Origin of the sequence: Acidicapsa ligni (assembly GCF_025685655.1) — a bacterium.
Classification (GTDB): Bacteria; Acidobacteriota; Terriglobia; order Terriglobales; family Acidobacteriaceae; genus Acidicapsa; species Acidicapsa ligni.
This window is the reverse complement of sequence record NZ_JAGSYG010000003.1, coordinates 518555-576225: the sequence shown is the minus strand read 5'-3', so window position 1 is coordinate 576225 and position 57671 is coordinate 518555. Positions and strand designations below refer to the sequence as shown.

The following is a 57671-nucleotide window of genomic DNA, read 5'->3' as shown; positions in this document are numbered from 1 at the left end:
TGAGCGTCGGCGTAGCCACGCATGAAGGCGACTGGGATGCCGATCCCAAGGTGCTGATCAAAGAGGCCGACCTGGCGCTCTATCGCGCCAAGGCAGCAGGCCGTAATCGTATTGAAGTTCTATAAAGCCTATGGATTAGGCTTGGCCGCAGCTGGAGTCGTCGCCGGAGCGGTCGTTGTCCCCGCCGGTTTCGCGGTAGTTGCAGGCTTACGCTTCTTTTTCACTGGCTTCTTTACCGGAGCCGGTGCTGGCGGCGCAGTGACCACAGGGCAAACCGGCATTGGCTGCGTCTTCAACGCGATCTGCAAATCGGCCACATGCTTTTCCTGGGTGGATGCCATCTCCTGAAGGCTGTCGTCCAGCGCGTGACGAGCCTTTTCTACGCCAACCATTGCCTGTTGCAACTGCGTAACCTGCTCGCCGGGCGCGGCCACGCGAGATCCATCGACAACCCGCACCAACACGTCATAGAGTGCGTCCACGTTGCGGGAGACAGGAAGCGACTTGCTCATCGTCACAGGCGGCTGATCGGCGTCGGCAAGCAATGCAGGCAGAGTCGATTGCAGGTCGCGCATGATCGAACTGATATTCGCGGCTGCCTCCCCGCGCACTGTGCCGCCTTTCCACTTCTCCAGGTTCAGGCCGCCCAGCGTTTGCTGCAATGTGTCGAGCGCCGGTTTCAGAATGCTGGATGGAGTGGTCGCCGCAGTAGATGAGCCAGTGGGAGCAGCCTGTGCCGATGCGGCCGGATTACCTGCCTGTGGCGCTGCGGTTTGCCCGGCCTGAGCCGTAGCAGGAGCAATGCAGAGGAGGCAAAGGAGCCAGATGGGAGAGACCAGCAAAGTTGCCTTTAAAGCCGCCTTCAAAGTTGCCATTGACGCTAAGCTTGCCCTCCAGGCAGGGTTCCAGCCCGCATTTCCGGCTGTGTATGAAATATGCATGGTTTTAATCCTCCCGCGATCTGGCTCACCCATGTGCGCATATCTTAAACCACGAGCAATCAACAAGCTGAGCAATAGATAGATTGCACAGAGATTGCAGAGCGACCGCAGACTTCAAACAAAATCCACCGGGCCGGATCTATTTCGAGCTGGATCTATTTAACGCTCATATCCCCGTCGACATCCACAATCAGCCAGTCTCCCTGGATCACCATCGAGTGAATCTTCAGCCGGTCGAGAGTCAGCGTGTACCCGGTGCTCAGTGTTGAGCCCTCCAGCGCCTTGCGGAGCACATCCGCAGCGTTCACCTTCAGGCTCGAAGGAATCTGGTTTTTTAGAAATGGCATCAGCAGAAAATTCAATTCTTTTGAGTCACTTACGTGCTCTACACGAGCGTCGCGAAAGCCGATTGTCTCACCCTGCGCGTCCGGAATCATCGACACTTCGGCTGCCGGAGACAGGTTCACTCCGATGCATTTGCCCGCAATCGAGGTTCCCAGTTTGGCGTGGGTTTTGATCTTTACAAGCACGCGGTCGGCATCGAAGCTTAACTCCGGTTTTTCCGCGTAAACGGCGCAGGCCGACTTCGCATCGCCTTTCAGATAGTACCGGCCATCGGGTCCGTTGAACATTTGTTGCTTCAGCGTCCGATCAAGCGCGGCACGGCTAATCTTCAACTCCACCGCCGCAGCCCGCACAGGCAACACAACGGCTATAAGCAGGGCAATCAAAAGCAAAACAACAGAAAAGGGAAGTCGTCGCATCGTGTAATAACTCAAGAATATCGCTTTGATGCGACGTTATCGTCAAAAGTTTTTTTCTGTACCATCCCAGCCGCAGAGAGCAGTTCTTGCCGTTGCCCTCGCCCTCGCCCTTGCAGTTGCAATTGTCTTTGTCCTTGCCTTTGCCTTTCTGGCTGTCATTCCCGAAGGGAATCTGCTGTTACCCTCACCCTCGCCCTTTTGTCCGCCATTCCCGAAAGGAACCCGCTTACCCACCCAGCACAAGGACAACCACCCCACCACCAGCATCACTTTGCTATTGATTTTTGGAGGAAAAATCCTTAAAATAAGAACTTCGTAGACTTCCAGCATTCCTATCCGTATGCGCTCGATAGTTTCTGTGCTGATCGCTCCCGTGATCGCACCTAAATCCGGGTGGACCGTAGATTCAATTGCTGGACTAATTGCTGGTAAATTCGCAATCACCTTTCCAAAGAGGGAAAAAAATCGATGGCAAAGCGTCGTGGAAATCCAAATTGGGGCAAGCCGGAGCCCATCGGGCCAGTTGTGCCCACAGTCACATCCTTCGAGCAGATCGTCAAGGAATTCAAGCTGACCCCGGATCAGTACATCCGTTCTACCCGGCTCCGTGAATGGGCTCGCCGCAACCGGAACTCCAAGTACATTCCGGAAGCGCTCCTCGAGGCCTGGGGCTTCGAAATCGAATCCACACTTTAAATAAGTTTCTTAAGCTGCTCATTCTTCGAGTGATCAGGCTTTGAGCAATCAATAAACTAAAGGCGCTGAATCCATCTTGGATTCAGCGCCTTTTTGCTTTTCTGGCTCTCTGATTTTTTACTTTTCTGCTTTTTTAATTCTCTTGTTGCATCACCTGAGCCAGAATGAGGGGGTTACTCCGCAACGCCGCTGGTAATCTGCGCACAATCCATGCGCAGCGTGCCATTGTCGTTGAAAACCAACCCGTAGAAACGAAATACGCCGCCAGTCGTGATTGCGTCGCTATTGGGCATTTGAGTGTTGCTGTCGGTGTAGACGATTACGGTATTGGGCTTTGGCAACAGGTTAGTTTGTCCGGGTTGCGTGGCAAATTGCGGGAAAATATCGTAGGGCGCTAGTTTCACGGTGTAGGTGGTAAAGCTTCCGCTTGTAGAAACAGCACTCACTGTGCCATTTATCGTCTGAGGTATCAGCGTCATTGTGGCTATCGGAAGAAAGTTCAAACCCTCCCCATACGCGGTAGCTTGAGTGGTCAGGGTCAGATTCTGACCGGGGACCATGTTGGCCGCATTGAAGCTGGCTGTGAATGGAAGCGTGGCGAGATTTTCAAGCTGACTTGAAATTTGAAAGTTCGCACTGCCGAAATTGACAGGGCCTCCTACGTCTGATGGGAGAGGACCCTCTTGAGTTAGCCCAAAAATGTCCGCGAACGGCGCCGCCACAAAAGTGGGTACGCCGGTTAGAGCGGTCAAGGTTGTGGTCTCGGTGCTGATGACCTCAACCCGGGTTGCCAACAGCGATCCGTCTGGCTGAATAGCGAGATCCATATCCACGGGCAGCCCTGCGGTAAGTTGTGAAGCACCCGCAATAGCCTGGAAGCTGGTGTTGCCGTTTACGACCGCGTGCCAGGTTGGAGGATTCAATGCTTCCTCGCCATCCACGAGCGCGCTCACAGTGAACCCTGTTCCGCCTGTATCCACGGAGCTGATTAGTCCCTGAAGGCCAGGCGCGATAACGTTGGCGGTGTTTGTTGGCTGTGCTGCAAAAGCTATTGGTGTCAGGTTGAAGGCCGATGTAACCCCGTGTAAGGACTCGTATTGGGCCAGGCTTGTTGGGCATCCCCCCGAAAGGGATGCAATCTGCAGATTGAGGACCAATCCCATAGCCGCCCCGGTTACAGTAACTGGATTCGGCAGGCCTACTGTGCCGTCCGGGTCAGATGCGAATTCATATATGAAAGTATCTCCGGGAACTTGAATGGTGCAGTAAGAGGTGGAGTTATTATAGGTCGCGGCTGCCGAGACATACACGTCTTGCGGAATACTGACGGTGACCAGTGGCTCAACATGGCCATTTAAGTGGATGAACTCGTCGCTCACCGGCGATGCGAGCACGGTGACCTGCTTGCCTGACTGGCTTGTGAGCGTCAGGGATTCCAGCGTAGTGCCAAAGGACATTACTTGGTCATTTGCAGTGCTAGATGCAAGAAGGACAACCTTCGTATTACCGCTGAGAGGGGTGCTGGTTCCGGCGCAGCCGGAGACAAGAGCTGCAGCAATTGCGATTGCAAGTATGGGTTGGGCAGAAGTAAAACAAAATCTGGGTACGCGGGCGAGGCGAGAGGATTGACTAATCATGAGCCTTCTTTTTGGAGCCGTATATTTGAGTTAGGGTGAGTTCTCGCAATTATATCCGGTTCGCTCCTTACCCGAGATTTTCCAGTCTCGGCGGATTCTTCTGAATCAGGGTGTATCGCCGGCCAACGGAAAATAATCTTAGCCCACCTTTGGATTCATAATCCCGAGGGCGTAGTTTTTTCATTTGGGTAAGGGGTTGAAACTCATCTGCCGGCCTGAGACTGCCTGGTTCAGAAAGGGAGCAGCACGAGGGGTACAACTATTCCCGCAAGCAACAAGCCGGTGACCAGCAGTTTGTTGTGCTGATACTTGTAGCTCATGTATACGCCGGTCAGGGTGGAGATAAAGAGCCCAATCGAGACCAGCAGAAAGAAGATCTTCATCGGCAAGTGGCTCTTTACTGGCGCTGAAGAAGTCTTCTGTCCCTGCGGCCCGGCTGCTGGTTTCTCATTCGCGGCGGGCTTTGGCTTTCGAACAGGAATCACCGTCGTCTGCTTCTTATGCAACTGCCCCAACGTGACGATCCATGCGGGCGGTTTGTAGTCGCTGCCCTGGGTGGTTTCGTGCAGGCTGAATGTCTGCATTGCGCCTGTGAACGCAAAGAACAGAAGCGCGGGTGCAATGAAAATCCCAATGTAAAGATGGACTTTGCGTAAAAATCGGAGAACGGCGTGCGATCGGGACATAGATTCCTGGGTAAAAAGTGGATGCAATTAGAATTGCGACTAAATTAGTCCGATTTAGTTTAAAAGACTTCCCGTTGAGGCGCAAGAGGCATTAGTTTCTGCGATTGAGCCTAGCGCCGGAGCTTCCGCTTGTTGTCAGCCTTGATCCAGTACTGGAATGCGTCTGTATAGAGTTCGCCGGGAAGATCGGCCACTCGCTCTTCCATCCGTGTCTGTGCGTCTGCAACCGCGCGGTTGTAAATGACTGGGCCGATCTCTTCCAGGAAGAAGTTCAACAGCAGGTTTGCTGGCAGATCGCCGATCGGTTCCGAAAGGTTCTCTTGAAAGTAGCGTTGAATGGAAGCAATTGCGTCCGCCCGCGCCTGCTTGGATATCTCGATAGCCGTCATCTCCAACTCCTCAAGCTCAGCATATATGCCGCTGGCAAGTGCGATGGATGGTTTCTTCTTATGAACAGGCGAATCGAATCTGCTGTAAAAGTAATCCAAATGTAACTTGATTTTGTAAACCAGAATCTGAGTCTTCAGAACATGTATCTTTGTCCTAAGTGCTTTGCGTGGGAGAATAAGTCGTGCCAGCAACCGAACATATCGTTACGCCAGATCAGACCAGTGTCACAGCTTTTGTCGATGTTCCCACCGCGCTAGCTGAAATTCGAGCTGGGCGCATGGTCATCGTCATCGATGACGAAGATCGTGAAAACGAAGGCGACCTCACCCTCGCCGCTGAATTCGTCACTCCTGAAGCGATCAACTTCATGGCCAAGTTTGGTCGTGGTCTCATCTGCCTGACTCTTACGGAGGAGCTTGCTGATCATCTGAGCCTGTTCCCCATGACCCAGCAGAACTCCTCGCGCTTCGGAACTGCTTTCACCGAGACGATTGAGGCACGCGAAGGCGTGACGACTGGCATCTCTGCGTATGATCGCGCTCACACCATCCGCACCGCTATTGCCGCTGGGGCTGTGGCTAACGATCTTGCTCGCCCAGGGCATGTTTTCCCGCTCCGCGCTCGCAAGGGCGGCGTACTCGTCCGCGCTGGTCAGACGGAGGCCAGTGTCGATCTCGCTCGCATGGCCGGTCTGCACCCCTCCGGCGTTATTTGCGAGATTATGAAGGACGACGGCACCATGGCGCGCGTCCCTGACCTGATTGAGTTCTGCATCGAGCACAACATGAAGATGCTCACGGTGGCCGAGCTCATTCGTTACCGTTTGCAGAACGAGCGTTACATTACCCGCGCTGGTGAAAGCCACATTCACACCCGCTTCGGCGATTTCCGCATGATTGCCTACCAGAGCGAAGTAAACGGCGGCGAAAGCCACGTGGCGCTGGTTCACGGTCCGCTATGTGAAGAGGTTGAAGCAGACGGCAAGGCCAAGCCTGTTCTGGTCCGCGTCCACACCCGCTGCACTGCGGGAGACGTCTTCACTGCAGATTGCCAGTGTCGCGAAATCCTCGATGAATCGATGCGCATGATTGCCGAAGCAGGCTGCGGAGCCATCGTCTACCTGCATAACACCAGCCGAGGCTTCGAGATCGACAAGACAGCCGAAACGAAGGAAACTCCGGCCAGGCTCCTGCTGCACTCTGATCTGAGAGCGATAGAAAAGGGCGGCACTCAAGAGGATCACCACCAGCGTACGGTTCGTGCCGTAGGCCTTGGAGGCCAGATCCTCAGCGATCTCGGCATCCACCGCATTCGCCTGCTATCCAACACCCCAATGCACATTCCTGCATTGGAAGGCTTTGGCCTGGAAATCGTAGAGCAAGTTCCAATTGCGCTCACCACTGCGACATCGACAGGTTCATAAATACAATCTGGTTCACTTCTATGGCAAGCGGCGCTTATTGCTCCTTCAATACCTCGGAGGGCGAAACGGAAGCCGCAGCCATAGCCGGAAGCAGAGAGACAAGCACTGACAGCAAAACACAGGTTAACGCCATCAGCAATGCATCGGCTGTCGACCACGCCAATCGCCCAAGATAGTCACTCGAAGATAGATGAGATAACAAAGGCCAAAGCGGCAGTGACATCAGGACAGCCGCAGATGCACACCACGCCGCCCGCGATAGGACGATTTTACGAATTGTCCAGGGCGAAGCCCCGAGACATATCCGGACAGCCAATTCGCGTCGCCTTGTATTTACATAATATGTAAGCGCAGCATAAAGGCCGATATAAGCGACGAAGGCCATGATCATACCGCCCGCAAGTGCAAAATAGGTTCGCTGTTTTTCCTTACCGAGCGAAGCGTCGGCCTGGCTTCTCCCACTGTCAACGGAAATTACATGATAGTTGGGTAATAACGAAGTTGCCTCTTTGCTCGCCACTTCTTTTATGGTCTCAGGCGACACCGATCCGTTGACAACAAACATTGGATATACATCGAAGAAGCTCATTCCACGGATCGATGAAATGATGGTTGGTTCGGGCGTCTCAGCATATCCGGAAAGACGTAAGTCTTCAATTACACCTACGACAATCGCATTTTCCGCATGGGCATGTATTCCAGAAAAGGCAGGCGTGATGAGCCGAACAGTTTGGTTGGTAGGATTCTGGCCGGGCCAAAGTTCCTTGGCTAAAGTTTGATTGAGAATGATCTCCTGTTCCCCGATTCCATGCGGAGAAAAACGGACTCCCTGAAGCATCCGGATCCCCATGGAGCCAAGATAATTCGGGCTCGCCATGATCTCACTGATCACCCGCGGAGCCTCAGACACCCCGCCTATTCGTTGTATCTCAAGCGTTCCTGCTGGCTCCACAAAGGGGACGCCCGTTGCATAGCTGGCGCTCTTTGCGCCGGGAATGGCACGGAGCTGGTCTGCAAAACCCTCAAGAGCAGCCACTTCAGGGCTTGAATGTTGGCCGCCTATCGTGACAGTAAGAGAGTTGGATGTCATGCCAAGTCGCACTACTGTCAGGTGGCTCGGATCGTACCCGATCGGCACATGTATCAGGGCTAAGAACGAAGAAACAATCATACCTGCCAATATCCACGTGCCGATGCAGAAGGCGATTTGGAGCGTGACTGGAACTTGAAGAAATAGCCCGCTCTGGCGGTTGGCAGTAGTGGTGTAGCCCATCCTTGGCACCGTGTTTGCGCTCATAAAACCAAGCGACGGAATCAAGGCAACGATGAGGGTAAGCACACACGCAAACAAAAACTGGATGCCAATGGCTATCAGGGCAGAGTGCTAGGAGCCGCTTACTAACTGCCCATAAAATGGAGAAAGGCTGGATATGACCATCATGCCGCAAGTGCACAGAAGGCACGCCACAATGAACCCAATTCCCACCATCGCAGTGGGGCCAATCATGAGCTCAGCCATGAGACCGCCAGAGGTTGCTCCCAAGGCTCTTTTCAGCCGAATCTCCTCGCTATAGCGAGGTGTTCTGGCCAGGAGCAACATGCAATAGTTCAAGCTGCTCACGATGGTAAGAACGGATGCTAGCAGCAACCCCAGTCGCAGCCATTTGCGTACACGCGCATCCCGCACTGGATCACTCGTTAGCCCTTGGGACACATGCAAAGGCGCCTTGCCTGTAGTTCTTAGTGGAAGAGATTTGGATGAAGCTGAGGCTAACGCCGCGGACGAGAGATGATCTGACTTGATGACTCCATAGAAAGATGGCATATCTCTCCATGCATTGGAACTCCCAGGATTTTCAGAAGGGATGTTCAGCATCAAAGGGATTACACAGTTGGCCGGAACCACACCTCGGCCGTATTCCCTAACATTCCATGAAAATAAGAGGGCGCAACTCCAATTACCTCGTATGGCTTTCCACCAAGAAGGATGATTCTTTCCAGGGCGTTCGCTGGGGATTGAAAAAGAGTTATAGCAAGAGATGAACTTAAAATTACGACATGTCTCCCGGCCTGACTTTCCTCGTCCGCAGTAAAATCCCTCCCAGATACTAAAGAGGTTGTGAATACCCAGAAAAACTCACTTGAGACGGCTGCCACTTTTAGTTCTTTATGGATGCCATTTGATTCCGCCACCGCCGAAATTGGCTTACTGTAAATAGAAAGTTTTATGCTTTGTCCCAAAACCCCGCGAAATTCATCAAGTCTGCGCCAGGATACTTGCTCAGACCCCCCCCACCCTCGGTTTCCTCAGCAATCGTGGCATATCCTGCCGGTCGCATACCCGGATAAGCAAGCGAGGAGAATGCAAAAATCAACGCGAGCGCTATCGCCGAAATTCCAATGCCCAATGCGAGTATCAAAATGCCGGACAATCCCAAAAGCGGACTGCTATAAAGAAAGCGCCGCATTTCTCGTAGCATCATCGCAAACTCCAGGGCAACTCATCTTACAAAAACAAGAAGGCGAACGATCTCGCTTAGAGCGGTAAATTTCAAAAGGGTTTTCTTGTAAAAGGAAGGTAACTCTTTCTTTGCTCTCCGTCAATGAGTTATTGAATGTTTTTTAGAAAAATTGAGGTAGCTTACGAGTAGCTTTAATAGTTATTAGTTAGCGCAATAAAACGATTGACACTCATGTGCGTCAACCGTTTTATTGCGCTGGTTAGTATATAAATGGTCGTTGCATCTCAGGCAATTTAAGGAAAGGCAATTCCTTTTTAAGCCTCGTTATAAACTCCCAGATCTGCAATATGAGGAGTATCTGCGCTAGCATCAAAGCTTAGTCGAATTCGCGAACCCATAACTCGCGGCACCCGATGAATAGCTACCGCGGCAGGTACACCAGCCTCAACAAGAGTCTTCCAGTCTGAGCCATCCCACACCTGAAATTTGTAACTCTTGATCCGGCTCTCCTTGTAATCGTCCCATTCTCCTATCGGCTCAACCAGCGCGACCACGTTGAAGCTCTGCCGCTTGCCGAGGTCCACTTCAAGCCATCCGGAAGTTAGCCCTTCATCGAGATTCCAGCTTGACCGGAAGCTCGCGTCATTGGCCTGGTCCGGCCCTCCGCCCTCAGGATAAGAACTCGCATGAATTGGTTTGCCTGTCGCAAGATTGGGCGTGGTGATGACGACATGTTCACTGACCTTCTCCATCGGCCCGGAGTGCTTCCACGCGCGGCCTATCTCCTCAAGTCGCGCAACGACGTTGGGCGCAAGCTTGCCCTCGCGCGTTGGAGGAGCATTGAGAATCAGATTGCAGTGCCGGCGGTTCAGTGGAATCAACCATTCATCGACGACGGTCTTCACCGGCTTCAGAGTACCGTTGATATCCTTCTGCTTCCAGAACCACTGTTCCGTAATCGTCACGCATGAGAAAGCAGGCAGATCGCTTTGCAACGGTACCTTCTGCCCAGCATTCTGCTCAAACGCTTTCAGGTCTGTGTAATACAAACCAGCAGCAGGGAACTGACTGGCATTCAAGTCGGAGACCAGGCAGTCTGGCTGCATCGATTTGATATGTTCGTAGATCTCGGAGAAGGGCATCTCTTCGTACGTGATCCGGCTCCACGGAGCGTTCCATCCATCGATGATCAACGCATCGATTTCTCCATAGTTTGTAAAGAGCTCGGTCAACTGAGCCTTCACCAGTTCGACCTTATCGCGCGTGATGTTGAAGTGGCGAATGTCATCGCGCAGACTGAGAATCGAGTAATACAACGCAACCCTCAAGCCAGCCTTGCGAAACGAATCCACGTAGGCTTTGACCACATCAATCTTGTGTGTTGTCTGGCGAACGCTCGTGCCCTTGGTAGCCGTGGGCCACAGGCAAAAACCGTCATGATGCCTGGTCGTGAGACAGCCCCACGTCATGTTGGCGGACTTAGCCGCAGCGGCCCACTGATCGGTATCCAACGCAGTCGGATTGAACATTGTCGCCGGAGTCGTCGGATCGCCCCACTCGCGGTCTTGAAACGTAGCCATGTTGAAATGCACAAACATGCCAAAGCGCATATCGATGAACTTCTGCTGCAATTCAAGCAATGGCCGTCCACGGCGAACTGGAGCAGCCGCCTCGCGCTTCTCTTCAGCAACAATTACACCGGCAGGCAACATCGCCAGGGCTGCACCCTCGGCAGCAAATCGAAAAAAATCTCGCCTTGTATTCATCGTCATCCTTCGCAGAATAGTCCTGAGATAAAAGCTAAAGCCTCTTTAAAAATGCCAGTGCCAGATCCAACTGTGGAAACATTCGTTCATCCGCTTTGAATGCTGCACTATGCACGCACCGCCGCGTTCCGCGCACACTTACTGGATGCTTCAAATGCAGCATCTCGTGATACAGCAGATATTCGATCGCATAGCGCGGACTTGAAGGACGATCAAAGACTTTGCTCACCACGATAGTGTTGTGAGCCGCATCGTAATGGCCCAGCAGGCGCTTCGCATGATGCTCACTCCAGGTTAGTTTTGGACGCCCAAGCATGCCGCCAAAGAAGCGTTCATTGAGCGTATCGAAAACCTCTTCGAGGTGATAATAGCGACCCTCCGGGCCAGCGAATCGTTTGCTGCCACGCGCATGACGAATCTGCTCTGTCTGCCGCGCAACGGCCTCACTGTACTGGAATCTTTTGTAGCGATGGTTGTGAGCGCGGTCGATCGGTTTCTTGTAAATCTTGGCGATGAGAATGTGCGCAATGGCGTGAAGCACTGACTCTGGCGCGCCCTCAAGCAGATCGGAGAGGCTCACGTGCAGCTCGCCCTCACGCAAACGAATCGTTGTGTTCAACGAAACAAATCTGCGGAAGCGGATATGGAATGGAGGCATCGGCGCACGCGGCCGCAGTGCGCGATACTCCAGCTCAAAGATGGAAACAATATCCGGAACTATCTTTTTAGGCACCAGTACCGGCAGCCTAGCAGAAGCTCCAATACGAATGCCCTCGCCGCCATCGTCGCGCATGAAGTCAAATACAGGCTCAGCCATGGGAGTTATCCTCCGTAGAAGCTGTTTCGGCGGGCATAGCCAGTTGCTGTTTCCATTCGAGAATGCGTGCTTTTCCCGCAGCAGCCTCGGCCTCAGGAATATGCCCGGCCTGCTGCAGTGCAATCGAAAGGCTCGTATGTGCGAGAGGGTCTTTCGGAGTCAGCACCGTAAGCGCAAGTGCAGCCGCAACGGCCGCTTCAAACTGCTTTGCGTCGCACAGGGCGCGAATCAAGCCGTGATGCGCTTCAATGTGTGTTGAGTCGGCAGCAATCGCATCTCGAAATGCTTGGGCGGCAGCAGACGCGTCCCCGGTCGCGAGCAGGTCCAAACCTCGCTGCGAGAGCTGATCGGCGATGGAAAAATTGGGCTGTGGCTTAATCACGACTACATTCATCGTAACAAGTCAGGCGGAGCGGTGCGGCGTAACGAGCCGGGATCAGCCAGTTAGTGGTCTGTAATCTTCTTCCACATCGCCTTGGTGCTGTCCGCTTCCGGCATGGCCAGGTTTATTTTTGTTCGCGGCCTCACCACTAAATCGACGCGACGATTCTCCGCGCGTCCCGCAGGCGTGTCATTCGATGCAACCGGGTGAAACTCCGCGTAGCCCGCGGTCGAGAGCCGATCGGGTGCGAGATCGCCCGTCGTCAGAAAGATGCGAGTCAGCCTCGTGGCCCGCGCCGAAGAAAGCTCCCAGTTGGAGTCGAACTCCGACGTATGAATTGGCACGTTATCTGTATGCCCCTCGATTCGCAGATCATAGGAGGTCTTGCCGAGCGCTGCCGCGATCTTTCGCAGCACAGGAAGCGTATCCGATTGCGGAGTCGCCGAACCCGACGCAAAAAACCCTGCTTCTTTTAAACTGATGATCAACCCATCCTTGCCCATCTGAATTGAAACGGTATGTTGCGCAATCTGGTTCGACAACATCTTCTCCAGGTCCTGCTGAACCCGCTGAAGATGTTCTTTGACCTCTGCGGGTGCCAGCACATCCTCGCCCATCACAATGTTCATCGGTATCACGGTCTTGTCCGGGTTGATAGCGGAGACGTTCCTGAAATCCAATTTCTTTCGCGCAGAATCAGGAAAAATTCCCAGGGAATGAAATGCGGAATCAATCGCCAGCGAAACCTGTTGCTGCTTCTTCTGATCTGCTTTGGATGACGCGTAAAGCACTACAAAAAAAGCGAACATCAGGGTGATGAAATCGGCATAGGAAACAAGCCAGCGCTCATGACTGGTGCTCGAAGTCGAGCTGGTGCGCCTCATGCGGCCTTCTTTCTCGCAGCCGCTTTGACCTCATCCAGAAAGCCGCCAAGCTTCACTTCCAGCATGCGTGGATTGATTCCTTCCAAAATCGAAATCACTCCTTCCAACATCATCTCTCGCCGTCTGTGCTCTTCTTGAATGCGAATACGAAGTTTGCCCGCCGCAGGCAAAAAGAACAGATTCGCCGCGCCAACGCCATAGATAGTCGCGACGAATGCCACCGCAATGCCTTTACCGACTTCTTCAATGCGATCAAGATGCTGCATCACCTGAATCAAACCAAGCACCGCTCCAAGGATGCCGATGGTAGGAGAAAAGCCTCCCGCAGATTCAAAGACAGCAGGCAAACGCTCTTCTCCCTCAGCGCGCGCATCCATGCTCAGGGACATGATCTTGCGCAACTCCGCAGGCTCGCTGCCATCTACGGCCAGCGTCAATGCCTGGCGAAGAAAAGGCTCTTCAATCGTTTTGAGATCCCCATCCAGAGATACCAATCCCGACCGCCGCGCCTTGTTGGCATAAGCTACCAGGGTCTGAATCAACTTCGCGCTCTCCTGCCTCGGTGTGAAGAAAACATGCGCCAGCCGCTGCGTAGCCTCGATCACCGTGGTTAAAGGAAACTGCAAAAGCACAGCCCCTAATGTGCCTCCGAAGACGATCATTGCTGCCGTAGGCTGTATGATCTGGCCCAGGTTGCCACCCTCAAGCAGCAGGCCTGCCACGATGCCCACGACCGCGAGTAGCACGCCACCGATACTTGCCTTATCCATTTGCTGATTCCTCATAACCGAACCGGTACCTGCATATCTCCGGATTATTCGCGTTTGTTTATCAACAGCTTCATTGATGGTTGATCGCGGATACAGTTCGGCTGGCAGTAGCTATATCGACAGCGCCAGGGCAAGAGTCCATGTTGAGATTGGAGTTCATGGTTGCCGCACCAAGATGGACAGCATCGATGCTTGTTAATCCAGCGACTATTTGCAACTCCCCTGCATCCACGCCTCGCGTAGCAACCTCCGCAAGCAACCGGGCACGATACGCAAGCACTTTCTCCACAACCTCTGCACAGCTCTCGCGAACAATCAGCTTTTCGCCATGAATCAGCGTAAGCATCGTATCGGGAGAAGCCTCTGCAATCTTGATCAGATCGCTGTTCACCATCATCGGATTGCCGTTCAATCGCGTCACTTCAATCATGTGAAGTCGTTCCTTCTGTGTCGTTGTCCCCAGTTAATCGCAGAGGAGATAGCTTGATAAAACTAATTTGCATGTCGGCAAAAAGAGAAGAGACATGAATTCCCTAAATGGGTATGCTGTCCTGAATCTGCGTTGAAGCATGAGCGTCAACACATACAGATGTAGAGCAAGGCAACTGTATGGATGGGAAACTAAAGTCATCTCTGCTCACGCCGATAGGCACTCCAGATGCAGCGCAGGCCTCTCGTGCGGTACTCATTCGCGGTATGGGAATGAGCTTCATAGCAGGCAACGCAAATTCATGCATCGACCAGGAGTTACCCCATGGCATTGGGCGTACTGAATAACATCTCCGCGCTATACGCAGAGAACAGCCTGAACAGCACCAACAGCAGCCTGCAAACTGTCCTCACGCAGTTGTCGTCTGGTTCCAAGATCAACTCGGGCTCGGATGACGCGGCAGGCCTGTCGCTGGTGAACGGTCTACAGGCCAACGCTACCGCCCTTACCCAATCCGCAACCAACGCCACAGAGGGTGTAGGTCTGTTGCAGGTCGCGGATGGCGCACTATCGCAAGTGACAAGCCTGCTCAACCGGGCCGTGACGCTGGCCACCGAGGTCTCGAACGGCACCCTCAACAACTCTCAGGATGCAGCGGCCAACCAGGAGTATCAGTCGATCCTCTCGGAAATCAACTCCATCGGCCAGACGACCACGTACAACTCCAACCAGGTATTTACCGGCGCAGCCGCGGGAACCAACATCTACACCGGCGATTCCTCCACCTCCGGTTCGTCCATTGATAACCTGTACTTCGCTCCGTTGTCCTCTTCGACAGTGGGCGATTCAGGCGGCTCCGTGGTTCAGAGCTCTTCAGGAGAGTTCATCGATCTCTCTTTAGCCGCGACAAGTGTTCTGAGCAAAGGCGCTACTGCTGCCGATACAATTACCGGAGGTCTGACCTTTACTACCACCAACGCGGACGGCACCACCAGCACCATCGCCACCACGGCAACTACAGTTGGTGGACTGGTCGCCGAGATCAACGAGGACGGTATCGCGGGTGTCACTGCCAGCCTTACCACCGCTGGAGCTGTAGGTGATGCTGCCGGTGCAACTACTGCTCTGGCAGACACCGGTATCCTCGTCTCCAACACCAACGGCAACGTAATCATCACCAATACCGGTGGTACTACTCCTGGGGCGTTGCTCGATACCACTACGGGTGAGGGTGCAACGGCTCTCGTAGCTTCCACTGCGGGTACTGAGACCATCAGCTATCAGCAGGGCGCCAACGAGCAGACCAGCAATCTTGCTGCCGCTGGCATCGATCTCGCCAACGAAGGCGATGCACAGGCAACGGTGAAGGTGCTGAATGCGGCCATCAGCAACGTTGCAGCGCAGCGCGGCTATCTCGGAGCACAGGTCAACACGCTGAACGCTGTCTCCCAGGTCGTTTCAACTCAGCAGGAAAACATCACTTCGGCACAGAATGCTGTCCAGGCCACGGACTATGCCGCAGCCACCACGGCTCTCTCCAAGTACGAAATCCTCAGCCAGACCGGCATTTCGGCCCTGGCCCAGGCCAACAGCCTGCAGCAGGAAGTCACCAAGCTGCTGCAGTAAACGCATCGATCCCTACACGGCAACGACACGATAATCACGTCGGTAATTAGGCGGAGAAAATGCGATGAGCACTTTCTCCGCCTTGTTACGAAGGGGTTTGTGCCGATGGATAAATGTCAGGATTCTCTAACGTAATCGAGTTGAAATTGGTCGCTCGTCTGCGTATCAGACCGCGGAGGATGCAATGGGAACAGTAGGAATCAGTTTTGGATCGCCAACTGCAGGTACCGGCTTTGATGTCAGCAATACGGTCAGCCAGATCGTCGCTAATCTTCAAAATGTGGAGTCGCCGTGGAAGTCTCAGCTAGGCGTTTTAAGCGGTCAGGATGCGGCTATCTCCAGCCTGGGCAGCCTGCTTTCCACTCTTTCCAATGACATCGGCCAATTCACTGATTTTGACGGCGTACTTTCCGGCAAGCAGGGCTCGAGCTCCGATCCCGGTGTGCTCGCTATTACTTCGGCGTCCACTTCTGCGGTAGCTGGCACTCATACCATTGTGGTCAACTCTCTCGCAGCTATTTCTTCTGGTTATCTCGATGAGATACCGACAGCCGACGCATCCGCTGCATTGAGCGGCTCTATCTCCATTCGGGTTGGTTCGGGTACGGCGCAGACCATCACGCTCGACTCGGGAGATAACACTCTGGCTGGTGTGGCCTCTGCTATTAACGCGGCGGGCATTGGAGTTACGGCTTCCGTCCTGACAGATACTACAGGCTCGCGACTCTCGCTGGTCTCTGCAACCTCCGGTACGGCTGGCGATCTCTCTGTAACTTCTTCGATCAGCGATGGAGGGACCAATCCTTTGGGCTATAACCCCGCAACGGCCGGGGCCGATGCAAGTCTCTCGGTGGATGGAGTTACAATCACCAGCGCTTCCAACACTGTCGCCAATGTTATTCCTGGAGTTACCTTCGAGTTGCTTGCCCCATCCCCTATCACCGGTACAGGTGCGACTGCCACTCCCGAGCCAGTTCAGATGCAGGTTATCAATTACAACACGGGTGTCGTCAGCTCGATGACGCAGCTTGTTTCCGATTACAACGCTGTCGTCAGCGCGATCAATTCGCAGGAGGGCAATACCAGTTCCGGTACGCCGGAGCCGCTTTTTGGCACGCCCACGCTCACACTTTTGCAGGAGCAGCTTCTCGGCTCTATCAATACGACTTCGCCTTCTGGCTATCTCGATGAGATTCCGTCGGCAAATACTTCAGACACCTTGACCGGATCCATTACCATCACCGCGGGTTCATCCTCTCCAGCGACGATCGATCTTAGCTCTCTCCCAACTGCCGATCAGAATCTGAATGGACTCGTCTCGGCGATTAACTCCACCAATATTGGAGTTACAGCCAGCGTTCTTACCGACTCCACCGGTTCGCGACTGTCGTTAGTATCCGATGTATCCGGAGCTGCGGGAAAACTAACTGTCACTTCGTCCATCGCTGACGGAGCCACTACGCTGAACTACAACCCCCAGAGCGACGTCAACAGCCTTACGGCCCTGGGCGTTACCGTCAATAACGACGGTACTTTGAGCCTTGATTCCGACACGCTCAACAATGAATTGAACATGGATTATTCGGGTGTGGTCAGCTTCTTCCAAAACAGCGATAGCTGGGGCACGGAGTTCTCCAACACGCTTAATAACCTTGGCACATCGAATATCAACGGTACGCTGGCGCTGGCGTTAAGTTCCGATAGCTCGATAGAGTCCTCGCTTAACACGGATATCTCAAATGAAGATCTTGTTATCTCGACGGAACAGGTAAGTCTCACCTTGGAGCTTACCAGCGCCAACGAAATTCTCCAGTCAATTCCATCGAACCTCAACAATGTGTCGGAGCTTTATTCCGCCATCACCGGATACAACGCGCCCACACTGGGATAAGCAATAGGACTGTCGAAAGACTCCAGGGAGTAATCATCTCAATGGCCAGTTATCAGGAACGCGCGCTCGATGGAGCCTCGCCGGTCGATCTCGTCGTAGCTCTTTACGATGGCATCATTCGTTTTCTCTACGCCGCGATTGAGGCGGTCGAACGCGACGACGTGAACGGGCGTCGCGTTGCAGTTAAGCGGGCGCTGGATATCCTCATCCATCTCCAGGCTCGTTTGCGGATGGATATCGGAGGGCGTCCTGCACTGGTATTGAGTGAGTTCTATGCATCCATGTTTGCGCTGATTCTGCAGGCATCGCAGAGCGCCTCTACACAGCGGTTTCATGATGTTATTGGCTGCGTCAAAAACATTCGCGATGCGTGGCGGCAGGTTGCTTCTGAGGGTGGCCGCTATCCTTCTGCGCCAACTTCCGCAAAACGCATTGCCCCAATTAGTCAATCCAAACCAGACCCTGAGCAGGCTTCGAGCTGGACTGCGTAATGCTTCTATCTATCCTGTAACGGATAACTCTTCTTCAAGCAGTTGCTTTTCGTAGAGCCCCGCGTAGTAGCCGCCGCGTGATAATAATTCTTCGTGTGTTCCTAATTCAATAATGCGACCGTGATCCAATACTGCGATCTGATCCGCATCCCGCACCGTCGAAATCCGATGCGAGATGAGGATCGTGGTACAACCTTGCGCTTCGGTCTTGCTTGTATAGTCGCGTAGGCCACGCAGGATTCGCTCTTCCGTGTACGTGTCGACGCTGGCCAGTGCATCATCCAAAATCAGAATTCGGGGGTGTCGCAGCAGCGCGCGCGCGATCGAAGTTCTCTGCTTCTGGCCGCCGGAAAGCGTAACGCCGCGTTCGCCTACGATCGTTTCAAAGCCTAGAGGGAAGTCTTCAAATTCGCTGCGAATATAAGCTGCTTCCGCGGCTTCCATGATTTCGTCATTCGTCGCATTCGGTGCGCCAAAGCAAAGGTTCTCGCGGATAGTTTCACTGAAGAGAAACGTCTCTTGTGGCACGACGCCAATGTTTGCGCGAAGCACTTTCAGCGGATACTCGCGAATCGGACGTCCGTCAATCCATAGCGTCTCTGCATCGACATCCAGCAGGCGCGGAATCAGGCTAATCAACGTAGACTTACCCGCGCCCGTCGGCCCTACAATCGCCAGGGTTGATCCTGCGGGAACGGAGAGATTGATATTGCTCAGCACCGTTTTATCGCCGTATCCAAAGCTCAAATTGCGAAATTCAATATCGCCACGCAACAGCAGGTTCGCGGGAATGGATGTATCCGCGCGGCTGTCATCAATCGTCGGCTCAGAGCGCAGAATCTCATCGATGCGCTTGATGGAGGCCGTTCCACGCTGGAAGAGATTCACCACCCAGCCCACAGCAATAATGGGGAAGGTAAGCAGGATCATGTAGGTATTGAATGCGATGAAACTGCCTACATCGATCTTGTGTTCCAGCACGAGGCGTCCACCCGCAAAGAGCGTGATGACCAGCGCCACACCGAGTACGAACTCCAGCGTCGGCCACAGCATGCCCATCAGTTGCACAAGCCGCAGAGCTCGGCGAATGTATTCCTGGTTTGCTTTTTCGAAGGATTCGATCTGCGATTTTTCGCGTGCGAATGCACGTATCAGCCGAGCCCCGGAAAAATTCTCCTGTGCATGCGAAGTAATCTCAGAAAAGCTGGCCTGGATCCGTTCGAAACGCTCATGAATGCGCGCGCCGAAATACTGCACCAGTACCGAAGCTATCGGCATCGGCGCCAGGGCCACCAGGGTGAGCCACGGACTGATGCGGAGCAGGAAATACAGCGCGCCTACCGAGAACAGCACCGTATTCGCGCTATACATGATAGCGGGTCCAAGCAGTTGCCGTACGGCGTTGAGATCATTCGTGAGCCGGGCCATGATGTCGCCGGTACGATAGCGCTGATAGTAGCCCGAATCCTGCCGCTCAAGTTGCTTAAAGAGATCGTTGCGCAGATCGAACTCGATCTCCCGCGAGATGCCAATCAGGATCCATCGCGAGGCATAAAGAAAGACGCCCTTCAACAGCGCGATTCCGATCAGCAGGCTGGCGTAGAAGATGATCTTCTGCCGCATGGCTGCCGGGCCTGCGTCCGCGTGGTTCAGCTCATTGACTGCCTTTTCAATCACCTTGGGAAACAGCACCCAGATGGCGTTGGTCGCCATCAGGGACAGGGTGCCCCAGAGGTAGCCCCACTTGTAGCGGGCCATATAACGAAAAAGCGGCTTCAAATCGCGAAACATATTCTTATTGTATCGGGCTGGCCGGGCGTTGGCCGCGGGGCGCAGGCAAAGCTTCACTCTGATGGCGCGATCTTCTTCTGATCTTGACGCAGCGGCGCTATGATACCTAAGCCGCCTGGTTTCTGTGGAGGAATCCAACTTGCGCCATCGCCTTTCTCTCCTTATATCTTTCGTACTCCTTTTTGCCCTCGTTTTTGCCATCGCTCCAATCCTTTCGGCGCAGCCCGCTGGTACCGGAACGCTTGGCGTCTTCTCCGATCACTCTGATATCGGCACCATCCTGCACCCAGGCTCGGCTGCATTCGATTCGTCGCAGGCAGCCTACACCGTGACCGGAAGCGGCGATAATACGTGGTTCAAAGCCGACGACCTGCATTATGTCTGGAAGAAGATCGACGGCTCCGACAGTACAGACATCATGCTCAGCGCCGAGATCAGCTTTGTTGGCACGGGTGGCGACGCGCACCGTAAAGCAATGTTGATGATCAGGCAGAGTCTTGACTCTGGCTCGCCCTATGTCGATATTGCGCGTCATGGGGATGGTCTGACGTCGCTGCAATATCGCAACGAAAATGGAGATGTCACCCGCGAAGTGGAGACCAATCTTTCCGGTCCGCGATCCGTCCGGCTCGTCAAGCGAGGCGATTTCTTTTACGTGCTCTACCGCGGGAAAGATGGAGCATGGCGCTTTTCCGGTGCGTCCATGAAGCTGTCGATGCACGACGCGTTTTACGTAGGGCTGGCCGTCTGTTCACACAATAAGGACACAACGGAAAAGGCAGTATTTTCGCATGTGCAACTTGCTGTCGGGGCAGCTAAATCAAAGGATGCAGAGCAACTCATCAGCACACTCGAAACGGTGCCCGTCTCCTCCACCGATCGTCGCGTCGCCTACACCGCGGCGAGTCATTTTGAGGCTCCCAACTGGCTTCGCGACAATTCTGGGTTCCTCATCAATCAGGATGGATATCTTCAACGAGTAGATGCGCGGCCTGCTGGCGGAGAGCCCGGGAATGGGCCGCGTATGACATGGAATGGCAAGCCGCCCGTGGAACTGGATTCGTCTCCGGCAAGCAAATTAAATAATGATCACGGGCTTTCGCCAGACGGGCAGCGTATCGCATTTTCGGATCAGACTGAGCCCGGTGGTTCGCGTGTTTACACCATGCCGGTAATCGGCGGAAAGCCGCAGAAGATTACTGAGGATGCGCCGTCTTACTTTCATGGATGGTCGCCGGACGGGAAGACGCTTGCGTTTACCGGGGAGCGCAGTGGAGAGTTCGACATCTATTCGGTTTCAGTTGAGGGCGGTACATCGCAGCAGTTGACGAAGGGCGCAGGTTTCAATGATGGGCCGGATTACTCTGCCGATGGCAACTGGATCTATTTCAATTCGACTCGTTCAGGCCATATGCAGATTTGGCGCATGCATGTTGACGGCTCAAACGCGGAGCAGGTCACGCATGATGCCACGGAAGACTGGTTTGCTCATCCCTCGCCGGATGGTAAGCTCATCGTTTTTCTCGCATATCCACCGGGAACATCCGGTCATCCGGGCGGTCAGGATGTAACGCTCCAGGTAATGCCTGCGGCAGGCGGCGAGTCGCATCTGTTGGCGAAGCTACGGGGCGGCCAGGGCACAATCAATGTGCCGTCCTGGTCTCCTGACAGCAAAGAGATAGCGTTTGTGAGCTATGCGATGCTTCCCGCGGACGCGACGAAATAACCGCATCTGCCGGGCTTGACATCGCAAAGAGATACCGGTTTTATTCTTATGGAATCGCTTTCGTAATTTTGCACGATCCTATCTGAAGAGAGGATGATTCGCATAATGAGTAAACGGAGTAGAGCCGCGCGTGGATGCAATGGTTTGCTGTTTTCCATAGTCACTGTAGGGTTATGTTCGCTTTGCTCTGTGGGCGTAGCGCAAAGCAGCAGAGATGCTTCCGTGACGAAGACAAATGGCAAACTGCCAGAGTTTGACGTTGCCTCGATAAGGCCGTCCGGCCCCAAAGATAACATCATTAACGCGCTCCTTACGTATCCCGGCGGCAGGATTCTGGCCCGTGGATGCACCCTGCAATATCTGGTCATGGAAGCATTTCATCTTCAAGAGTTTCAGATCTCAGGTGGACCGAACTGGATCAGGGATGAGCGATTTGAAATAGAGGCTAAGCCTCCTGTTTCGTCTGCCTCCTTTAAATCGAATCCGGCTATGATCAAGCTTCCTCCCAATGATGAGCAGCGGCAGATGTTGCAGGCGCTGCTCATCGATCGGTTTCAATTGAAGTTTCATCGAGAAAATAAAGAAGGCAAGATCTTTGTCCTGACTGCGAATGACAAACATCTCAAGCTTCAGGCGCCCAGGGACAAGAATGAATATCCCTGGGCTGGCAATATCGTTGACGGGGATCCCGATAGTAGTGGACTTCGCGGTACGAATATATCTATGCCGCAACTGGCGGAACGATTAACTGCATGGTTAGAGCATCCAGTGGTTAATCAGACTGGATTGACCGGATCATTCGACTTCGAGTTTCAGACTGGGGATAAGGATACAAGTTCGAGCGATGTCGCCTCCACCATCATCACCTCACTCAAAGGCATCGGCCTCAATCTCAAGGAAGCAAAAGGTCCGGTTGAGGCAGTGGTGATCGATAGTGTCCAGCAGCCGTCGGCGAATTAGATACTAGACTGCGCTTCGGCTCTAGGTAGGTGTGCGTAAGAGCAGGTAGCCGCCGGTCAGGCCGAACAGGATATCGGGTGACCATGCTGCGAGTGCGGCGGGTAGATAGTTGTGGCTGCCCATGGCGTCGAGCAGGCCTGCGACCACCCAATAGCTCAGCGCAATTCCGATTGCCCATGCGATGCCGGTAAGCGATCCGCGCTTGCCCATGGATATCGCGAAGGGAATCGCCAGTACGGTCATCACAATCGTCACCAGCGGATAGGCCAGCTTGTGATAGAGCTGGACACGCAGCGTCATGGTGTCAAAGCCGCTCTGTTGCAGATCGCCGATGTATCGCTGCAGTTGTCCGAAGTTCATCTCCTGCGATTGCAGGCTCTCTTTTTTAAAGTAGCCAGGCTCCTCGCGTATCTCTGCGAAGTTCGCTTTCTGGAACTCGCGGAAGCCGGTCTGGTTCGCGCCCTGGAAGCTTCGCTCCCAGCCATTTTCAAATTGCCATACGTGGGTATCGTCGTTCCACATGGCACGTGTTGCAAAGATTCGCTTTGAGAGCGCAAAGGTCTTCGGGTCGAATTCAAAGATACTCAGGTTAGCAAAAGCATCCTGATCTGAATCGAAAAACTGATAATAGAAAATCCTGCTCGGCTGGCCGGTTCGCTGCTGTCCGAAGATCCATTTCTGATCCGGTCGCAGGGTGGTCTGTGCAGGCTTGCCCTTGATGATATTGCGCAGCGCCTCCTGCTTCTGATTGGCCTGCGGGAGATAGAACTGATCGAACGCGAAGAGGCCTCCAGCCAGGATTGCAGCAATCACCAGCACAGGAATCACCAGCCGATAGAGGCTGATTCCGGTTGCCTTCATCGCCGTCAATTCGCTTGTCTTGTTCAACACGCCAAAGGTCACCAGCACTGCAACCAGCACGCTCAGCGGAGTGATCTGATAGATCATGCTCGGCGTCAGGTTGACGAGATATTGGCCGACAGTTGAGAGCGGCGTGCGATTGCGCAGGATGTCTCCAACAAGATCGAAGAAGGTAAAGACCAGCAACATCAGCACGAAGCCCGCAAGCACCATGACAAACATTTTGAAAAACTCGCGAAGCACATACTCATCCAGAATGAGCGGAAAGCCACGCCGTTTGAATCGCGGAAATGGATGAGGCAGATGTGGGCGAAATCGCCTGCGCCAGCGTACTTTCAACGCCGCCTGCCAGCTTGCGTTCGCGGCTTTAGCGTCGGCGTCTTCCACCGCAACTGCTTCGCTGACCGGCTTGCGTACGCGTGCAAACCAGCCTGCAATCGTGCCTGTTATCGCGCTCAGGGCTCTACCGCCGGATGCCATCTGGCTGAGCAGAAACAGGCCGACGATAGCGAATAGAGCATTGGCCAGCCACACAGCTACGACCGCAGGCAGCTTGCCCTGGCGTCCCCATGCCACTCCAAAGGTCGAGAGCAGGTAATAGACCAGCACCAACAGCAGCGTAAATACGAAGCCCGTGCTCTTGCCTCCGCGCCGCGAAGCTGTGCCCAGCGGAACGCCCACCAGCATCAGCACTAAACATGCTGCCGGATAAGCCAGGCGTCGATGAAACTCGATCAGGTAATGCTTCCCGTCCGGCCCATGCACATGCTGCAGCAATTCCTTATTGCTCATGGCGTAGATGGGAGTATCCATTCGCCCGATATGTACATCGCTCTGCGGACTAAAGCCCTGTGGCCTATCCGTTGTGGCAAATGTCGAAAGGTTATATTGGCCCGGCTGGTTGGCTGCTGTCGTATGTTCCGTGGCATTCCGCAGCCGTATCAGCAGTCCCTGCGAATTGTCGCCAATCACTGTTGCCGACTCAGCCGTGGTGATCCCCGGAGTAGTCGGATCGGTTACGTCGGCGATAAAGATCTGCCGCCAGTTGGACGCGCCCGTTCCCGAGCGCACGTCCTGCACATAGACGACTGTGTTTTTAAAATCCTCATAGAAGACACGCGGCTGAATTTCGAAGGAAGCCTGCGATGTCTCCAACTGCTTCTGCATTTCCAGAATGGCCTGATTGGCAAGCGGCGAAAGATACAGCGAATTCACCAGGCCAAGACCCGTGCCGATCACCGCGACGATGGCCGCCACCCGCACGAAGTACCAGATGCCAAAGCCCGACGCCCGCATGGCCGTGATTTCCGAGTCCGCAGCCAGCCTGCTCAGACCAAGCAGCACGCCCACCAGCACCGCCATCGGAATGGTCACAAGGAAAGTGTTGGGCAGCGTAAAGAGGAAGATCTGCATGACCATCGTGAAGCTGGAGCTGTTCCGCACGACCGTATCCAGGATATGGCCGATATCCTTCATGAACAGGATGAACGTGAACAACGCAAACCCGATGAGCGAGTGCGAGGAGATTTCTCCGAGGATGTAGCGAGTCAGAATACGCACAGTGCGTTGGCCTGCTTTGAGTCTATCGCGCCAGAGCCGGAGGATGGGTGGGGACAAATACTTACTAATTTATTATTTCCTGCTTCCATCCTCGCAACCTCAGGCTATTGAGCAGAACGCTTACCGAACTGAAGGCCATCGCCGCCGCCGCCATCCACGGTGTAAGCAAAATATGAAATGCCGGGTAGAGCAGACCAGCCGCCAGCGGAATTCCGATGACGTTATAGCCTGCTGCCCAGCCCAGATTTTGACGCATTACAGCGATTGTCGCGCGTGAAAGCCCAAGCGCGGTGCAGATTCCAATAGGGTCGCTGTTCAACAGCAGGACATCGCCAGCTTCCTGCGCCAATGCAGCGCCAGCTCCCATGGCAATGCCTGCGTCCGCCTGGGCCATTGCGGCGGCATCGTTGATGCCATCGCCAACCATCGCTACGCGCAGGCCGCTTTGCTGTAATTCTCGAATACGCGCCAGCTTGTCCGCCGGCATCAGGCCCGCGGCAACCTGCGAAATCCCAACCGCCGCAGCGATTGGAGCAGCAGCACTCGCCGAATCTCCCGTAAGCATCTCGACTTGCAAGCCGCGTCCGCGCAGCCATGCAACGGCGGATTTAGCGGACAGCCGCAACGCATCTTTGGCGTCAAAGTATCCAACCAGCTCGCCATCGAGCGCCATCCACAGGCGGGTTACTCCAGCGGCCTCTACAGGCAGAGTGGCAGGCATGGGAATGAACTCTTCCTGCATGTAGGCAAGGTTGCCGAGCAGGCAACGCTGACCCTCGATCTGGGCGGTAAGCCCACGTCCGCTGATGATCTGTGCTTCGGTAGCAGGTTGCCAGCTCAATCCCAGCGCTCGTGCCTGATCCACGATGGCATGGGCAAGTGGATGAGCAGAGTGATCTTCAGCAGCAGCGGCGATGCGTAAGAGGTCTTTGTCCGCCAGGGTGCTCAACGAATGTATCCCGGCCAAAACCGGTCTGCCGATGGTCAGAGTGCCCGTCTTATCCATCAAAATGGTTTGTAGCGTCGATACTCGTTCCAGAGCCTCGCCGCCTTTGATCAGCACGCCAAACTGCGCCCCTCGTCCGATTGCGACAGTAAGTGCCGCCGGAACAGCAAGCCCCATTGCGCATGGGCAGGCAATCACCAGCACCGCGACAGTATTTGCAATTGCCAACGGAAGACTGTGCGCAAAGATGAGCCAGCCCAGCAGAGTCAATACCGCCAGGCCAAGCACTATCGGTACAAAAACAGCGCTTGCCCGATCAGCCAGCCGCTCCATGGGGGCGCGTGAACCTTGCGCCTGCTCCACCAGTCGGCCAATCTGGGCCAGCACTGTCTCTACTCCAACCTGCTCCGCGACACACGCAACTGCCCCATCGTAGTTTACCGAACCGGCAAGTACGCGCTCACCCACCCCACGCGCCAGTGGCAGCGCTTCTCCCGTCAGCATGGATTCATCAACGCTGGTTCGTCCCGACTCGATCACCGCATCGACCGGAAAGCGCTCACCAGGCAGAACGACCACCAGATCGCCAACCTTTACCTGTTCCAGCGGCAAAATCTCTTCGACAGGATTGCCGGAGCTGTCTGCCGAGCGACGCACCCGGGCCGTAGCTGGTTGCAGCCTCGCAAGAGCATCCACCGCATCCAGAGCGCGATGTCGTGCCCGGCCCTCAAGCCACTTCCCAAGCAGCAGAAAACCAAGAATCAGCAGCACCGAATCAAAGTACACATTGCCATTCGCATTCGGCCACACCGTGACGTATGCGGAGTAGAAAAAAGCCACGCCTGTACCGAGCGAAACCAGCGTGTTCATATTCGTTTCGCCGTGCAGTAAAGCCTTCCACGCGCTCAGATAAATTCCGCGCCCAGCCCAGATCGCCAGCACTGCCGTCACAATCAAAATCGTCCAGCGTAAAGCAGACACCGGCAAAGCATACATCCACGGCAGAAGCTGCATCAGCCCATGATCGAAGCCGCCCATCTGGGAATCCGAAGCAACACCGAGCGGCATGGAAAACAGCATGGCCAGGGCGCCCGCAAGAATCGTCACGGCAGCCTTCAGTCCGGGACTCAACGCCATGGAATCCATCTTCATCGGAGCGGGAACCGAGTCTGCCATACGCGGCAAAGCCGAGTCGTATCCTGAATCTCGAATCGCCTGCACCAGGGCAGTCGGCTGCGTGATGCGCGGATCGAACTCAACGCGGGCACGATGGCGCATCAGGTCCACCCGTGCGCTCACCACCCCGGGAGAATCATTTAGCGCCTGCTCAACATGGCGCTGACACGCTGCACAACTCATCCCCAATACCGGCAGCGCAATCGTAGCCGCACCTGTTCCAGGAGATTGTTCTTCAGCAGATTGCTTTAAGTCCTGCCCCGGAATTTGCCCCGCAGACTCGCGCGCACCAGCAGCCTGGCCCGTTATCCGATCGGCGCGGGACATAGCTCCTACGCTTCCACGCGAGCTGCAAAGCCAGCTTTAGCCAGAGCCGCGATAACCGGCGCAGCCGTAGCTTCCGCCGATTCAGTATCGGATGCCGTGAATCGTGCCGCTCCCAGCCGTACCTCGCTCACCGTATTGTTTCCGGTCGCATTGATCGTTTGCGTAACCCGGCGAATACACGAGCCGCAGTGCATACCGTCAATTTGCAGCGTAATCTCAGCCATTGCAACTAAACCCTCTTCTTAAAAGATACAGCGACAAGATAGAAGGATTCAGCGAGAAAGAGTCAACAAGCGCCAGGCGAGCAGGCCGGCTACCACGAAACCGTATGTCCTCCCGACAGCAAAAGTGGAGCATCGCCGGCGCCTGTTGTCAGACGCGCTTCGGACGCACAGCGAATCGTATCCGGGCCTGACTCCTTGGCCTGCGCCAGAGCCCGCTCAGCTTCGCGCAACACCACAACCGGCGACCGGCCTCCACTCGCCGTAATGCCAAAGCAGGCCGTAAGTTGTACCTGCACAGCGTTTTCGCCATTGCCGACAGTAAACAGCTCGTCAAAAACCTCCATGCGCATGCGATCTGCCAGCATCACCGCGTTCACGGTGCTGCAGCCAGGCAGCGCAAGCAGAAATTCATCCTTGCCCAGGCGCCCCAGCAGGTCATAGCTGCGCAGTGTACGACCGGTGCGCGCCGCAACCTGCTGCAATAACTGGTCGCAAACATCGACGCCGAATTCGCCGTTCCAATGGCCAAAGTCGTCCAGATCGAACAACATCAGGCTGAGCGCTCCGTGCAAACGCTGCACCCGGTCCGTTTCGCGAAACAGGATGGACAGCATCGTCTCCCGGTTGAACAGCCCGGTGAGCCGATCATGCTGAACCTCGATCGAGGCGGCCTCTCGCATCTCCTCCAACTCGCAGTAAAGCTGGTGGCCGCGCTTCATCGTACTGAGATGGATGCTCCATCCCGCAGCATCGGCATTTCGCGGAACGATGTCATCGATCACCCCTTCCTGCAAACGCGCGATCAATTCCTCCGGCGCACGGCCATTTGCAACAACCTGCCCGACAATCACCGCCAACGCAGACTGCCGATGAATTCCCGAGTCATGTACCGCCGCCAGCAGCATCCCATCTGCGATTCCAGGCAACTGCGCATCCAGCAGCAGGATGCTGGGAAAGTTCTGCGGACGATGTGTGCCGATCGCAGCCAGCAAAGTATCTCCATCGCCAACCGCAATTACCTGCGATCCAAACGATTCCAGAATGGCTCGCACAGAAAAAGTCAGCGAAGCGTCAGGCGAAGCCAGCAGCACCAGGGGCGCAAAATTAGAAGGCATAATCATCCTCTGAAAACTCTCATAAGAGAGTTATCGGAAGAAATTAAAAATCCCTTAGCCTTGGCGAGCGGGCTGTTGAGCAAGCTGGCGTATAGGCTGTCAGCAGGATTGAACCGTTCCGTCTACAGCGACTGCCCAAGCCTCTGCTCCAGTTGCGCTCGATACGTGCGGCTGATGCGTGTTCGCTGCGCGGCTAAGCCGCCATTGCGCAGCACCACGTCAAACTCGCCATGCGAAACCGGCTCCAATTGCAGAATGCTCTCCATGTTCACCACCGTCGAGCGATGCACGCGCACAAACCGCACCGGATCGAGCCGCTCCGCCAGCTCTGCAAGGGATGAGCGATAGAGCAGTTCCTTGCCGCAGACATGCAGATTCACATATACGCCCGCTGCCTCGATCCAATCGATGTCTACAACGCGAAGGAAGCGTGTTACTCCACCGGATTTGACGACGAGACGATCCAATCTGTCCGAACGTTTCTGGCTTGCGGGCGTCTGCGTCAGTAAGCGCGCCAACTGCTGACCAAACGCATGCATGCTGCGTTCCCCAAGCCGTGCGCGGACGCGCAGCATCGTGGATTCATAGCGCTCGTCACTGAAAGGTTTCAGTAGATAATCGAGCGCATTATTTTCAAAGGCCCGTACCGCGTGCTGATCGTAAGCTGTCACAAAGATTGTGAGCGGCATGGCCTCCGGGCCAACGGCATCCATTACGCCCAGCCCATCCATTTCAGGCATTTGCACATCGAGAAAAACCAGGTCCGGTTTCTCGTTCTCAATCATCTCGACGGCCATAAGTCCGTCCTTCGCTTCGAGAATTCTGTGTGCCATCGGGTCCTGGCGCAGCAGATCGATAAGCCTCTGCCGAGCCGGTACTTCATCATCCACGACGAGCACGCAGATCTTGTCAACGAGTGAGGGAAGCATCGTTCTCCTCAAAGCTTGAATCGATGTTCTCGTTTGCGCCAGCCTCGCTGAATCGCAAAGGCACACGTACAACTGCTTCCACTCCTCCGGTCGAGCGCCTATGCAGCAGAAAGCTGCTTTCTCCATCTGGATATAGCCCAAGAACACGTTGCCGCGTTACCGAAAGCCCCAACCCTGTAGCGCTTTCAAGCGTCCATTTTTCGGGTAGCCCGACGCCATCGTCTATAACTCGAACTACCAGATGATCGCCCTCCCGCTTCGCCAAAACCATGATCGTTCCACCCGTCGCGCGCGAGGAGATTCCATGCCGAATCGCATTTTCTACCAGCGGTTGAACGAAGAGGCAGGGAACCAGCGCGTATCGAATCTCCGCATCAATCGCCGTCTCGATGACCAGCCGATCTCCAAAGCGAATCTTCTGGATAGCGATGTAATGATCGAGAAAAGCCATCTCTTCAGCCAGCATGACTTCCTGGCGGTCTTTAGTCTCAAGAGATATGCGCAGCAGATCGCCCAGATGCTGAATCATCTGCCGCGCCAGCCGCGGGTCTCGCTCCACCTGCGATGAGATTGTATTGAGCGTATTGAATAGAAAATGAGGATCGAGTTGCATACGCAGAGCATTCAGACGCGCCTGCGAAAAGCTCCGCTCCAGCCGCTCCATTTGTAGCTCGCCCGAGAGATAGCGATGATAATACTGCTGCGCCTGCCACACGCCCACGATCAGGCAATAGACAAGCACGCTCCACAAAAACATTCCGCGAAAGGCATTCATCAGCAGGCTGGTGTCGAGCAGAGAACTCCAGCTTCGCATGTCGACCACCGCTAGAACCGCGGCAAACACGTACACATACAGAGCGGTAAAAAATGGACTGAGCAACAGGTGCGCGATAACCCGTCGTGAAAGCTGCCGTGTGGAAAAGGGAAGCCTCTGATCCATTGCAACAATCAACGGAGCAAGCAGTCCCCATGACCACCACTGCGCCAGAGATCCCAGCAGCGGCCTCCGCCAATCCCCACCAGCCATGAAGTTAGGCAGCGCAAAGACGCAGCCGATCGCGCTCCATAGTAAAACCGCCAGCGCAAAAAACTGCAGGCGTTTGCCGATGGACGACACATGCGAATTAGCAATAGCGTTCAGAACGTTCCTCGCATGATTGCTGGCCTCATGGCATTGTCACCCATGAGGCCGGCAACTGGATTGAGAAATTTTCCAAATTGCATGAGGTTCATTGCTTCTCTAACTGGATGCCCTTCGCATCCTCCAGACGCATGACCATACCCCACCCGTAAAAGTTGTTGGCCAGCGCAACACTGATTTCGTTCTTGCCTGCATTCAAAGGAAGATCGAATGAACCATTTTCCAGCGACAACCGCCCATCGGGATTCTTTCTCGCCGCCGGTGGTTGATAGAGGTTTTTATCCGCAAAGACCTGCTTGCCGTTCACAAAGACCCAGATTTCACGCGTCCATCCAATGGAAACTTTTTTAGTCTGGCTCTTGCTCGAAGTTACGGTTGTCTTCAGCCAGGTCATCTCGCCATCCCCGCGCCCTCCGGCCAGCCCGTAGACGCGAGAAATATCAATCACTCCGCCACGTTCGGCTGCAATCGGCTTCCACGGCTGCGAACTCCCAGGCATCTCCGCCAACGCAGGTACCGATCCCTCCGGCGAGGGCTGTGACGGAGCAAGCCACCAGTTGCGAAGATATCTGGCATCACCGTCGGCTGCATCCTTGACTGGCGTGGACGCCAGCCCTTCAACCGCATCCGGCGCAACTTCGAGATTCGCGAAAATGCCAGGCCCCTGCAACAGGATTCCACCACTCTCTGCATCGCCTTCGAGGCGGCCAACCGTGAGACTGGGCGAACTTTCGCCATTCACATAGATATTCATGCGCTGGCCAGAGATCACCATCTTGATGTGGTTCCATCCACTGTCCTTCAACGGAGCAGGCGATTGATATTGCGGGAACATATCCCACAGCAGAACCCCATGCGTATGCGGCGCATACTGCATGCAATCCACTGCCTCTGCGCACTTGGGACGAGGGCGTAGATAGAAATCCTCATAGGTCTCGTCATCGCGTCTGCGAAATCCAATTCCCGCACCCATCGAGCCAAGCGGCTGCACATCGAACGCGATTGTTCCGTTGTGAAAGTCCACATCTTTCAGAACCGCCACGCCCTTCTTGACCGTAATGGCGCCAAGCGGAAAGCCATCCGGCTGCGAAAACTCCACATTGTCTTTCGCCTCCCAACGGTCGGCTGTCATGGGAATCTTCATTGGTTCAGCAGCATAGATAGCCTTGGATTGAGCCAGCAATGACAGCCCTAATCCGCCGACGAGCGCGACAAACCGCATCCTTCTTCGCATCGTTCTTACGCATGGAGATTTGCCCGCAAGGGCAGCAGGAGTTTTCATGGCACGGATCGTAGCCCGCGATCCGAGATGTAGCCAGAGATATGTCGCGAGACGGACAGGGCGAGTTATGCGCCGGATTAACAGTGCTGCGAATACGATCACGCCGCACAAAAAAAGCAGGGTAGCCGCATTGGCTACCCTGCATCTTCAATCAAAATCAACTAAACCTAGTCGACGAAATCGACCTTGGGCGCCATGGGAATGATGCCCTTTTCATGGCCAAGATCCAGCAGCTTGCGAATAGCTTCCTGTCCGTCGGCGCCATAGCTCAGCGTGCGCTCATTGACGTACATGCTCACGAAGCGGTTGGCGAGGTTGGCATCGAGATCGCGGGCAAACTGCATCGCGTATTCCAGGCCCTGCTCACGGTTGTCGAGGCCATGCTGAATGCTGTCGCGCAAAGCCTGCGTTACCGTGTGCAGCGTCTCCGCGCCCAGGCTGCGGCGAACGGCATTGCCGCCCAGAGGCAGTACCAGGCCGGTCTGCTCACGCCACCAGACTCCGAGATCGATCACTTTGCGCAGACCACTGGTGGCATAGGTGAGCTGCCCTTCGTGAATGATGAGGCCAGCCTCGAATCGACCAGCTTGAATCTCCGGAATGATCTGATCGAATGGCACAACTTCGGTCTCGATATCCGGATTGAAAATCTTCAGCGCAAGATATGCGGTGGTAAGTGTTCCCGGAATGGCGACCTTGACCTTGGTCAGGTCTTCAGGCGTCAAGGGACGGCTCGAAACAACCATCGGTCCGTATCCTTCGCCGACGCTGCCACCGCAGCTCATCAACGTGTACTGATCCTGGATGTACGGATACGCGTGGAAGGAAACAGCGGTCACATCAAAGAATGCTTCATCGATTGCGCGGCGGTTCAGCGTTTCGATGTCGCAAAGTGTGTGTGTAAACCGGAATCCGGGTACGCGAATCTTGTTTGTCGCCAGGCCATAGAACATGAATGCATCGTCGGAATCTGGGCTGTGCGCGATGCTGATCGTGCGTGTGTCGCCTGACTGCGCCAGAGAACTTTTTAATTCATTGGCCTTTACTGCTTCTGAAGGGGTGCTACTCACTTGAGGGGACGTCCTTTCATGCTGTGTGGCCTGCGTGGGCCACTCTTTGAGTAATCGATCTTACAAAATTCGATGCCGCTGTCATGTGAAATGACTTATTTCCTGGTATCGCGTTTATTTCTGAAACATCCGAATCCGTGAAGCTGCACTTGCGATTCCCGCGGCAGCCAAAACCTTGAGCGCATCGCCCGGCAGGAAGGGAAGCACTGCGTGATTGATCGCGGCCATCGGTGTGGCATGCGTTACCGCTCCCAGCCAGATCGTTCCTAATGTCAGGATAAGCAGATCTCCGGCTCCTGCAACAAAAACTCCGCGTGAAAAAGTGCGTGGCCCTTTGCGCCACAGGTACGAAACTACCAACGCCACCAGCGGATAGCTGAGCAGGTAGCCGCCCGTCGGCCCCAGCAATTGCGCCATACCGCCCAGCCCAAATGGGGTGAACACGGGCAAACCTGCAGCGCCTTCTATCAGATAGGCGATCAGCGAGCCCAGGGCCAGCCGCGGACTCAGAAGCAGGCCAAGCAATACCACGGCAAAGGGTTGCAGCGTAACCGGCACAGGTGTAAAGAACAGTGGGACAGATATATGCGAAGCTACTCCGACGAGTGCGCTCGCGACCAGCACAATGCCCGCGCCGCGAAGCATGCTCATTGCCGTAACGGTGGCTGACTCAGCAGGAATGGCAATCGGTGCAACGGTTTCAAAGCTGCGATTCATAACTCTCCCGTTTTTGATCGTCCCTCGACGCTTGGGCGAGGGTACTTCAAATTTTAATATCTTTGTCGCTGTGGATCGTAGTTCCGTACTAGTCTGCCGGTTCTTCTGGTTTTTCCGGCCGTGTCAACCCAAGCTCCGCATCGGAAATGCCGGCCACAACATCCTCGGAATGCGCACGTCTCTGCCGCCGAACGTACCGCGCCACAGCGCCGGCCACAACTACCAGCGCGACCATCGAAATGAAAAGCCCAATCAGTAACCAACGCATCAGCACAGCCAGCCCCAAGAATACCAGAGCCTAGGAAGAAGAGCGCATCATTCCATCCACTGGGAGATTGCCGCCGCAGTGATCACAAAGGTAAATTGCTCTCACGTATAATCATGCTGGATATAGGCTTCAGATCATCCTTCATTCCCCCTCACCTTCATGATCATTGACCAGCTAGAAGTAAGCAGTAAAACCTGGGATCTCTGTGTGGTCGGCACCGGTCCGGTCGGCATGGCCCTTGCCTTGGAGTTTGAACGGCTAGGCCGCGACGTTCTCGTTCTCGAGTCCGGCGGTCTTGCATTGAATGGCCCGGCAGTCGACAATCCTGCCGCCGAGGCCTCACGCGCATCCATCGCCGACACCCGTCGCCATGCTCCCATGGAGCTGGCAGTCTGTCGCGCCCTTGGCGGAACATCCTGGACATGGGGAGGCCGCTGCGTTCCGTATGACGATGTTGATTTTCTGGATCGCGCATTCGTTGCCGATGCTCACTGGCCTGTAACGCATGACGAGATCCGCCCCTGGTACAAAGCGGCGACGGATCACATGCTCTGTGGCAGCGATACATTCGACTTCCCTTATTCGCGCCAGCTTACCGACGGCCTCACCGTCGATTTCGTAGAGCGCTGGGCCATCGAATCGCGCCTGATTCTGCTCCATCGTGAAAAGCTCCTCAACTCTACCCACATCAAGCTCAGCCTCAACAGCACTGTAACCGGCTTCAATTTTTCGCAGGACGGCCAGACAATTGAGAGCCTGGCGGTGCAAACACCATCCGACCCAATTCGGGTAAAGGCGCGCCAGATCATTCTCGCGACTGGCGGTGTTGAGGCCACCCGTATTCTGCTCAATGTGCAGAAGAAGGCTCCGCAATACTTCGGCGGTGTCGATGGCCCGCTCGGACGCTATTACATGGGTCACATCTCCGGAAAGATCGCCAGTATCCGCTTCGATCGCCCGGCGGACTTTGCCGATCTGGACTTCAAGCTCGACGTAAATGGTAGCTGGATTCGCCGCCGCTTCATGCTTACGACCGAGGCGCAGGTCGAGAATAAAGTGCTCAACACGGCTTTCTGGCCGGACAATCCTCCCTTCTACGATCCCGGCCACCGCAGCGGTGTTTTGTCTTCGGTTTTTATTGCGCTGGCTTTTCCTCCTGTGGGTCGCAAGCTGCTTTCAGAAGCCATTCGCCTCGCGCACACCGGCCCTCGTCCCTATCGCCTCGCGGCGCACCTGCGGAACGCTATCTTTGGCGCGCCCAAGGGAGCACTCGACATCTATCGCATTCTGCGCGACCGCTTCCTGCGCAAGCCCAAAAAGCCGGGCTTCCTCGTCTCAAACAGCGGCGGCAAATATGCTCTCCATTATCATGCGGAGCAGGTTCCCAACGCCGAGAGCCGTATCACGCTGTCTTCCGATCCCGCAGAAACCGATTCCTTTGGCATGGCCAGGGCGGCCATAGATCTCCGCTTCGTCGAGCAGGACATCGACAGCGTCATCGAATCGCACAATCTGCTCGACAAGGCTCTTCGCTCCAATGGAATCGGCCATCTGGAGTTCTGGTACTCAGGCGCAAAGCTTCGCGAACGCATCTGGGATCAGGCCGCAGACGGCTTTCATCAGGTCGGAACAATTCGAATGGGAACCGATCCGAAAAAGAGCGTAGTCGATCCGGACCTGAAGATTCATGGATTGACGAACCTGTATATCGCCTCTTCGGCGGTCTTTCCAACGGCTGGTCAGGCTAACTCGACACTGCTCGCAGGTGCCTTTGCCATGCGCCTTGCCCACCGGCTGGCTGGTCATTCTGCTGATAGTCCGACATCCAAAGCAACCCTTTAAACCAAGAATTTGATTAAGGTATGTTGATATGCGATTGCTGCACGTCATCCGCACACTCAATCCTGACTTCGGCGGACCCACAGATTCGGTCCGCATGTTTGCCGCTGCGCATCAGCGCGCAGGCAATCAGGTTGAGGTCGCAACCCTGGACGATCCAGCCGCCGATTTCAGCCGTATTCCCGGCGGTGAAGTACACGCTTTTGGCCCCACCAAGCCGAACTACCATTACGAGCCGCGTCTGGAAAAGTGGCTGCGCGAAAACGTGCAGCGATTTGACGGCGTCATCGTCAACGGCATCTGGCAATATCACGCCCTCGCTGCCCGCCGCGCCGTAGCTGGCAAGCGCCCCTATGTCGTCTTTTCGCACGGCATGTTGGACCCCTATTTCCGCACCCGCTATCCGCTCAAGCACCTCAAGAAGCTCTTTTATTGGACGCTCTTCGAGCACCAGAACCTCAATCGCGCCGAGGCTGTCTGCTTCACCAGCGAAGAAGAAAAGCGCATAGCCGGCGAAGGATTCCCATTTCGCCACTTCAAAGGCGTCGTCATTCCCTATGGAACCATCGGCCCGCCGGCGCCACCGGAAGCTGACCCAGCCAAACAGCGCGAGGCGTTCATCGCAGCTTTTCCTGCACTGCGCGGCAAGCCCTACCTGCTTTACCTGAGCCGCATCCATCCCAAAAAAGGCTGTGATCTACTCATCGAAGCCTTCGCCCGCACGGCTCCGCCTGAGATGCAACTTGTCCTCGCTGGTCCCGACGAGGTTGGTCTTCGTCCCGAGTTGGATGCGCTTGCCGCCCGCCTCAACGTCACCAATCGCGTCCATTGGACGGGCACCATTCGCGGCGATCTCAAGTGGGGAGCGTTCTACGGCGCCGAAGCCTTCATTCTCCCGTCGCACCAGGAGAATTTCGGCATCGCCGTCGCCGACGCGCTGGCCTGCGGAGTCATCCCGCTCATCTCCGACAAGGTCAACATCGCACCTGACATTGCATCGGACGGAGCCGGAATCATGGAGCCCGACACCCTCGAAGGCACCACCCGCCTGATCGAGCGTTTTCTCGCCATGACTCATGACGAACGCGATGCAATGCGCGCCCGTGGGCTTGACTGTTATCAAACCCGCTACGCTCTGCGCAACTCCGTGCAGGAAGTGTACAAAGCGCTAGGTCTTGCTCCCCGCTAACCTGCAAAAAGTAAGCCGTTCGCAAAAGTAAGCCGATGAGGAGATGGAAGAGATGAATCAAATCGAACTTGGAACCACCGGCCTCAAAGCTCCGCAGATTGGCTTTGGCTGTTCCGCGCTCCTCGGTCGCAGCGGTCGCAAGGAATCTCTGCGTGCTCTAGGGGCAGCATGGGATGAGGGCATTCGCTTCTTCGACACCGCTCGCTCTTACGGCTATGGAGAATCGGAAGCTCTCCTCGGCGAATTCCTTCGCGGGCGTCGTCATGAAGCCGTGATCGCCACCAAATTCGGCATCCTCGCATCCTCTCAGCCCGCCTGGAAACGCTTCGCCAAAACTGCCGCTCGCGCCGTGCTCAAGCTGGCCCCTTCTGCTCACGGAGTTCTGCAGAAGACCGCCGCCAGCCAGTTTGCGCATCATCAGTTCACGCTGCCTGTTCTGCGTCAAAGCATCGAGGAGAGCCTGTCAAAACTGAAAGTCGAAACCATCGACATGCTCTTTCTGCATGCCGCCCCGGCAAGCGTCCTCGAACAGGAAGATCTGCTCGATGCCATGGCTCGACTTGTTAAGGAAGGCAAGATTCGCGTAGCCGGGCTCTCTGCCGATCCAGATGTGGTCGAGCTGGCGCTGGATCGCAATCTATCCCAGCTTCACGCCATGCAGTTTCCGTGCAACGTGTTCGAAATCTCCGCAGCCACCAGCTTCGCCGCGCGCTCCGCAGGCAAACAGGCGCTCGTGGCCAACCATCCCTTCGGAGGAGTAGCCCGCGTGCAGCAGACCCGCGCTGTACTGCAATCGCTCTCGCAGAATCAGGCTCTCGATTCTACGTTGCGCGCCAAGCTCACCAGCGGCGAAGACTCACTGCTGGCCGACGTGGTCCTCAACACGATTCTGCGCGACACCGGCATCCACATTGTCATTCCCGCAATGATGAAGCTCGAACATATCCGCCTCAACGTTCGCGCTATCAGCAACTCCCGCTTCACATCCCAGGAAATAGCGCAGATTCGCCAGGCCCTCAGCGCATCCCAGCCCACGATCTAGCTCACGATCTAACTGCGCGGAGAAGTGATCAATCGAGGCTGGATTACCCCGCCATAACCGCTTATGATGCATTTGCAATCGGCACTCGTATTTTGGGAGAGATCAATGACTACACCCATCAAGTTCGGTACCTCTGGCTGGCGCGCCATCATGGCCGATGAATTCACCGTAGCGAATGTACGTCGCGCCGTCGCTGGCATCGCCGCTTACGTCAAGACCCAGCCGGAGCCGCACCGCGTGCTCGTTGGCCGCGATCCTCGCTTCCTCGGCGAAACCTTCGTAGATGAAGCGGCCCGCGTGCTCTCCGCTGCCGGCATCACGCCTATCGTCATTCCAGATGCGGCACCCACGCCGGCGATTGCCTATGCCGTTCGCCAGCTCAAGACCTCCGGCGCGATCAACTTTACCGCCAGCCACAATCCGCCGCTGTACAACGGCATCAAGTTCTCCACGCATGATGGCGCGCCTGCTCTGCCCGATGTGACCAAACAGATTGAGGCAGCCATTGTCGCTCTTGGCGAAGGCGAAAACATTCCGCGCCTGAAAGAGGATAATCCCAAGTTTGAAACCGTTGAAGTCAAAGATGACTACCTCAAGCGGCTCGCGGAGCTGGTCGATCTGAAAGCGATTGCCGACGCCAAGCTCAAGGTAGTCTTCGATCCCTTCTGGGGAGCGGCTCGTGGTTATAGCTGCCACATTCTGCGCAGCGTAGGCGTAACCGTTGAGACTGTCCATGACCATCGCGACGTTCTCTTCGGCAACCATGCTCCTGAGCCCGATGATCACCTGCTGGGCGATGCAAAGGCGAAGATGAAAGAGATTGGCGCCAATCTCGTGATCGCAACCGATGGCGACGCGGATCGCTTCGGCATCGTCGATTCCGACGGCACCTTCATCCAGCCCAACTACATCATCGCCCTGCTCTTCGACTATCTCGTCGAAACCCGCGGATGGAAGAACGGTGTAGCCAAATCCGTTGCCACCACCAACCTCATCAATGCGCTCGCCGATTATCACCAGGTGCCGCTCTTCGAAACTCCCGTAGGCTTCAAATACATCGGCGAGCTCATCCTCGAAGACAAGATCGCCATTGGCGGAGAAGAGTCCGCAGGCCTCACCATTCGCGGTCACGTGCCGGAGAAGGATGGCGTTCTCGCCGGGCTGTTGGTCGCGGAAATGGTTGCCAAACGCGGCAAGACACTCGGCCAGCAACTCAAGGAATTATTTAGCAAAGTAGGTTCCTTCTATCCCGTTCGAGAGAACTTTCACTTGACCCCGGATGCCAAAGCAAAGTTCACTGAGAAGTTGAAGGTAGATCCCACCGAACTGGGCAGCCGCAAAGTAACAGCGGTCGTTCGCACAGACGGTTTGAAGCTCGTTCTCGATGACGGCTCCTGGGTTTGCTACCGGTTATCAGGCACGGAGCCCGTTGTCCGCGCCTACACTGAGTCCCGCAACGAAGGCGAAATGGATGCATTAAGCGCCGCCGCCAAAGACTTCGTCCTCTCCTAGCCTGAGCAGGTTTACTGAGGGCGAACAAGTATCGGTACCCATCCTTCGTCCGCTTTGCGAAGGATGGGCAAACCAACATCAGCCGCTTCAAACGATCGACAGAAATCGCGACCACCATGCCGGAACCTCAACAACCCGTGAGCCCCAAAACCACGCAGTCTTGGTGGTCACAGCCTTGGTGGTCTGAGACGCTGAACAACCGTCGCCGCCTCGGCACTGTTACGGCAATCTGCGTCACGCTGGTCCTGGCATGGCACGTGGTCAATGGCCGCAACGGTCTCACCAGTTGGCAGGAGAAGCGCACGGAAAACAAGGCTCTTACGCAGGAGCTCGATCAACTCACGCAGGAGAATGCTCATCTGCGCGATCATGTAGACCGGTTGAAATCGGATCCCGGAGCCATCGAGTTTGAAGCGCGAGAGCGCCTGCACTATGCTCGTCCCAATGAAGTAATTTATGCGTTGCCGGAAACCTCCGGTAAGTCGCCGGCGACGAAATAAAGCAAGCCCGAATCACTTCCCCGAATCACTTCAATGAGCAAACGCCGAACAAACTAAAATCGATCCGCCGATCGTGATTGCATCTTCAATGAGAGCGATCGGCAGGTCGGGACATTTCAGCGCGGCCACCGTCCGCGTGCGTACAAGCCGTCCGCCAAACGTTCCTACCACTGCGCCAACTGCTCCCAGCAGCGTTCCAATAGCCTCCGGAAAGCCCACCGACGATGCAAGAATTGCGGCGATAAGCCCGCCAAAAATGATACGCGCAGTCAAACCCGGAGCCGAAGTTCGGCTGGGAGTTTTAGGCAGCTTGTCGCCTATCAACTCGCCAAAAGCAAGCGCTGTAAACAGGCCGACCACGATCTTGTTTCCCGCGAACCCGCCCCAGCCGACATTGGCAGGCACTCGTCCCAGCAATGTCATCCAGCAGAAAACGGCAATCGGTGTCAGGGTCCGCAACCCGGTCAGCACTCCGATTGCAAACAATCCTGAGTACATCCATGAATCTGTCATCGCTAGCCTCCACTGGGGTTGGGGGCAGCCGAGCAACGCAACTTCCGCTGGCTGCTTTCCGCTGGTTGCTCAAAGTATATGGCTATGTTTGCCGATCACGCTCAAGTGCTCTAAAAATCTACGTGAGCGCGGACTGACCCCACCCATGCCGGACCGCGGTCGCGATTGTAGCCGGGGTTATTGATATGTTGTACATCGAGTGAATAAAACAAGCCGCGCCAGGCATGATACGTATAGTAACTCTCGACGATGTTTTCACGGCCATAATTCAGATTGCCGTCGCCAAGTAGAAATCCCAGTCCGCCGAGCTTGAGATATTCCTGGTGATCGCTCTTGATCGCATTTGAAACAAAAGCAATCGCAAATTTGTCGGATGGCCGATTCCAGCCCGCCATGGAGTAATCTCCGCCAGCGGAAACAGTCTGGTCGACTTCCGTGTAAGCATACGATTCGTGCTGGCCTTCGTTCCACCCAAAGCGGCCAAAGACGCGCAGATTTGTCGAGAGATATTGCTCTGTGTTGTAACCGAAGCCGTATTTCAAAGCGCCGAAATGCTCATGCGCAACGATGTTCGGCTTCGCATCTTCTCCGTCGAGAAAAGCCTCGTTTGCCTCGCGATATGTACCCATATGAGCGCGATTGGCAAAGAACAAAATGCGCGAAGTACCCTTCTGATTTTTGAACCAGCCGTGACGCAATTCGAACTCGCCATTATGCCCATGAGCACGGCTGAAGGCCCAGTCCATATCGATGCCATTAGCCACGACGGGCATGCCAAACAGGCCGTAGCGAACAGACCAGATGCGGTCGTCATACTCCGCCATCGCGCCTACCGTGTAGCCGCGCGTGTCGGCTGCATAATCCCATGCGCCGTTGTTGTCGATCGTCCAGTTCATAAACTGGAGATGACTGTCGGAGCCGACGCTGTTGATGTCAAAAAAGTCAGGCAGCGTAAGTTTCCCACCGCGAAGTTCAATTCTGCGTACAGGCACTTTAGACGCGACGGCGAATGGTCCCGCCTGCTGGTCGGTGGTTTCGTTCGTAAGGCCGATAATCTGATGAATCTCATAGCGAGCGAGGTAGGGCGTTGAGCCGAGATTCGGATTGCGGACAACGTCCAGGTTGGTAAAGCCCGCGAGACCCAGCGCTTCGCTGAGGCCGCGGCCTCCTGCGCTTTCAAGATCGAGAATCAGATCCGTGTTGTAGCGAATGGAGTGATCGGGCCGAAGCGCCGTATAGAGCGTACCAAGCAGGGAAGTCTTGTACTCCGCGGAGTTCCGAAAGCTGTTCACTCCCTGGTAGGCAGAGTGGAATGCGGGACGGCCCTGAAAGATAATGTTGGCCTGACCGGAAAGCCACCATAGCGCAGAATCGGAATGCGGAAATATCGTGACGACGGGCGAATCAGCAGACGCCGGTGCCTTTGCCGGAACACTGCTGTCCTGGAGCGAAGTGAACAGCGGCATGTCCGCATAATGCAGCGGCGCTATTCCTGAGCCAGAAGATACAGCGACAGGCGATGCCGCCATTGTCGATGCTGGCGATGCAACGACAGGCTGAGGCGCATCTGGAATCACCACGGCCGATATCGTAAGAGCGTCGATGGGAGCCGTTATTGACGCAGAATCTTGCGTACGCGATTGCGCATGCAGGCTCTGCCCCGGCAGCAATGTTGCTGCAAAGACAAACGGAATCAGCAACATCTGGCGAGATACTTGAGACACGTGCAAGTTAGATTGCTCCCGAGAAAGAATGGGTTGCGCTATGATGATGGAAACTATACCCTACCTGGGTATATACCATACCCCCGGTGGGTATATCAAGCGCATATTGCAATGACCCTGGAGATAGATCATGTCGCATGATGAACGGGAAAAAATAAAGCTGCTGCAAAGGATTCGCAAGTTGCGCGGGCAACTCGATGCAGTCGAACGGGCTCTCGATGCCAAGGACGATTGCGGCGACCAGTTGATGCTGCTGGCCGCAGTGCGCGGAGGCGTGAACAGCCTGATGGGCGAGGTGTTGGAGACGCATATTCGCTTTCACCTCACCGATGGTTCAAAGGAAAAAATTGCTCCCGAACTGGCAGAAGATTTGATTGATCTGGTCCGAGCTTACCTGAAGTAGCCTTGAACGCACTAAGCCATCTTACGCAGTGGCCGTCTTCGGCAGAGTAAGTTCGCAAGATGAATGGGATGTGAAAACGTATCTGCCGCGAGTAGATATCCTGTCGAATCTGGCTACAAAGGACGCTGCATGATCAACAGTCGCAGCCATTCTCCGAATTTATTGCCAGCCTCCGGCAGTAACCCAACCTGCTGAAATCCAAGCGAAGCATGCAGCGCAACCGAGGGCGGATTCACTCCACAGATGCAGGCAACCATGGAGTGGCCGCCTTTTGCCCGGCACTGCGAGATCAGTTCCGTCAGCAGCATCTTGCCGACCCCATGACCGATACAATCCGGGCGCACGTAGATTGAGTCTTCGATCGTAAAGCGGTAGCCCTCGCGCGGGCGAAACTGCGACGCATAACAAAAGCCCACGATGTACCCCTCCAGCTCGGCTACGAGATAGGGCAAATCGTGATCCAGAACAGCCTGTCGTCTTTTCACCATCTCCGACTGGTTCGGAGCCACGAGCTCAAATGTCGCCGTGCTCGTCTCGACGAACTTGCCATAAATTGCCGTAATATCCGGCATGTCCGCAAGAGTTGAGGTGCGGACCAGGCATTTCGACGTATAAGGGGTGTCGTTCACCGCGGAAGCGGTGTCACTTCTCAGCTCCCTGTGGGGCTGAGCCCGAAATAACCTTTCGGGAGGTTCAATTGGATTGGATGTTCCCACTTTGTCTGCGCTGGACCAAACCGTTGCTTCTTCTTCAGTACACTCTGAAACGCATAAAGAAGAGATAAGACTTCATACTCTATTTCAGAGTTGGCACTTTTTGAACATTCATGAATGGTTGAGCGTCTATGGTTGTAGCGCGTAGTCCACTCCACTTTCAGGTGAATTCAAGCATGTTTCCTGGGAAGTCTTTTGTTGTTTTGTCCGCTCTCGCTCTATGCACTTTGCCGATGTTTGCACAGACGCATTCACGGCATCTTCGTTATCCGAATACGGCCGCGAATGACCCTCAACTGATACTTCCACAGGATCAGGCGCAATCCTGCTACACGCCGGACAGCACCCGCAGCGGATACGAACAATTTGAGCAGTTCGACAGCTTTACCCAACCTGCGAGCAAAGGCTACCTGTGCATCAATATCCCGACAGGCCGCACCTTTGTGATCGACCAACTGTTCGCCGAGGCTGATTACGACGACGTATTGCCCGCCGGTGCGGAGTGGTATCTGGATACGATGATTGGAAGTTATGAACTCATGACTGGTTTTGCCGCAACCAGAACAGGTTCCTCAACTTCAAATCCTCACTACGTGCTGTCGCAACCAGTGCACATGGGCGTGCATGGAGGCAGCCGGGTAACGCTGATCATGCACAGCTACAGCCAGGGTGGCAACTCCTCAATCAATGAAACGCCAGGCACCGGCAGCCTTACAGTAATTGGCCACTGGGAGTAGTTGATTCGCAGTACCGTCATTCAATGCACGACCTTCAATCTCTAATTTAGAAAAGTTTTGAGCAACCGGGGAAAACTGCGCCTGATGCGTGCATACAGATCTTTGAGGAGAAATATTCCCCGAACCCTTACCCGTTCCTCACCATACGCTTTCGACTATGCGCAAAGCCTCCTGCACGAAGCTGGAAATTTCTTTGTTAAGAACGTTGACAAAGAAAGTTTTTCTTTTTATGCTTCACCCAATTCGAACTTGCTGTTTTCTCCCGCCTGGGTTTGCCTCGATCTAAATTTCGGACCACTTCGGCGGTAAGAAGCCAGCAAGTGCGAAAGACACTCCTGGAGGTTCAATAGTGCGCAAGTTTTGCAACTTCTCGTTTTGTAACTTGTCAAAGATGCAGTTAGTCCGTCCGTCGATTGCAGTGGTCGCCGGGCTCGCAACTTTTCTTTGTATGGCCGGCGTAAGTTCAGGCCAGTCTCCCCAGAGTGAAGAACGATCCGAACATTGGTCTGGCTTCGGTCCGCAGCATGAGCATAAGACTCCGCCCAAGCTCGTTGGCTATCTGCCGGATTATGACGGTAGTTATGCGGACTACGCGAAGAGTCTCGATTTCTCAAAGATGACCCACTTATATCTTGCCTTTGGTTTACCGCCCTTTTGCACTGGTACCTGCACGAAGAGCAGCGATATGACGTTTGCTCTGGGTCAGACGGATGCTGACATTCATACGCTGGTAAAGGCTGCGCACAAGGCTGGCACCAAGGTCGTGTTGTCGATTGGCGGCGGTGGTGGAGACCAGCAGATATTGCAGTTTTATGATGCCGGTCTATCAAAAGAACTGGTGAAATCACTCAACAAATACATCAAGAATCATGATCTGGATGGTGTCGATCTCGACATTGAAGATCCCGATCACATGGGGCAGCCATATCTCGAATTCACCAGGACACTCATCGAAACATTTCATCCGCAGGGCAAGATCGTAACTGCGGCTGTGGCCGAGTATCTGCAGGATTCCATGCCGGATGCAGCCTTGCATTTGTTCGACTTCGTCAACGTGATGAATTACTCCAACTACTCGGACGCGGAAGTGGCAATGACTTACTACGCGGAGACGAAGAAGGTTCCCAAGGAGAAGATGACTCTGGGCGTACCATTCTTCGCGCAGAGTGGCGATGGAAACATCGAGGAGACCTTCAGCACCGTTGTCGCAGCTTATCCAAATGCATTCGATGCGGATATGGTTTCAGGCGGCAACCTGGATGGCGGCGAAACGCTCTACTACGTTGGCGGGGCCACAATGGCGCGTGAGACGGAGCTGGGCAAACAATACGGCGGCGTAATGATCTGGGAACTATCTCAGGACGCGCCCGCGCCGAGTTCGCTGATGCAGGTAATCGACGAGCATTTCCCCGCGAAAGAAAAATGCAACTGGTAGAAACTAATTCGTTGATTCATAACCGCACATTGGAGACCCTAGGGTCTCCAATGTTTTTTGGATAAGCTCTCTGTCAGATATCACGAATCGTCAGCCAGTCATCTGGCTATTAAACGACAGAGCCGCCGCTAGGCCTGGGCAACAGTGCGAAGTTTTTCCAGGCTCGCCTTCAGATCTGTAGCAAGGTTCTGTTGCAGGGCCACTGAAAGCTTTTCGCCGAGGTGGGTCAGATAAAAGACATCGATTGCAGTTTCGCCTTCCGTGTCTACCAACGCCACTTCGATATTGCAATCATGGTCGTGCAGAACTAACGCTATCTGGCGCAGCAGGCCGGGAACATCGTGCGCCACGACTTGCAGTAAAGTGCTGTGAGTACTGGATTCAGAGTCGAATTCTAATCTTGTTGGAGTCTCTACTTTTACTATCCCGTTGCGAGTAGCGGATTGGCGTCGTTTCGCTAATAGCTGTTCAATCTGCGTGCGAGTAGCAGTGATGCCCTGCGATAGAATCTCGTGAACGTTGGCTACAAAGCGGTCTTTCTCTTCAGGATTCAGTTCCAGCGTGCGGAAGGTGTCCGTGAACTGGAAGCTGTCTACGATGACTCCTGCTGCATTGGCGAAGGCATCGGCTTTGACAATGTTCATGCCCCATGCAGCAAGGGTTCCGGCAACATCCGCGAAGAGGCGGCTGCGATCCTTCGCAATGACGGTAAGCTCAACAAGCTGGCGGTTGGGGCGCAGGTCAAGCTGAATGGGATCTTTGTCCAGCTTGCTGGCGAGCAGGAAATGATTGCGGATCTGTTCGGGAAGGCGAGTCTGCAGATAGCGCTGCGGAAGACCCTCGAGGAACTGGCGAATTGCCGCAGCCTTCGTCGCGCTTCGAGATTCACCCGGCCCCGGAACCATCGCTCCAATGCGATAAAGCAGCGTCGGATCGAGATCGACGTGATAGCGCACCTCATCGACGCTGCGGTCCATGAAGTTCGCCGTAGACATATAAAGCTGCCAGAGATTTTCAGCCTTCCACGGAGTGAGCGCGTCCGGATGCACAGCCTTGATATCCGCGTAGGTCATGAGGGTAAGCATCTTGAGCAGCATCGGGCTGCCCACTTTTTCCGCGAGCTGGCGAACATTGTCGGTATCGAAGATGTCGCGTCGCAGCGAGTTCGACATCTCAAGATGCATACGAATGAGCTTGCGGACGATCTCACGCTCTTCGATGTCAAAGTCGAGGCGGGCCAGCAGGCTGTCTGCTAGTTCGACGCTTGAGGTAGTGTGCTCGCCTGTGCGGCGGGCCTTGCCCGTGTCATGCAGCAGGAGCGAGAGCAGCAGCAGGTCGAGGCGGTCGAGTTCCGGCAGAAGCGTACCAAGCTTCTGCTCATAGTCATGCATCGGGCGGCGCAGGGCCTGCACATTGTCGATGGTGAGAAAGGTGTGTTCATCAACCGTATAGCGGTGGTAGCTATCGCGGATCACCAGCGCATCGATGCCGTGGAACTCGGGAATCAGCATCTCCAGGATCCCGAGTGCATGCATGGTGCGCAGTGCATGCGCCGCATGGGGCCCGAGCAGCACTTCGCGCAGATGATTCCAGAGATACGGCCCCTCCGGAATGTTGATCGCCAACACGGGGAGCGCATCGGTGATGCGGTCTTCCGTCGCTTGTGTCAGCGTGTAGCCGTGATTTGAAATTTCAGAAAAAACGCGCAGCAGGCCATCGGTAGCAGTGGACTGGGCAAATTGCGCCCCCGGCGACACGTCAATGCGGCCCTGGTCGAGGAAGAAATCCGTGCCTGCAATCGGAGTGCGTCGTTTGCGAAACTGCTTGTAGAAGCTGACGGGCGCAGGTAGGTGCTCCATGAGTAGGACAGCACGCCGATAGACAGTACGCGCGTGTCGATAATAAGTGCGCATCCAGTAAGCAGGGTCGGCAGTGCCGCGAGTTTCAAGGCCTACGGACTGGGCTGCGGCTTCATCCTGAGATTGCCAGTCGAGCGAATTATCATCGCGTCCGTGACGGAAGTGGAGAAAACAGCGCGTAGCGGAAAGGAAGTCGAAGGCCGCTTCAGCATCGCCATGGGCAGATTGAAAGACGTTTCGCTGCTTCGGCCACTCGCGCGTTTCTTTGAGGTAAAAGAGCAGCGCAAACCAGGGCGCCAGGTTAAAGTCGCGCAGGCCGCCGGGACACTCTTTCAGGTTTGGTTCCAGGTGAAAGATGGTGTTGCCGTACTTCGCGTGGCGTGCGCGGGCAATCTCGCCCAGCTTTTGCGCAATCGCGTTCCATTCGCTGAGGACCAGCCCGGGAAACGTCTCATTGTGGAGTTTTTGGTAGAGGGCGAAGTTACCGGCCAGAAAGCGATGATCAAAAGTCGCCAGCGTGAACTCAAGGTTGTCCGGGTCGAACCGCGTACACTCCTTGACGGTGCGGCTCGTAGGACTCGCGCGCAGACCGATGTCCCACATTGCCTGAATAACCGAGCGAATAATGGGTCGAACCGCTTTTTCAGTATCTTCGTCGGCGAACGTGAAGAGAACGTCGATATCGGAGTAAGGAAAGAGGTCTTTGCGGCCGTATCCACCAAGGGCGAGCATCGCTGCTTTGGCGCTCGCAGCCGCCGGGTCGAGCGAAAACGCCCGTCGCCACAGCTCGATAAGCACACGATCGACGATGGAGGACCGGCGGCGGATCGCGGCGGTGCCATCGCCTGTGCGGTCGTAGGTCTGGCGGACGAGCGCCATTTCCCGGGTGTACTGCTCACGAAGGTCGTCGATGACGAGAACGCTTGCTTCCATGTGTTCGCTTAAAACTCAGTCTTTGGGGTAAGGGATGGCGTAATGAAACCATGGCTAATTTTGGTCATGCTTCGATGGGTCACATTTGAGGATAAGCGATAAAAGGTAAGGATTCTCAGAGAAGGAAAAGAAAACGTGCAGGCAGTATGCTGTTCGCACCGGAGTGCCCCGATATTTTGTCCGAAACAGTGAACCAGGCGCCCGCATGAAGCGTATTGGGTCAGAGACAGGTAAACCCAGACAGGCAAAACCCAGGCAAATAAACCCAGGCGAATAAATCCAGACAAGACGAATGGAGGACGTGACGAATGAGGGCAATCTTTGCGAATCTCTCTGCAAATCTTCGTTACGCAGCCCGGCAACTACTCCGCGCGCGCATGTATACGTCGATCACGATCATCACCCTGGCCTTGGGAGTCGGAGCAAATACGGCGATCTTCAGCGTCGTGCAGGCGGTTCTGTTGCAGCCGGCCGGAATCGATGATCCCGCGTGTCGCTTCGTTCCATGCGCGTTATATTCAGCTCAACCTGCCCAGTATTGGGGTTTCAGCGCCCGATATGGGCGATGCTCAGTCTCTGAACCAGCTCGTTGAATCAGGGCCATGGTCTTGAAGAGCAGCTTCAACGCGACATTCGACGGTCGGACGCAGCACCTGCAGGCCGGGCTCGTGACCTGGAAGTGGTTCCAGGTTTTCGGGGCGCAGCCGATCCTGGGTCGCACATTCGCCTCCGAAGAGGACAAGAAGGGCAACAATCAGGTAGTCGTGCTCAGCTACTCCCTGTGGCAGCAGATGTTTGGCGGCCAGCATGATGCAATCGGCAAATCGGTGCTGCTCGACGGCCAATCCTACCGGGTGATTGGAGTGATGCGGCGCGATTTTGACTGGCCGCGCAACGAGCAGATGTGGATTCCGCTCGGACTTGCCCCGTCTGCCTATGACTCATCGCAGCGCTTCAACGAGTCCTACGATGCCGTCGTGCGTTTGCGGCCTGGCATCAGCGTGGCCCAGTTCAATGCCGCACTGGAGCAGAAGCGGTCGGAAGAGATTCGCCGCGAGGGTACCGGGAGCTTTGCTCAGAGCGCCGGGTGGAGCATGTTTGCTCAGCCCTGGACGCAGGACTCAGCCGGAGACCTGCGCAAGCCGCTGTTCGCGCTGTCCGCCGTGGTTGCAATGATCCTGCTCATCGCGTGTGCAAATATCTCCGGACTCATGCTGGCGCGGGCCTCCACCAAGACTCGGGAGCTTGCCATTCGTGCCGCTCTCGGCGCTTCTTTGACGCAGATCACCATGCAGCTTGTCGTGGAAACGGCACTGCTTGCGGGTAGTGCAACCTGTATCGCGATTGCGGTAGGGCCGCTGCTCGGAAGGCTGTTGCTGCTTGCCATTCCGCACGATCTGGCGACAGGCTTCGTCATTCACAACAGCTTTCGGATGGTCATCGTAGCCGCCGGAATAGGGCTGATCACGTCGTTTCTTTCCGGACTTGCGCCGATTCTGCAGGTCGCGCGATCCTACCGGGCATTGCGCCTGTCGGAGCATGGCCGTAGTTCAACAGCCGGGCCAACGCGGCAGCGTTTTCGCGGCGTACTGGTAGCGACAGAAGTGGCCTTGGCCTTCGTGCTGGTAGCCGGTGCGGCGTTATTTCTCTCCAGTCTCAAGCAGCTTCAGAGTGTCGATCCGGGCTTTCGGAGCGAGGGCGTGCTGACCGGAAACGTGACGTTGAATGCCTCCAACTATCGCGATCAGGCCCTGAAAGAAGCCAATTTTATCCACAATGTGACTTCGCATTTAAGTCAGCAGCCAGGGGTAGTTGCAGCCGCAGTCGTGTACCCTCTGCCCTTCGGAAATACGGGCGGATCTTCTGGGAGTTTTTCGATTGAAGAGCGCCCGGTTTCACCAAACAATCCCGGACCGCACAGCGACAACCGTTGGGCGACAGAGGGATATCTGCGCGCAATGCAGATTCCTCTCCTGTCAGGGCGCTGGTTCATGGAAAATGATCGCGCCGATCATCCACACGTCGTAGTAATCGATGATGTGCTGACGAAAGCCTACTGGCCCGGTCGCAGTCCAATTGGAGATCATGTGCGCGGCAGCCGCTCAGATCCGTGGCTTGAGATCGTGGGCGTCGTCGGGCATGTGCGACGCGGTTCGCTTGAAGCCGATGAGAATAAGGGCGTGATCTATCAGTCGATGGCCCAGGATCCCGTGGGTGAGGCCTCTTTCCTCGTGCGCACAAGCATCAACCCCGATGCGCTGCGGTCGACAATGGCCGAGGTAGTGCGTGCTGAAGATTCGCAGGAGGCAGTCTACGACGTCCACACGCTGGACAGCCTCGTGCAGGATTCTCTGGCAGCGCGACGGTTGCTGGTCGGTCTACTGACGCTGTTTGGCGGACTCGCCCTGCTGCTGGCTGCGGTCGGCATCTACGGCCTGCTAAGCTTTACTGCCGCACAACGCACCACGGAGATCGGCATACGCATGGCTCTCGGCGCGCAACGATGGCAGGTTGTTTCACTGGTGCTGCAGCAGTCGTTTGTGCTGATCGGAGCCGGAATCGTAGCCGGGCTGATGCTGACCTTCGTCACCCAGAGAATTTTGACGCATAGCTTCGCAGCAATGGGCACCGGATTGCCAGGCTCACTGGCGCTGGCCGCCGCAAGTCTGCTGCTGGTCGCGATTGGGGCCAGCGCCGTTCCCGCAAATCGTTCCGCAAGCATTGACCCGGTGATCGCGCTCAGAAACGAATGAGCGTAATCACCGGATTGCCAGGTGCCGATTGCTTGGTTCGTGACGCAACTTGCTTAGTTCGTGACGCTGATAGCCGCCGTCATGATGTGTTCCTCATTCGGAGCCAGCGTTACGGCCGCGTCCAGAATATTGCATGCCTCAACGCAGGCAAATTGCGTCCATTCGTCATCGCCAAGGTCGGCCAGCTTTGCCGCATCCTCTTTCCACGGATTCCAGACCACGGTCGAAGCCGAGTTTTGCTTTTCAAGGCGAATGCGGCGTTTCAAGGTCGGATCGATGATTTCGACGGTATGACGGGTCTTGAAGTAGGCATTGTCCGTAGCCATGTCGAACGCGATGTTGCCCTGCTGCAGCTTCTCACGATTATTGTCGCGGTTGTCCAGGAAGATTGCGCCGTCCAGACCCGCAATGCGAATCGTATCAATCTGGCCGATGCGATTGTAGGTGTGCAGAGCTTCTTCTATCTGAAAAGCCGTATCGCCTGTATTGACGGTAATCAGTTCCAGCGTGAGGTCTTTGCCCACCGTAACGCGATGGGTAAGACGAAACTCGTGCGGCCACCATTTGCGGGTCTCTTCATCGCTTTCGGTCGTAAGCGAAACAATCACCACATCCTCGCCTTGAATGATGGATTGAAGCTGCCAGGCCTTGGTTCGCACAACACCGTGAGACGGAGCTTTTGGATTGTCGGACTTGGCGCGAAACCACGGAAAGCAGATCGGAACTCCGCCGCGTATCGCTTTGCCGTCTTCCCAGCGGGTCTCTTTGCTGACAAAGATAACTTCGCTGCTGTCGGCAGGCTTCCATGAGGTGACATGCGCTCCGTGGAGATAGATTTCCGCAGAGCCCGCAGGCGTGGTGATCTGAACTTTAGGCAGGCCATTGTTGCCCGAAACGATCGAAGCGATTCCGGAAATCGAGAAATGCGTGTTTAAGTTCGCTATGTCGCTCATGGTTTTACCTGACTGGGTAGGTTGGTATCCGAATGGACGATGCTGGAATGAACTGGAATCAGACCAGGGAAACGGTTGAAGTCCTGCCCGTTGAACGTGGATATTGAACGTGGATGTTGAACGTGAAGATATGGATGATATCGGGAGCGTACATCGCTGCTGCCAGGCACGTATCATGTACTTGCTCGCCGGATATTCCATGCCCCGCTATAGTCTTATGCCATAGCGGAGCATGGCTTCATTGTCTGTCAGAAACGTAAAGCTTCGCCCGAGTTTGCTGCGCGACACCTGGGGCAGGCTCATTTGTGCCTGATTTACAGCGCGGATTCGCCGTGTTCGTCGTTGCGTATGCGGATAGCTTCGTCGATTTTGGTAACGAAGATCTTGCCGTCGCCGATCTTGCCGGTACGGGCAGCTCCGATGATGGCCTGGATGGTTTTCTCCCTGAGTTCATCGGGGACGACAATTTCGATCTTGACCTTAGGCAGAAGATCAACGGTGTACTCGCGTCCGCGGTAAAACTCGGTATGGCCTTTCTGGCGGCCGTGACCACGGGCTTCCAGAATTGTCATGCCTTCAATGCCTGCCTCAAGCAGCGCATCTTTCACGGCGTCCAGCTTGGACGGCTGGATAACTGCTTCAATTTTTTGCATAAATCAATGTTCCTCGCGCTTATATGAGCGCCCATCTTCTGTTGACAGCCTAGCAGTGTTGAGACGAAGTTCGGAATCCCATGAACAGATCAGCAATACGGGGAATCCGAAATGGCACCTATCCCAAAGTTGTATGAGGCAGTACAAAGCTTTCCGTTCACAACCAGCACCCGCACATCAGGAGCCGAAGTCGTAGCCTTCTTCTCCATGCTGCGAAAGGTCAAGGCCGGTAGCTTCATCCTCGGCAGTCAGGCGCAAACCGATAGTCTTGTCCACGATAAAAAGGATAACCAGGGTGCCGACAATCGAGAGGCCCCAGGCAATCGCGACCCCGGTAAATTGATTGAGAAGCTGGTGCCAGTTACCATCGATTCCGCCAGAAGCGAGCACATTGCCCTGCGCATCCTTGAACACCGGATTGACAGCGGAGGTAGCAAAAACGCCGGTGAGCAGCGCTCCAATCGTGCCGCCTGCGCCATGAACGCCAAAGGCGTCGAGAGAGTCGTCATAACCAAACCAGCTCTTCACGCGAATGACCATCTGGAAGCAGAAGAACCCGGCGATAAGTCCGATGATCAGGGCAGGCATCGGCTTGACGAAACCAGAGGCAGGAGTGATAACGACCAGCCCGGCAACCGCCCCGGAGATGGCTCCAAGAGCTGTTGGTTTCCCGTTGTGAATCCACTCGGTGACCGTCCAGCTTACAGCGGCAGCCGCTGCGGCAAAGTGAGTCGCAACAAAGGCCGACGTAGCAAGTCCACTGGCATTGACTGCGCTGCCCGCGTTGAAACCAAACCAACCCACCCAGAGCAGACAGGCTCCGATAAAGCTGAGAACCATGGAATGCGGCGGCATGGCCGTCTTTGGATAGCCGACTCGCTTACCGAGATAGAGCGCCGTGACCAGCGCAGAGACGCCCGATGTAACGTGAACAACGGTGCCGCCCGCAAAATCGAAGCAGGGAATGCGTCCACCTGCAATATTCAGCAGGCCGCCGACTCCCCACACCATGTGTGCCATCGGGTCATATACGAAAAGTGTCCACAGGGCAAAGAAGACGCACATAGCGCTGAACTTCATACGTTCAGCAAAGGCTCCGCCAATGAGCGCCGGCGTGATAATGGCGAACATAAGCTGGTAGATCATGTAGGTCTGGTGAGGAATCGTGGGCGCGTAATCCGCATTCGGCGTCAGATCCACACCATGAAGAAACAGGTGCTCAAACCCGCCGATAAAGCTGTTGCCATGCCCAAAAGCCAGGGAATAACTGACCACCGCCCAAAGCACGGTGACAATGCCCATCATGGCAAAGCTCTGCATCATGGTGCCGAGAATGTTCTTTCTGCGGACCAGGCCACCGTAGAAAAGAGCCAGTCCCGGGCCGGTCATGAGCAGCACCAGCGCGGCTGAGGTAAGCATCCATGCGTTGTCGCCCGCCGATTGGGCAGCCGCAATTTTATCGTTCAGAGCTGCGATCTGGGCTTGCGTTGCAGGAGCCTGCGCCGCTGCGGCTTGTGCTGTTGTGCTGTTGGCTGCGGTTTGGGCGAAGGCTGCGATAGGGGCAAGCGATACGCTCGCGGCCACTATGGACAGAAGTAAAATGGCTCGGATCGAATACGGATGTCTCATGTTCGATTGATTGTAATGTGAATTTGCCCGAGTTCAGCTATAGGAATTTGGAGGAAGGTACGTCTTTTTGTGAAGGAGCACAAATTCAGTGGAAAGACCGGCCGCAAAAGAGATGTGATTCGAGATGTGATCCAATTTGGTACTCACGAAAACTCAAGCCAAAACTCAATCCAGAGCTCAGGCCAGAACACAGGCAAGCTTCGAGGCAAAATGATTGAAGGGCAGAAAGGAACGCGCCATCGGAAACCCCTCTCGACAATTCAAAGTATTGCTTCGCCTGATCGTATTGCTTTGCCCGCCTTTTGCCCCCGGAGGATTGGGACAGCTAAAAGCGCAATCGCCTGCGAAGACCTGCCAGAAGCTCACGCTCACAGGTGAGGTCGCTGCCGGTCAGGAGTGGAAGGCCTCCATCGGCGAGGGATGGACGTTTCGCTTTGTACCTATTTCCGCGCCTATTTCGTCCGCGCAAAGCCAGCACAACGGCCAGCGCAATGCCCCGTATAACGACCAGTCCTATTCAGGCTGGGATCTCGTTGTAGACCAGGCCGATCATCAGGAATACCCGGATGCCTTGCTGCTGGCCACGCCTCCCTATAGCTCCCTGAGTGAGCGCGAGATCGGTACAACCTTTGGCATGCGTGCGCAGGATGCCATCGCATGGAATCGACGAAGATTTCACTTCTTGACCTCGGCAAACGATCTGGCGCGATCGAAGACGCTATATCAGGAGATGATGCGTGGGCGAGCCGCCGGGCAGACAGCGTTCGCCGGGCAGGCTGAGTTGCTGAGTCTGGTAGAGAGAGCTTCGCCCGGAGAATTGCAGATTTTGGATGCGAAGCTCACTGCTGGAGTCGCCGATCCGCCATCCTTTGCCCGGCAATGGGCCATGCATCTCGGTGAGGTTCCCCATACGCTTGTACCGGCAAGTGGTATGCCCAGCGCGCGCGGTGCATTGCTCGGGATTCGATTTAAGGCTTCCTTATGGCTGCCTGCAACTTGGAAGACAGGCAATCTGTTGCACATAGAAACAGCAAAATGTGCAGAATGACGCATGTTGATTGACCTTTGCCTCAATTCACGAACACTAAGTTGTTTCGAACAGCGCAGTTGCGTCGTATACTACAGCCATGTCAGAGAATACGGGAGCCGTTAAATCCGGCGGGCATGTCGAAAAGGACCAGTACCTTTTCGGTTCACTTGAGAGCAGCGCCAAGAATCGTGCGAAAGTACGTGAGGTAAGTTACGGCTACGAGCAGCCTGAGGGTGTCTTTCTGACCTCGCTCGATTTTGCTGTGAACTGGGTTCGCAAAAACTCGGTATGGCCAATGACTTTTGGATTGGCATGCTGCGCGATCGAGATGATGTCGATGGGCGCATCGCGGTTTGATCTGGCGCGATTTGGTGCTGAGGTCTTTCGTCCTTCGCCCCGCCAATCGGACCTGATGGTGATTGCTGGACGTGTATCGCAGAAGATGGCGCCCGTGATCCAGCGGCTTTATGAGCAGATGCCCGAGCCAAGATGGGTCATCTCCATGGGTGCCTGTGCTACCTCCGGCGGCGTGTTTAATAACTACGCGCTGGTACAGGGAGTAAACCAGGTGATACCCGTGGATGTATATGTTCCAGGATGCCCACCACGCCCTGAGCAACTTTTATATGCAATAACGCTTCTACAAGAGAAGATTCTGCGGGAACGTGGAAGCTTGATGAAAACCCTGAATATAAGCTAGCACTTGCCTATATTGCCGGAATTATCACGGTAGAGGGATGATTGTGGTTGCTTTTGCAGTTAACAGGCAATGCAACTTATTGAGAAATTTGTGTTCTGCCCATTTAGCCCTATGGTAATTTGGGATTGTCGTATTTTTGTTTCATTGAGTAGTTTGTCTCATAGGAATTATGCCCGTGCGTAAGCGGGTCTCACAATTCACAGGTTGGAACTTGACTAGCTGAACTGCTTTTCAAGCATGGTTGCGGAGGAAATGTATGAATTTTCGTATTGCAAAATCTGTAGTTCTGGCTGTGGCGGCAGGTGCATGTCTGATGTCTGCGAGCGCATTTGCACAGGACAACGCGGCCCCCAAGCCTACCGCTCCCGCTGACGCAGCGGCTTCGCGGTGGGACATATTTGTGGGCTATAGCTACCTGGCGCCTCACGGCACGGTCCAGGTTTTACAGTCGAGCGGTCAGACTCTGCCTTTCGACTACAAGGCAGTCAATGTTGGCGGCCTCTTCAGCGGTGCTTATTATTTCAACCGCTATGTCGGTGCTCAGATCGAGTACGGCGAACATGACTACGACAGCAGCAGCAATAACGATAGCTTTCAGACTGGTTCCGCTGGTCTGATCTTCCGCTATCCCACATCCGACATCACGCCCTTCGCTCACGCACTCGTAGGCGGCGCTTATGTCGGTGGTCCGGATCACGAGCCCAACACATGGGGCCCTGCCCTGACCGTTGGCGGAGGTATGGACTACAACACTCCGTTGTTCCATCATCGCCTCGCGATTCGCCTCTTCCAGGCTGATTACGAATACATTCATGCGAACTTCGGTCCTGGCGTTTTCGGTGGCCGTGCGAACATCGACGCAGCTCGTCTCAGCGGCGGCGTTGTGTTGCATGTTGGATCGATCGTTCCTCCTCCTCCAGTCACGCTGGCCTGCTCCGCGAGCCCTGCTTCAGTATTCCCCGGCGAGCCGATCACCATCACCGCGACTGCCGGCGAGCTGAACCCCAAGAAAAAGGCTACGTATACGTGGTCGGGTAATGGCGTAACCGGTTCGGATGCCACTGCTACTGTCGCAACCGCTTCGTTGGCTCCTGGTACCTACAGCGCCAAGGGCAGCGTAAGCGAAGGCCCCAAGCCTGGTCAGTCGGCTGAGTGCTCTGCAAGCTTCACGGTCAAGGCCTTCGAGCCACCGACAGTGAGCTGCTCCGCTAACCCAACCACCATCAAGCCAGGCGACACCAGCGCGATCACTGCAACTGGCGTCAGCCCGCAGAATCGTCCTCTCACCTACAGCTACTCCGCCTCTGCTGGCACCGTCAGCGGAACGGGTGGTTCGGCAACCTTCTCCTCTGCTGGTGCTGCTGCTGGAACAGCGACAGTGACCTGCACGGTAACGGATGACAAG

The 57671-nt window shown here is 55.2% G+C and carries 54 protein-coding genes (2 of these 54 running past the window's edge); 22 read left to right on the top strand and 32 right to left on the bottom strand.

Annotated elements, in window-relative coordinates; translation table 11 throughout:
- Positions 1–125, top strand: the final stretch of a protein-coding gene (locus OHL19_RS12830) for a histidine kinase N-terminal 7TM domain-containing diguanylate cyclase (protein WP_263358095.1). Its footprint begins 1402 nt before the window's first position; the window shows 125 of its 1527 coding nt (coding positions 1403–1527); the start codon falls outside the window, past its left edge; it ends in the stop codon at positions 123–125.
- Positions 126–128: 3 nt separating this feature from the next.
- On the opposite strand, the gene OHL19_RS12825 is transcribed toward OHL19_RS12830, so the two are convergent.
- Together OHL19_RS12825 and OHL19_RS12820 are read right to left on the bottom strand one after the other, a co-directional pair.
- Positions 129–875, bottom strand: a complete 747-nt coding sequence (locus tag OHL19_RS12825) for a hypothetical protein (protein WP_263358094.1) — start codon at positions 873–875, stop codon at positions 129–131.
- A 221-nt stretch (positions 876–1096) separates the two neighbouring features.
- The gene (locus tag OHL19_RS12820) at positions 1097–1705 is read right to left on the bottom strand and encodes a hypothetical protein (RefSeq protein WP_263358093.1); all 609 of its coding nucleotides are present in this window, start codon (positions 1703–1705) and stop codon (positions 1097–1099) included.
- A 28-nt stretch (positions 1706–1733) separates the two neighbouring features.
- Here OHL19_RS12820 and OHL19_RS12815 point away from each other — a divergent pair, with 28 nt between their 5' ends.
- Positions 1734–2024, top strand: a complete 291-nt coding sequence (locus tag OHL19_RS12815; RefSeq protein ID WP_263358092.1) for a hypothetical protein — start codon at positions 1734–1736, stop codon at positions 2022–2024.
- Positions 2025–2173: 149 nt separating this feature from the next.
- Positions 2174–2401 carry a hypothetical protein gene (locus OHL19_RS12810; protein WP_263332867.1) on the top strand — a complete coding sequence of 76 codons (228 nt, stop codon included), beginning with the start codon at positions 2174–2176 and terminating at the stop codon, positions 2399–2401.
- A gap of 173 nt (positions 2402–2574) precedes the next feature.
- On the opposite strand, the gene OHL19_RS12805 is transcribed toward OHL19_RS12810, so the two are convergent.
- From OHL19_RS12805 to OHL19_RS12795, 3 genes are all read right to left on the bottom strand, one after another.
- Positions 2575–3858 carry a DUF5666 domain-containing protein gene (locus tag OHL19_RS12805; protein ID WP_263358091.1) on the bottom strand — a complete coding sequence of 428 codons (1284 nt, stop codon included), beginning with the start codon at positions 3856–3858 and terminating at the stop codon, positions 2575–2577.
- 410 nt (positions 3859–4268) lie between these two features.
- On the bottom strand, positions 4269–4724 hold the full coding sequence (locus OHL19_RS12800; RefSeq protein ID WP_263358090.1) for a PepSY domain-containing protein: 456 nt from the start codon (positions 4722–4724) through the stop codon (positions 4269–4271).
- Between the two features lie 110 nt (positions 4725–4834).
- On the bottom strand, positions 4835–5113 hold the full coding sequence (locus OHL19_RS12795) for a DUF2164 domain-containing protein (RefSeq protein ID WP_263358089.1): 279 nt from the start codon (positions 5111–5113) through the stop codon (positions 4835–4837).
- 182 nt (positions 5114–5295) lie between these two features.
- On the opposite strand from OHL19_RS12795, the gene ribB reads away from it, so the two are divergent.
- Positions 5296–6537, top strand: a complete 1242-nt coding sequence (gene ribB / locus OHL19_RS12790; RefSeq protein ID WP_263358088.1) for a 3,4-dihydroxy-2-butanone-4-phosphate synthase — start codon at positions 5296–5298, stop codon at positions 6535–6537.
- A gap of 34 nt (positions 6538–6571) precedes the next feature.
- Here the strand turns inward: ribB and OHL19_RS12785 are convergent, their stop codons facing one another.
- The 9 genes from OHL19_RS12785 to OHL19_RS12750 form a co-directional block, all read right to left on the bottom strand.
- Complete coding sequence (locus OHL19_RS12785) at positions 6572–7834, bottom strand: FtsX-like permease family protein (protein WP_263358087.1); 1263 nt, start codon at positions 7832–7834, stop codon at positions 6572–6574.
- 587 nt (positions 7835–8421) lie between these two features.
- On the bottom strand, positions 8422–8694 hold the full coding sequence (locus OHL19_RS23080) for an ABC transporter permease (RefSeq protein WP_396126772.1): 273 nt from the start codon (positions 8692–8694) through the stop codon (positions 8422–8424).
- Between the two features lie 68 nt (positions 8695–8762).
- Positions 8763–9020 carry a hypothetical protein gene (locus tag OHL19_RS12780; RefSeq protein ID WP_263358086.1) on the bottom strand — a complete coding sequence of 86 codons (258 nt, stop codon included), beginning with the start codon at positions 9018–9020 and terminating at the stop codon, positions 8763–8765.
- Positions 9021–9313: 293 nt separating this feature from the next.
- A complete protein-coding gene (locus tag OHL19_RS12775; RefSeq protein WP_263358085.1) occupies positions 9314–10765 on the bottom strand; it encodes an alpha-L-fucosidase in 1452 nt (483 codons plus the stop codon).
- A 34-nt stretch (positions 10766–10799) separates the two neighbouring features.
- Positions 10800–11582 (bottom strand): SprT-like domain-containing protein, encoded by a 783-nt coding sequence (locus tag OHL19_RS12770; protein ID WP_263358084.1) that lies wholly within the window; start codon positions 11580–11582, stop codon positions 10800–10802.
- On the bottom strand, positions 11575–11964 hold the full coding sequence (locus tag OHL19_RS12765) for a tetratricopeptide repeat protein (protein WP_263358083.1): 390 nt from the start codon (positions 11962–11964) through the stop codon (positions 11575–11577). The genes OHL19_RS12770 and OHL19_RS12765 overlap by 8 nt, the downstream gene beginning before the upstream one ends.
- A 62-nt stretch (positions 11965–12026) precedes the next feature.
- Positions 12027–12848, bottom strand: coding sequence for a flagellar motor protein MotB (locus OHL19_RS12760; RefSeq protein WP_263358082.1), 822 nt, complete (start codon positions 12846–12848; stop codon positions 12027–12029).
- On the bottom strand, positions 12845–13618 hold the full coding sequence (locus OHL19_RS12755; protein WP_263358081.1) for a flagellar motor protein: 774 nt from the start codon (positions 13616–13618) through the stop codon (positions 12845–12847). The genes OHL19_RS12760 and OHL19_RS12755 overlap by 4 nt, the downstream gene beginning before the upstream one ends.
- Positions 13619–13688: 70 nt before the next feature.
- A complete protein-coding gene (locus OHL19_RS12750) occupies positions 13689–14048 on the bottom strand; it encodes a flagellar FlbD family protein (protein ID WP_263358080.1) in 360 nt (119 codons plus the stop codon).
- A 324-nt stretch (positions 14049–14372) separates the two neighbouring features.
- On the opposite strand from OHL19_RS12750, the gene OHL19_RS12745 reads away from it, so the two are divergent.
- From OHL19_RS12745 to fliS, 3 genes are all read left to right on the top strand, one after another.
- On the top strand, positions 14373–15674 hold the full coding sequence (locus OHL19_RS12745) for a flagellin N-terminal helical domain-containing protein (protein WP_263358079.1): 1302 nt from the start codon (positions 14373–14375) through the stop codon (positions 15672–15674).
- A 184-nt stretch (positions 15675–15858) separates the two neighbouring features.
- Entirely contained in the window at positions 15859–17565 is a 1707-nt protein-coding gene (fliD, locus tag OHL19_RS12740; RefSeq protein ID WP_263358078.1) for a flagellar filament capping protein FliD, read from the top strand.
- A gap of 41 nt (positions 17566–17606) precedes the next feature.
- A complete protein-coding gene (fliS, locus tag OHL19_RS12735) occupies positions 17607–18056 on the top strand; it encodes a flagellar export chaperone FliS (RefSeq protein WP_263358077.1) in 450 nt (149 codons plus the stop codon).
- 9 nt (positions 18057–18065) lie between these two features.
- On the opposite strand, the gene OHL19_RS12730 is transcribed toward fliS, so the two are convergent.
- The gene (locus OHL19_RS12730) at positions 18066–19847 is read right to left on the bottom strand and encodes an ABC transporter ATP-binding protein (RefSeq protein WP_263358076.1); all 1782 of its coding nucleotides are present in this window, start codon (positions 19845–19847) and stop codon (positions 18066–18068) included.
- A 139-nt stretch (positions 19848–19986) separates the two neighbouring features.
- Between OHL19_RS12730 and OHL19_RS12725 the strand changes: the two genes are divergently transcribed.
- Both OHL19_RS12725 and OHL19_RS12720 read left to right on the top strand, forming a co-directional pair.
- Positions 19987–21573, top strand: coding sequence for a TolB family protein (locus OHL19_RS12725; RefSeq protein WP_263358075.1), 1587 nt, complete (start codon positions 19987–19989; stop codon positions 21571–21573).
- Positions 21574–21795: 222 nt separating this feature from the next.
- Positions 21796–22533, top strand: coding sequence for a TIGR03435 family protein (locus OHL19_RS12720; protein WP_263358074.1), 738 nt, complete (start codon positions 21796–21798; stop codon positions 22531–22533).
- A gap of 21 nt (positions 22534–22554) precedes the next feature.
- Here the strand turns inward: OHL19_RS12720 and lptF are convergent, their stop codons facing one another.
- From lptF to OHL19_RS12670, 10 genes are all read right to left on the bottom strand, one after another.
- Complete coding sequence (lptF, locus tag OHL19_RS12715) at positions 22555–24954, bottom strand: LPS export ABC transporter permease LptF (RefSeq protein ID WP_263358073.1); 2400 nt, start codon at positions 24952–24954, stop codon at positions 22555–22557.
- Between the two features lie 64 nt (positions 24955–25018).
- A complete protein-coding gene (locus tag OHL19_RS12710) occupies positions 25019–27403 on the bottom strand; it encodes a heavy metal translocating P-type ATPase (protein WP_263358072.1) in 2385 nt (794 codons plus the stop codon).
- 5 nt (positions 27404–27408) lie between these two features.
- Positions 27409–27627, bottom strand: coding sequence for a heavy-metal-associated domain-containing protein (locus OHL19_RS12705; protein WP_263358071.1), 219 nt, complete (start codon positions 27625–27627; stop codon positions 27409–27411).
- An 89-nt stretch (positions 27628–27716) separates the two neighbouring features.
- Positions 27717–28742: a GGDEF domain-containing protein gene (locus OHL19_RS12700; RefSeq protein WP_263358070.1), complete on the bottom strand. Its 1026-nt coding sequence runs from the start codon at positions 28740–28742 to the stop codon at positions 27717–27719.
- Positions 28743–28864: 122 nt separating this feature from the next.
- Positions 28865–29671 carry a LytR/AlgR family response regulator transcription factor gene (locus OHL19_RS12695; protein WP_263358069.1) on the bottom strand — a complete coding sequence of 269 codons (807 nt, stop codon included), beginning with the start codon at positions 29669–29671 and terminating at the stop codon, positions 28865–28867.
- Positions 29652–30788 carry a sensor histidine kinase gene (locus OHL19_RS12690; protein WP_263358068.1) on the bottom strand — a complete coding sequence of 379 codons (1137 nt, stop codon included), beginning with the start codon at positions 30786–30788 and terminating at the stop codon, positions 29652–29654. Before OHL19_RS12690 ends, OHL19_RS12695 begins: the two co-directional genes overlap by 20 nt.
- A gap of 112 nt (positions 30789–30900) precedes the next feature.
- On the bottom strand, positions 30901–32094 hold the full coding sequence (locus tag OHL19_RS12685; RefSeq protein ID WP_263358067.1) for a DUF1080 domain-containing protein: 1194 nt from the start codon (positions 32092–32094) through the stop codon (positions 30901–30903).
- A gap of 167 nt (positions 32095–32261) precedes the next feature.
- Complete coding sequence (locus tag OHL19_RS12680) at positions 32262–33113, bottom strand: menaquinone biosynthesis family protein (RefSeq protein WP_263358376.1); 852 nt, start codon at positions 33111–33113, stop codon at positions 32262–32264.
- Positions 33114–33278: 165 nt separating this feature from the next.
- Positions 33279–33881, bottom strand: coding sequence for a biotin transporter BioY (locus tag OHL19_RS12675; protein ID WP_263358066.1), 603 nt, complete (start codon positions 33879–33881; stop codon positions 33279–33281).
- Positions 33882–33969: 88 nt separating this feature from the next.
- Complete coding sequence (locus OHL19_RS12670; protein WP_263358065.1) at positions 33970–34149, bottom strand: hypothetical protein; 180 nt, start codon at positions 34147–34149, stop codon at positions 33970–33972.
- A gap of 207 nt (positions 34150–34356) precedes the next feature.
- Here OHL19_RS12670 and OHL19_RS12665 point away from each other — a divergent pair, with 207 nt between their 5' ends.
- From OHL19_RS12665 to OHL19_RS12645, 5 genes are all read left to right on the top strand, one after another.
- Positions 34357–35991 (top strand): GMC oxidoreductase, encoded by a 1635-nt coding sequence (locus OHL19_RS12665; RefSeq protein WP_263358064.1) that lies wholly within the window; start codon positions 34357–34359, stop codon positions 35989–35991.
- Positions 35992–36019: 28 nt separating this feature from the next.
- Complete coding sequence (locus tag OHL19_RS12660) at positions 36020–37177, top strand: glycosyltransferase (protein WP_263358063.1); 1158 nt, start codon at positions 36020–36022, stop codon at positions 37175–37177.
- Between the two features lie 52 nt (positions 37178–37229).
- A complete protein-coding gene (locus OHL19_RS12655) occupies positions 37230–38219 on the top strand; it encodes an aldo/keto reductase (protein WP_263358062.1) in 990 nt (329 codons plus the stop codon).
- Positions 38220–38324: 105 nt separating this feature from the next.
- The gene (locus tag OHL19_RS12650) at positions 38325–39731 is read left to right on the top strand and encodes a phosphoglucomutase/phosphomannomutase family protein (RefSeq protein ID WP_263358061.1); all 1407 of its coding nucleotides are present in this window, start codon (positions 38325–38327) and stop codon (positions 39729–39731) included.
- Positions 39732–39847: 116 nt separating this feature from the next.
- Positions 39848–40231: an FtsB family cell division protein gene (locus tag OHL19_RS12645; RefSeq protein ID WP_263358060.1), complete on the top strand. Its 384-nt coding sequence runs from the start codon at positions 39848–39850 to the stop codon at positions 40229–40231.
- A gap of 30 nt (positions 40232–40261) precedes the next feature.
- Here OHL19_RS12645 and OHL19_RS12640 read toward each other — a convergent pair whose 3' ends face one another.
- Positions 40262–40744 carry a DUF4126 domain-containing protein gene (locus OHL19_RS12640; protein WP_263358059.1) on the bottom strand — a complete coding sequence of 161 codons (483 nt, stop codon included), beginning with the start codon at positions 40742–40744 and terminating at the stop codon, positions 40262–40264.
- A gap of 110 nt (positions 40745–40854) precedes the next feature.
- Entirely contained in the window at positions 40855–42468 is a 1614-nt protein-coding gene (locus tag OHL19_RS12635) for a carbohydrate porin (RefSeq protein WP_317890570.1), read from the bottom strand.
- A gap of 130 nt (positions 42469–42598) precedes the next feature.
- Between OHL19_RS12635 and OHL19_RS12630 the strand changes: the two genes are divergently transcribed.
- Complete coding sequence (locus tag OHL19_RS12630) at positions 42599–42871, top strand: metal/formaldehyde-sensitive transcriptional repressor (protein WP_263358058.1); 273 nt, start codon at positions 42599–42601, stop codon at positions 42869–42871.
- A gap of 113 nt (positions 42872–42984) precedes the next feature.
- Here OHL19_RS12630 and OHL19_RS12625 read toward each other — a convergent pair whose 3' ends face one another.
- Positions 42985–43500: a GNAT family N-acetyltransferase gene (locus OHL19_RS12625; protein WP_263358057.1), complete on the bottom strand. Its 516-nt coding sequence runs from the start codon at positions 43498–43500 to the stop codon at positions 42985–42987.
- A gap of 260 nt (positions 43501–43760) precedes the next feature.
- On the opposite strand from OHL19_RS12625, the gene OHL19_RS12620 reads away from it, so the two are divergent.
- Positions 43761–44321: a hypothetical protein gene (locus OHL19_RS12620; protein ID WP_263358056.1), complete on the top strand. Its 561-nt coding sequence runs from the start codon at positions 43761–43763 to the stop codon at positions 44319–44321.
- A gap of 391 nt (positions 44322–44712) precedes the next feature.
- Positions 44713–45756, top strand: coding sequence for a glycosyl hydrolase family 18 protein (locus tag OHL19_RS12615; RefSeq protein ID WP_263358055.1), 1044 nt, complete (start codon positions 44713–44715; stop codon positions 45754–45756).
- Positions 45757–45884: 128 nt separating this feature from the next.
- Here the strand turns inward: OHL19_RS12615 and OHL19_RS12610 are convergent, their stop codons facing one another.
- On the bottom strand, positions 45885–48548 hold the full coding sequence (locus OHL19_RS12610; RefSeq protein WP_263358054.1) for a [protein-PII] uridylyltransferase family protein: 2664 nt from the start codon (positions 48546–48548) through the stop codon (positions 45885–45887).
- A gap of 308 nt (positions 48549–48856) precedes the next feature.
- On the opposite strand from OHL19_RS12610, the gene OHL19_RS12605 reads away from it, so the two are divergent.
- Both OHL19_RS12605 and OHL19_RS12600 read left to right on the top strand, forming a co-directional pair.
- Positions 48857–49141, top strand: coding sequence for a hypothetical protein (locus tag OHL19_RS12605; RefSeq protein ID WP_263358053.1), 285 nt, complete (start codon positions 48857–48859; stop codon positions 49139–49141).
- A 9-nt stretch (positions 49142–49150) separates the two neighbouring features.
- Positions 49151–51301, top strand: coding sequence for an ADOP family duplicated permease (locus tag OHL19_RS12600; RefSeq protein WP_263358052.1), 2151 nt, complete (start codon positions 49151–49153; stop codon positions 51299–51301).
- A gap of 53 nt (positions 51302–51354) precedes the next feature.
- Here the strand turns inward: OHL19_RS12600 and OHL19_RS12595 are convergent, their stop codons facing one another.
- The 3 genes from OHL19_RS12595 to OHL19_RS12585 all read right to left on the bottom strand — a co-directional run bounded on the left by OHL19_RS12595 (position 51355) and on the right by OHL19_RS12585 (position 54536).
- Positions 51355–52254 carry a D-hexose-6-phosphate mutarotase gene (locus tag OHL19_RS12595; RefSeq protein WP_263358051.1) on the bottom strand — a complete coding sequence of 300 codons (900 nt, stop codon included), beginning with the start codon at positions 52252–52254 and terminating at the stop codon, positions 51355–51357.
- Between the two features lie 314 nt (positions 52255–52568).
- The gene (locus tag OHL19_RS12590; protein WP_263358050.1) at positions 52569–52907 is read right to left on the bottom strand and encodes a P-II family nitrogen regulator; all 339 of its coding nucleotides are present in this window, start codon (positions 52905–52907) and stop codon (positions 52569–52571) included.
- A gap of 177 nt (positions 52908–53084) precedes the next feature.
- Positions 53085–54536: an ammonium transporter gene (locus OHL19_RS12585; RefSeq protein WP_263358049.1), complete on the bottom strand. Its 1452-nt coding sequence runs from the start codon at positions 54534–54536 to the stop codon at positions 53085–53087.
- A 214-nt stretch (positions 54537–54750) separates the two neighbouring features.
- On the opposite strand from OHL19_RS12585, the gene OHL19_RS12580 reads away from it, so the two are divergent.
- The 3 genes from OHL19_RS12580 to OHL19_RS12570 all read left to right on the top strand — a co-directional run.
- A complete protein-coding gene (locus OHL19_RS12580) occupies positions 54751–55584 on the top strand; it encodes a hypothetical protein (RefSeq protein WP_263358048.1) in 834 nt (277 codons plus the stop codon).
- Between the two features lie 79 nt (positions 55585–55663).
- On the top strand, positions 55664–56266 hold the full coding sequence (locus OHL19_RS12575) for an NADH-quinone oxidoreductase subunit B (RefSeq protein WP_263358047.1): 603 nt from the start codon (positions 55664–55666) through the stop codon (positions 56264–56266).
- A gap of 256 nt (positions 56267–56522) precedes the next feature.
- Positions 56523–57671 carry the 5' portion of an OmpA family protein gene (locus tag OHL19_RS12570; protein WP_263358046.1) on the top strand. Its footprint extends 501 nt past the window's final position, so 1149 of the gene's 1650 nt are visible here — the first part of the coding sequence; it begins with the start codon at positions 56523–56525; its stop codon lies beyond the right edge, outside the window.

Bases quoted from the DNA above. Each gene is read 5' to 3' on its own strand.
- OHL19_RS12820 (WP_263358093.1), bottom strand. From the start codon at position 1,705: ATGCGACGACTTCCCTTTTCTGTTGTTTTGCTTTTGATTGCCCTGCTT.
- OHL19_RS12645 (WP_263358060.1), top strand. From the start codon at position 39,848: ATGCCGGAACCTCAACAACCCGTGAGCCCCAAAACCACGCAGTCTTGG.
- fliS (WP_263358077.1), top strand. From the start codon at position 17,607: ATGGCCAGTTATCAGGAACGCGCGCTCGATGGAGCCTCGCCGGTCGAT.
- OHL19_RS12780 (WP_263358086.1), bottom strand. From the start codon at position 9,020: ATGATGCTACGAGAAATGCGGCGCTTTCTTTATAGCAGTCCGCTTTTG.
- OHL19_RS12775 (WP_263358085.1), bottom strand. From the start codon at position 10,765: ATGAATACAAGGCGAGATTTTTTTCGATTTGCTGCCGAGGGTGCAGCC.
- OHL19_RS12745 (WP_263358079.1), top strand. From the start codon at position 14,373: ATGGCATTGGGCGTACTGAATAACATCTCCGCGCTATACGCAGAGAAC.
- OHL19_RS12640 (WP_263358059.1), bottom strand. From the start codon at position 40,744: ATGACAGATTCATGGATGTACTCAGGATTGTTTGCAATCGGAGTGCTG.
- OHL19_RS12750 (WP_263358080.1), bottom strand. From the start codon at position 14,048: ATGATTGAAGTGACGCGATTGAACGGCAATCCGATGATGGTGAACAGC.
- OHL19_RS12675 (WP_263358066.1), bottom strand. From the start codon at position 33,881: ATGAATCGCAGCTTTGAAACCGTTGCACCGATTGCCATTCCTGCTGAG.
- OHL19_RS12695 (WP_263358069.1), bottom strand. From the start codon at position 29,671: ATGCTTCCCTCACTCGTTGACAAGATCTGCGTGCTCGTCGTGGATGAT.
- OHL19_RS12705 (WP_263358071.1), bottom strand. From the start codon at position 27,627: ATGGCTGAGATTACGCTGCAAATTGACGGTATGCACTGCGGCTCGTGT.
- OHL19_RS12620 (WP_263358056.1), top strand. From the start codon at position 43,761: ATGTTTCCTGGGAAGTCTTTTGTTGTTTTGTCCGCTCTCGCTCTATGC.
- OHL19_RS12630 (WP_263358058.1), top strand. From the start codon at position 42,599: ATGTCGCATGATGAACGGGAAAAAATAAAGCTGCTGCAAAGGATTCGC.
- OHL19_RS12755 (WP_263358081.1), bottom strand. From the start codon at position 13,618: ATGGATAAGGCAAGTATCGGTGGCGTGCTACTCGCGGTCGTGGGCATC.
- OHL19_RS12595 (WP_263358051.1), bottom strand. From the start codon at position 52,254: ATGAGCGACATAGCGAACTTAAACACGCATTTCTCGATTTCCGGAATC.
- OHL19_RS12575 (WP_263358047.1), top strand. From the start codon at position 55,664: ATGTCAGAGAATACGGGAGCCGTTAAATCCGGCGGGCATGTCGAAAAG.
- OHL19_RS12585 (WP_263358049.1), bottom strand. From the start codon at position 54,536: ATGAGACATCCGTATTCGATCCGAGCCATTTTACTTCTGTCCATAGTG.
- OHL19_RS12590 (WP_263358050.1), bottom strand. From the start codon at position 52,907: ATGCAAAAAATTGAAGCAGTTATCCAGCCGTCCAAGCTGGACGCCGTG.
- OHL19_RS12800 (WP_263358090.1), bottom strand. From the start codon at position 4,724: ATGTCCCGATCGCACGCCGTTCTCCGATTTTTACGCAAAGTCCATCTT.
- OHL19_RS12700 (WP_263358070.1), bottom strand. From the start codon at position 28,742: ATGCCTTCTAATTTTGCGCCCCTGGTGCTGCTGGCTTCGCCTGACGCT.
- OHL19_RS12825 (WP_263358094.1), bottom strand. From the start codon at position 875: ATGGCAACTTTGAAGGCGGCTTTAAAGGCAACTTTGCTGGTCTCTCCC.
- OHL19_RS12730 (WP_263358076.1), bottom strand. From the start codon at position 19,847: ATGTTTCGCGATTTGAAGCCGCTTTTTCGTTATATGGCCCGCTACAAG.
- OHL19_RS12770 (WP_263358084.1), bottom strand. From the start codon at position 11,582: ATGGCTGAGCCTGTATTTGACTTCATGCGCGACGATGGCGGCGAGGGC.
- OHL19_RS12795 (WP_263358089.1), bottom strand. From the start codon at position 5,113: ATGACGGCTATCGAGATATCCAAGCAGGCGCGGGCGGACGCAATTGCT.
- OHL19_RS12650 (WP_263358061.1), top strand. From the start codon at position 38,325: ATGACTACACCCATCAAGTTCGGTACCTCTGGCTGGCGCGCCATCATG.
- OHL19_RS12600 (WP_263358052.1), top strand. From the start codon at position 49,151: ATGGTCTTGAAGAGCAGCTTCAACGCGACATTCGACGGTCGGACGCAG.
- OHL19_RS12670 (WP_263358065.1), bottom strand. From the start codon at position 34,149: ATGCGTTGGTTACTGATTGGGCTTTTCATTTCGATGGTCGCGCTGGTA.
- OHL19_RS12785 (WP_263358087.1), bottom strand. From the start codon at position 7,834: ATGAGCGCAAACACGGTGCCAAGGATGGGCTACACCACTACTGCCAAC.
- OHL19_RS12805 (WP_263358091.1), bottom strand. From the start codon at position 3,858: ATGTCCTTTGGCACTACGCTGGAATCCCTGACGCTCACAAGCCAGTCA.
- OHL19_RS12815 (WP_263358092.1), top strand. From the start codon at position 1,734: ATGCGACGTTATCGTCAAAAGTTTTTTTCTGTACCATCCCAGCCGCAG.
- OHL19_RS12605 (WP_263358053.1), top strand. From the start codon at position 48,857: ATGAGGGCAATCTTTGCGAATCTCTCTGCAAATCTTCGTTACGCAGCC.
- fliD (WP_263358078.1), top strand. From the start codon at position 15,859: ATGGGAACAGTAGGAATCAGTTTTGGATCGCCAACTGCAGGTACCGGC.
- OHL19_RS12610 (WP_263358054.1), bottom strand. From the start codon at position 48,548: ATGGAAGCAAGCGTTCTCGTCATCGACGACCTTCGTGAGCAGTACACC.
- OHL19_RS12660 (WP_263358063.1), top strand. From the start codon at position 36,020: ATGCGATTGCTGCACGTCATCCGCACACTCAATCCTGACTTCGGCGGA.
- OHL19_RS12685 (WP_263358067.1), bottom strand. From the start codon at position 32,094: ATGAAAACTCCTGCTGCCCTTGCGGGCAAATCTCCATGCGTAAGAACG.
- OHL19_RS12710 (WP_263358072.1), bottom strand. From the start codon at position 27,403: ATGTCCCGCGCCGATCGGATAACGGGCCAGGCTGCTGGTGCGCGCGAG.
- OHL19_RS12615 (WP_263358055.1), top strand. From the start codon at position 44,713: ATGCAGTTAGTCCGTCCGTCGATTGCAGTGGTCGCCGGGCTCGCAACT.
- OHL19_RS12760 (WP_263358082.1), bottom strand. From the start codon at position 12,848: ATGAGGCGCACCAGCTCGACTTCGAGCACCAGTCATGAGCGCTGGCTT.
- OHL19_RS12810 (WP_263332867.1), top strand. From the start codon at position 2,174: ATGGCAAAGCGTCGTGGAAATCCAAATTGGGGCAAGCCGGAGCCCATC.
- OHL19_RS12655 (WP_263358062.1), top strand. From the start codon at position 37,230: ATGAATCAAATCGAACTTGGAACCACCGGCCTCAAAGCTCCGCAGATT.